Genomic DNA, 57,671 nt, shown 5'->3' with positions numbered 1-57,671 from the left:
TGCCGCCCGCGACGGACAGCATCCCGCCGCGGCCCTCCGTGACGACCGTCTCGCGCTTGGCCTTCGACGTGTCGCCGGGGCCGCCCGGCAGCACCCGCAGACCGGCGAAGGAGTACGTGATCAGGTCACGGGAGAGCTGCTGGTCGCGTATGGAGAACGCGGCCTCGTCGAGGATCTGGGCGGTGTCCTTCTCGGTGACCGAGACGTCCGCCGGGTCGCCCTCGTACTCCTCGTCGGTGGTGCCGAGCAGGAGCATGTCCTCCCACGGCAGCGCGAAGGTGATGCGGTACTTGTCGATGGGGGTGGCCAGTGCGGCCTTCCACGGCGAGGTCCGCTTCAGGACCAGATGCGCGCCCTTCGAGAGACGGATCGACGGCGCGGCATTCGGGTCCTCCATCCGGCGCAGGTGGTCCACCCACGGGCCGGTCGCGTTCAGTACGAGACGGGCCTCGACGCCGAACTCGTCGCCGGACAGCCGGTCCCGAAGGTCCGCGCCCGTCACCCGGCCCCGGGTGAAGCGCAGGCCCGTGACCTCGGCGTGGTTCAGCACGGCTGCGCCCGACTCGACGGCCGCGCGCACCGTCATGAGGGCCATGCGGGAGTCGTTCATCTGGTCGTCGCCGTACACGGCCACGGCCTTGAGGTTGTCGGTACGCAACTCGGGCACGTCCTGCGCGGCCTTGGAGGGGCTCAGCAGGTGTCCCACGCCGTCACCGAAGGCCGACAGGGCGGAGTAGGCGAAGACGCCCGCTCCGAGCTTCGCCGCGCCGTGCGGCCCGCCCTTGTACACGGGGAGGTAGAAGGTGAGCGGGTTCGCCAGGTGGGGGGCCACCTGACGGGAGACCGCACGGCGCTCGAAGTGGTTCTCCGCCACCAGCTTCACCGCGCCGGTCTGCAAGTAGCGCAGACCGCCGTGGAGAAGCTTGGAGGAGGCGGAGGAGGTGGCGCCGGCGAAGTCGCCGGCGTCGACCAGCGCCACCCGCAGTCCGGACTGCGCGGCGTGCCAGGCGGTGGAGATGCCCAGGATGCCGCCGCCGATGACGAGGAGGTCGTACGTTGCCTTGGAAAGCTGCTCCCGGGTCTCGGCGCGGCTCGGGTTGGAGCCGGAGGCCGGGTGCGTACCGAGGGCAGGCACGGACTGCAGGGTGGGCTGGCTGGTCATTGCGGGTTCTTACTCCTCGTCAGTTCTCGTCTTCGATCCAGCCCATGGTCCGCTCGACGGCCTTGAGCCAGCTCTTGTACTCACGGTCGCGGACATCCGCGTCCATGTTGGGGGTCCATTCCGCGGCCCGGCGCCAGTTGGCGCGCAGGTCCTCGGTGTTGGTCCAGAAGCCGACGGCGAGGCCGGCGGCGTAGGCGGCGCCGAGGCAGGTGGTCTCGGCGACCATCGGGCGCACCACGGGGGCGTCCAGGACGTCGGCCAGGGTCTGCATCAGCAGGTTGTTGGAGGTCATGCCGCCGTCGACCTTGAGGGCCGTGAGCTCGACACCGGAGTCCTTGGTCATGGCGTCGCTGATCTCACGGGTCTGCCAGGCGGTGGCCTCCAGGACGGCGCGCGCGATGTGCGCCTTGGTGACGTACCGGGTCAGGCCGGCGATCACACCGCGGGCGTCGGGACGCCAGTACGGGGCGAACAGGCCGGAGAAGGCCGGCACGAAGTAGGCGCCGCCGTTGTCCTCGACCGAGGACGCGAGCGTCTCGATCTCGGCGGCGGACTTGATCAGGCCCATCTGGTCGCGCATCCACTGCACCAGCGAACCGGTGACGGCGATGGAGCCTTCCAGGGCGTAGACCGGCTCCTGGTCGCCGATCCGGTAGCCGACCGTGGTCAGCAGGCCCGAGTACGAGTTGATGATCTTGTCACCGGTGTTCATCAGCATGAAGGTGCCGGTGCCGTAGGTGGACTTGGCCTCGCCCTCGGAGAAACAGGTCTGGCCGAACAGGGCCGCCTGCTGGTCGCCGAGCGCGGAGGCGACCGGGATGCCGCCGAGCAGGTCGCCGAGCGGTCCGCCGGTGACCTCGCCGTAGACCTCGGCGGAGGAGCGGATCTCGGGCAGCATGGCCAGCGGGACGCCGATGGACTCGGCGATCTTGTCGTCCCACGCCAGGGTGTGCAGGTTCATCAGCATGGTGCGGGAGGCGTTGGTCACGTCGGTGACGTGCTTGCCGCCGTCGACCCCGCCGGTCAGGTTCCAGATGACCCAGGTGTCCATGGTGCCGAAGAGGATGTCCCCGGCCTCGGCGCGCTCGCGCAGGCCCTCGACGTTGTCGAGCAGCCAGCGGGCCTTGGGGCCGGCGAAGTACGACGCGAGCGGCAGGCCGGTCTCGCGGCGGAACCGGTCCTGGCCGACGTTGCGGCCGAGTTCCCGGCACAGGGCGTCGGTGCGGGTGTCCTGCCACACGAGGGCGTTGTGGACGGGCTCACCGGTGTTCTTGTCCCACAGCAGCGTGGTCTCACGCTGGTTGGTGATGCCGATGGCCTTGATGTCGTCGCGGGTGATGCCGGCCTTGGAGATGGCTCCGGCGACGACCTCCTGGACGTTGGTCCAGATCTCGGCGGCGTCGTGCTCGACCCAGCCCGGCTTCGGGAAGATCTGCTCGTGCTCCTTCTGGTCGACGGAGACGATGCGTCCGTCGCGGTCGAAGACGATGCAGCGGGACGACGTGGTGCCCTGGTCGATCGCGGCGATGAAGGGGCCGGCGGTGTGTGCGTCGGTCACGGTGTGCTCCTGGGATCCGTGGGAAAGGGGCTGTATACGGCGCGGTGCTTCAAAGCGTGCTGTGCGGCTCGCGGCTCTTTGGGGCGCGGCTTCCTAGCGTGCTGGAGCGGGGGCTCCTAAGCGAAGGCGACGTTGTATATGCCTGCCGCGATCGCGCCGCCGATGAGCGGGCCGACGACCGGTATCCAGGCGTAGCTCCAGTCGGATCCGCCCTTGTTGGGCAGGGGGAGCAGGGCGTGCACGATGCGCGGACCGAGGTCACGGGCCGGGTTGATCGCGTAGCCGGTGGGGCCACCGAGCGAGAGGCCGATGCTCACCACCACGAAGGAGGTGATCAGGGCGCCCAGGGTGCCCAGGCCGTTGCCGTCGTTGTTCAGGCCCTGCGTGAGGATCGCGAGGATCAGGACGACGGTGCCGATGATCTCGGTGGCGAGGTTCTGTACGACGTTCCGGATCTCGGGGCCGGTCGAGAAGACCCCGAGCACGGGGCCCGCGCCGGTCTCCTGGGCCTCGACGGCCTTGGTCTTGGTGGCCTGCGCACCCGGACCGCCGACGATCTCGCGGTCGGTGAGGTGGGCGAGGAACTGGCCGTAGTAGGCGACCCAGACCAGCGCCGCACCGATCATGGCGCCGAGCATCTGCCCGCCCCAGTAGGTGGCGAGATTGCTGTAGTCGTCGTCCTTGATCGCCAGCGCGAGCGTCACGGCCGGGTTGAGGTGGGCGCCGGAGAGCGGCGCCGAGATGTAGACCGCGGTCATGACCGCGAAGCCCCACCCGAAGGCGATGGCGAGCCAGCCGGCGTTGCGCGCCTTGGAGGCCTTCAGCGTGACGGCGGCGCACACGCCACCGCCGAGCAGGATGAGTACGGCGGTACCGATGGTCTCGCCGATGAAGATGTCGGAGCTGGACACCCGCGACTCCTTTGTCCTTCGTCCAGGGGAAGCCGAACCCCGGGTCCCTCCGGTGGTTCGTGCTCTCGGGGAGTGAGAGCGATCTCGGCCCTGGCATTGCCACACTCTAACGCGTATTGCCGGTAGGTGTTCGACAATGTCGACCGATGGACGGGAGTCTTGCTCTCGCGTTACCAGCTCGTCAAGAGCTCCGTTATCGAAAGCACGATCGTTATTGATCGGCGTGTGCTATCGATGCGTCGTCGCTCGTCCGGGGACACGACAAAGGCCGGGAAGCATCCCGCTTCCCGGCCTCGAGCCGTACGAACGTCCGAGCGTTCGCGCCGGTCAGAACCGCCCCGCGCCCAGGTCCCGCGACACCGCGCGGGCACAGTCCCGTACGGCCGCGATCAGGTCGGGGCGCAGTTCCCCGTCCTTGCAGACCCGTTCCACGGCTCCGGTGATGCCCACCGCGCCCACCGGCATCCGCCGCCGGTTGTGGATCGGGGCCGCGACCGAGGCGACCCCCGTCCAGGTCTCCTCGACGTCGTCCGCGTACCCGCGCGCGCGGGTCACGTCGAGGACGCCCTCGAACTGCTCCAGCTCGCTGATCGTCCGCGGCGTGAACGCCTTGCGGTCGACCTCGAGGACCTCGCTGTGCGCCACCGGGTCGTAGGCCGACAGCACCTTGCCCAGCGCCGTGGAGTGCAGGGGCTGCATCGCCCCGACCTCCAGGACCTGACGGCTGTCGTCGGGCCGGAAGACGTGGTGCACGATCAGCACGCCCTGCTGGTGCAGCACGCCCAGATAGACGCTCTCGCCGCTGGAGCGGGCCAGGTCGTCGGTCCACACCAGGGCGCGGGCCCGTAGTTCGTGCACGTCGAGATAGGTGGTGCCGAGGCGCAGCAGCTCGGCGCCCAGCTGATAACGCCCGGAGGCCGTGTCCTGCTCGACGAACCCCTCCTGCTGGAGGGTGCGCAGAATGCCGTGGGCCGTACCCTTGGCCAGGCCCAGCGAGGAGGCGATGTCCGACAGGCCGAGCTGTCGCTCGCCGCCCGCGAGCAGCCGCAGCATCGCTGCCGCCCGTTCGAGCGACTGGATGTTCCGTGCCATCGCCGTGCTGCCTCCGTCCCCTTGGACCGTCGGCGTGCGACTGCCCGCTGCCGTTCGGCAATGTCGAACACTACCGGTCGTTACCGATCTCCCGCCAATGGGTGGTCGCCCTACGTTTCGTCGGCCTGCACGCCGACGTCACCCGCGCCACACCCGTCCGGCTCGTGGACGCCCACGACTGATCGGCGGTGCTCCGGGCTACCCTGACGGCGTGCGCCTTCCATGGGAAGCGCAAAGCCGACAGCCGTCGCACTCCAGGGAGCACCTTCATGGCCTCGTTGCCGAACCCGTCCCTTTCGTCCGGTCTTTCCGAAGGCCGGGAGCGAACCGACGCACTCCGAGAAGCGCTCGCCACCCGCGTGGTGGTGGCCGACGGCGCGATGGGCACGATGCTTCAGGCGCAGGACCCGACGCTTGAGGACTTCGAGAACCTCGAGGGCTGCAACGAGATCCTGAACGTCACCCGCCCCGACATCGTCCGATCCGTCCATGAGGCGTACTTCGAGGTCGGTGTCGACTGCGTCGAGACGAACACCTTCGGGGCGAACCACTCGGCGATGGCCGAGTATGACATCGCGGACCGCGTCCACGAACTGTCCGAGACCGGGGCCCGGCTCGCCCGCGAGGTCGCCGACGAGTTCGGCGCCCGCGACGGCCGTCAGCGCTGGGTCCTCGGCTCGATCGGCCCCGGCACGAAGCTGCCGACGCTGGGCCATGTCGCGTACGGGACGCTGCGGGACGGCTTCCAGGCCAACGCCGAGGGCCTGCTCGCCGGCGGCGCGGACGCGCTGATCGTGGAGACGACCCAGGACCTGCTGCAGACGAAGTCCTCCGTGCTCGGCGCGCACCGCGCGATGGAGGCGACCGGCGTCCGGGTACCGCTGCTGGTCTCGATGGCCTTCGAGACCACCGGCACCATGCTGCTGGGCTCCGAGATCGGCGCGGCACTGACCGCGCTGGAACCGCTCGGCATCGACATGATCGGCCTGAACTGCTCGACCGGCCCCGCCGAGATGAGCGAGCACCTGCGCTACCTCACCCGGCACTCCCGCATCCCGCTCCTGTGCATGCCGAACGCCGGTCTGCCGGTCCTGACGAAGGACGGCGCCCACTTCCCCCTCGACGCCGAGGGCCTGGCCGACGCCCAGGAGAACTTCGTACGCGACTACGGCCTCTCCCTGGTCGGCGGCTGCTGCGGTACGACGCCGGAGCACCTGCGCCAGCTGGTGGAGCGGGTGCGCGGGGTCGCGCCCACCGAGCGCAGCCCGCGGCCCGAGCCCGGCGCCGCCTCCCTCTACCAGACCGTCTCGTTCCGCCAGGACACCGCGTACATGGCGATCGGCGAGCGGACGAACGCCAACGGCTCGAAGAAGTTCCGCGAGGCCATGCTCGAGGCCCGCTGGGACGACTGTGTGGAGATGGCCCGCGACCAGATCCGCGAGGGCGCGCACATGCTCGACCTCTGCGTCGACTACGTCGGCCGGGACGGCGTCGCCGACATGGACGAGCTGGCCGGCCGCTTCGCCACCGCCTCCACCCTGCCGATCGTCCTGGACTCCACCGAGGTCCCGGTGATCCGCGCGGGCCTGGAGCGACTCGGCGGGCGCGCGGTCATCAACTCCGTCAACTACGAGGACGGCGACGGGCCCGAGTCCCGGTTCGCGAAGGTCACGCGGCTCGCCCAGGAGCACGGTGCCGCGCTGATCGCGCTGACCATCGACGAGGAGGGCCAGGCCCGCACCGTCGAGACCAAGGTCGCCATCGCCGAGCGGCTCATCGAGGACCTGACGGGCAACTGGGGCATCCACGAGTCCGACATCCTCATCGACACCCTGACCTTCACGATCTGCACGGGCCAGGAGGAGTCCCGCAAGGACGGCATCGCGACGATCGAGGCGATCCGCGAACTCAAGCGCCGCCGCCCGGACGTCCAGACCACGCTCGGCCTGTCCAACATCTCCTTCGGCCTCAACCCGGCCGCCCGCATCCTGCTCAACTCGGTCTTCCTCGACGAGTGCGTCAAGGCGGGCCTGGACTCGGCGATCGTGCACGCGTCCAAGATCCTGCCGATCGCCCGGTTCAGCGAGGAGGAGGTCACCACCGCCCTCGACCTCATCCACGACCGCCGGGCCGAGGGCTACGACCCGCTGCAGAAGCTGATGGCGCTGTTCGAGGGCGCCACCACCAAGTCGCTGAAGGCGGGCAAGGCCGAGGAACTTGCCGCGCTGCCCCTGGACGAACGCCTCAAGCGGCGGATCATCGACGGCGAGAAGAACGGACTGGAGGCCGACCTCGCCGAGGCCCTCCAGGACCGACCGGCCCTCGACATCGTCAACGAGACGCTGCTGGACGGCATGAAGGTGGTCGGCGAACTGTTCGGTTCCGGCCAGATGCAGCTGCCGTTCGTGCTCCAGTCCGCCGAGGTCATGAAGACCGCCGTCGCCTTCCTCGAGCCGCACATGGAGAAGTCGGACGCGGAGGGCAAGGGCACCATCGTGCTGGCCACCGTGCGCGGCGACGTCCACGACATCGGCAAGAACCTCGTCGACATCATCCTGTCGAACAACGGCTACAACGTCGTCAACCTCGGCATCAAGCAGCCGGTCTCCGCGATCCTGGACGCCGCCCAGGAACACCGGGCCGACGTCATCGGCATGTCCGGGCTCCTGGTCAAGTCCACGGTGATCATGAAGGAGAACCTGGAGGAGCTGAACCAGCGCGGCCTGTCCGCCGACTACCCGGTGATCCTCGGCGGCGCGGCCCTGACCCGGGCCTACGTCGAACAGGACCTGTACGAGATCTACCAGGGCGAGGTGCGCTACGCCCGCGACGCCTTCGAGGGCCTGCGCCTGATGGACGCGCTGATCGGCGTCAAGCGCGGAGTGCCCGGCGCGGTGCTGCCCGAACTCAAGCAGCGCCGAGTGCGGGCCGCCGCCGCCACGGCCGTCGAGGAGCGCCCGGAAGAGGGCCACGTCCGCTCCGACGTCTCCGTCGACAACCCCGTTCCGAAGCCGCCCTTCTCGGGCACCCGCGTGATCAAGGGCATCCAGCTCAAGGAGTACGCCTCCTGGCTGGACGAGGGCGCCCTGTTCAAGGGGCAGTGGGGTCTCAAGCAGGCCCGTACCGGCGACGGTCCGACGTACGAGGAACTGGTCGAGACCGAGGGCCGGCCCCGGCTGCGCGGGCTGCTGGACAAGGTCCAGACCGACAACCTGCTGGAAGCGGCCGTGGTCTACGGCTACTTCCCGTGCGTCTCCAAGGACGACGACCTGATCATCCTGGACGAGCAGGGCAACGAGCGGACCCGCTTCACGTTCCCCCGCCAGCGCCGGGGCCGCCGGCTGTGTCTGGCCGACTACTTCCGCCCGGAGGAGTCGGGGGAGACCGACGTCGTCGGCCTCCAGGTCGTCACCGTCGGCTCCCGGATCGGCGAGGAGACCGCCAAGCTCTTCGAGTCCAACGCCTACCGCGACTACCTCGAACTGCACGGCCTGTCCGTGCAGCTGGCCGAGGCGCTCGCCGAGTACTGGCACGCGCGCGTGCGCTCGGAGCTGGGATTCGCGGGGGAGGACCCGTCCGAGATCGAGGACATGTTCGCCCTGAAGTACCGCGGCGCCCGCTTCTCGCTCGGCTACGGCGCCTGCCCCAACCTGGAGGACCGCGCCAAGATCGCGGACCTTCTCGAGCCCGAGCGGATCGGCGTCCACCTCTCCGAGGAGTTCCAGCTCCACCCGGAGCAGTCCACCGACGCGATCGTGATCCACCACCCGGAGGCGACGTACTTCAACGCACGGTGACCACTCCGACGCGCTGGAGCGCGCCACCACGCACACTGATCGGATAAGTCGTACACTGGTCGGTCCACCGCAGGCCGGTCGCCCCTTGGCGAAAAAAGGGGCGACCGGCCTGATCGTCCCTCAAGGAGGTGCGCCAGGATGACCAGTACGGTCCCCGCGCTCGGAACTCGTACGGCCGAAGGCTCCGCCCTGCAGGCTGTGCTCCTCGACATGGACGGCACCTTGGTGGACACCGAGGGGTTCTGGTGGGACGTGGAGGTGGAGGTCTTCAGGGCTCTCGGTCACGCGCTGGACGACTCCTGGCGCCATGTGGTCGTCGGCGGTCCGATGACGCGCAGCGCGGGCTTCCTCATCGAGGCCACCGGTGCCGACATCACCCTCGCCGAGCTGACCGTGCTGCTCAACGACGGGTTCGAGGAGCGCATTGGCCGTTCTCTGCCCCTGATGCCGGGTGCGGCCCGGCTTCTCGCCGAACTCGCGGCGTACGAGATCCCCACCGCGCTGGTCTCCGCCTCGCACCGGCGGATCATCGACCGTGTCCTGGGCTCGATCGGCTCCCACTTCTTCGCGCTGACCGTCGCGGGCGACGAGGTGGAGCGGACCAAGCCGTTCCCCGACCCGTACCTGCTCGCGGCTTCGGGGCTCGGTGCCGAGCCGGCGAGGTGCGCCGTCATCGAGGACACCTCGACCGGCGTCGCCTCCGCCGAGGCCGCGGGCTGCCAGGTGGTCGTCGTGCCCTCGGTCGCGCCCATCGCCCCGGCCGCCCGCCGCACGGTGGTCACCTCCCTGGAAGAGGTCGACCTGCCCTTTCTGCACCGTCTGATGACGGAAATGCGTTAGGCGTTCACCGAGCGTGGGTCACCGAAACACTCAGCGTGCGGTACGGGAATGCGCGGAAAGCGCCGGCGCTGCCGTGTGGTAACCGCGAGCGACGTGTCCCCGGGAATTGATATCGGGGCGGATGGCTGAATTCCGGTACTTGCTAATCGAGTTGACGGTGTGATGTTCGTCACGTAACCGAGGGTCGACAGTCGGACCGACTTGTGCCCTCACCCCCCATTCGTGCGGGCCCGACGTGCCCTTGTGTCCCGATTGATGGAATGCTGCACTATTTCCTTCCCGTGTCGGGTTATCGGTGCGTCCACGCCCGGTATCGCAGCGTGAGCGGGAGGCGGCTCCGGTACCTGTGAGCCGTCGCCGTGGTGCGGACTAATGTCATCGCCAGAACATCGCCGTAACCCCGTGACCCGCCGCGCCACCCTTGCATGCCGGTTCGCGGAAACTACAGCTCTGGAGAAACTCGAGCATGAACCGCAAGACTTTGGTGCTGCCGGCCGTGGTTGGCCTGCTCGCCCCGGTGCTCGCCGCGTGTGGTGGGTCCGACAGCGGGAGCAACAGCGGCGATGCCATCGTTGTCGGCACCACGGACCGGTTCACCGTGTCGAAGGATGCCCCGGCTCCGTTCGACCCGGCGTACGCGTACGACGTCGGCACCTGGAACGTCCTCCGCCAGACCGTGCAGACGCTGATGGTCCAGCCCCGTGGTGACGGTGATCCCCAGCCTGAGGCAGCCGAGAAATGCGGCTTCACCGACAGCGGCAACGAGCGCTACTCCTGCACGCTGCGCAAGGACCTGAAGTTCGCCAGCGGTGACTCGATCACCGCGAAGGACGTCAAGTTCTCGATCGACCGCGCGCGGGCCATCAAGGCGGACTCCGAGGTGTACGCCCTGCTGTCCACCATCGACACCGTCGAGACGCGGGGCGACCGCGAGGTGATCTTCCACCTCAACAGCGCCGACGCGACCTTCCCGTTCAAGCTGTCGACCCCGGTCGCCGGCATCGTGAACCCGAAGGACTACGACAAGCGCAAGCTGCGCGACGGCTTCTCCGTCGACGGCTCCGGCCCGTACACCCTCGAGACCGAGGTCAAGGACGACGCCGTCGTCAAGGCCGTGTTCACCAAGAACTCCCACTACCAGGGCCAGTTGAAGGTGAACAACTCCAAGGTCGAGCTGCGCTCCTTCGACGACGCCGCGGCCATGGGCACGGCCCTCGAAAAGGGCGACATCGACCTGATGACCCGCTCGATGACGCCGGACCAGATCAAGAAGCTGGACAGCGCTTCGGGCGGCAACATCGACCTGAACGAGATGCCCGGCCTGGAGATCCGCTACCTGGCCTTCAACACCGACGCCTCGACGGTGAAGTCGCAGGCCGTCCGCCAGGCCATGGCGCAGATCATCGACCGCGGTGAGCTCGTCTCCAAGGTCTACGGTTCGCAGGCCCAGCCGCTCTACTCGCTGGTCCCGGCCGCCATCACGGGCCACTCCAACGCGTTCTTCAACAAGTACGGGGAGCCGAGCGTCAGCCGCGCCCGGGCGCTGCTCACCAAGGCAGCCATCACCACCCCGGTGAAGATCACCCTGCACTACGCGACCGACCACTACGGTGCGGTCACCGCGAAGGAGTTCCAGGTCCTGAAGGACCAGCTCAACAAGAGCGGTCTCTTCGAGGTCCGCACCCAGGGCACGAGCTGGGACAAGTTCGTCCCGGCCGAGCGCGCCGGCCACTACGACGTCTGGGGCATGGGCTGGTTCCCCGACTTCCCGGACGCCGACAACTACCTGGCGCCGTTCCTCGACAAGAACAACTTCCTCAAGTCGCCGTACGCGAACAGCGACATCATCAACAACCTGATCCCCGCGTCCCGTCGCGAGCCCGACCGCATCACCGCGTCGAAGAGCCTCACGGAGATCCAGAACATCGTCGCCAACGACGTCCCGCTGATCCCGCTGTGGCAGGGCAACCAGTACATCGCCGCGCGCGACGACATCACGGGCTCGGAGTGGGCGCTCAACTCCTCCTCCACCCTTCAGCTGTGGGAACTCGGCCGCGGTGTGAGCGAGTGACCGACTGACACGACCCGGGGCCTGACCGCCCCGGGTCCGGCCCGGGGCCCAACGGTCCCGGGTTCACCAGATCCAACGACAAGGCACGTGCAAGTGAATATGCGTAACCAGTGGCCAGTCCTGCCGATTGTGGCGGGGCTGGCCTCCGGCCTGCTGACCGGCTGTGGCTCGGAGACGGGCGATTCCGGGAGCAGTGGCTCCTCCGTGGTGATCGGGATGTCCGACGACGTCCTCGCCACCGACCCGGCTTCCGGCTACGACCCAGGATCGTGGCTGTTGTTCAACAACGTCTTCCAGTCGCTGTTGAGCTTTCCCAAGGGCGGTACCGAGCCCGAGCCGGAAGCGGCCAAGGAGTGCGCGTTCACGGACGCCGACACCAGCGTCTACCGGTGCACGCTGCAGGACGGACTGAAGTTCAGCAACGGTGACGCGCTCACCTCGGCGGACGTGAAGTACTCCTTCGACCGCATGCTGAAGATCAACGACGGTGCCGGCCCGGCGATCATGTTCCCCATGCTCGACACGGTCAAGACGCCGGACGCCCGGACCGTCGTCTTCCACCTCAAGTACCCCGACGCCACCTTCCCGAGCAAGATCGCCTCCGGCGCCGGCTCGATCGTGGACCACCAGGAGTACGCCACCAACGGGCTCCGCGAGGACAACGAGGCGGTCGGCTCCGGCCCGTACAAGCTCGACTCGTTCAGCGACGACAAGGCCGTCTTCTCGGTCAACCCGAACTACAAGGGCACCGCCGAGCCCAAGAGCCCCAGCATCACGCTGAAGTTCTTCCACGGCGACCAGGACCGCCTGAAGAAGGCGCTCATGGGCGACCAGCTCGACGTCGCCTACCGAGGCCTCGCCGCCGCCGACATCGCGGACATCGAGAACGGCACCACGAACGACAGCGGCATCAACGTCGTCGAGGGATCCAGCGCCGAGGTCCAGCACCTGGTCCTCAACATGAACGACCCGGTGACGGGCAAGCTCGGCGTCCGCAAGGCCATCGCCTACCTCCTGGACCGCGACGCCCTCGTCGACGACGTCTACCAGGACACGGCGACGCCGCTGTACTCGATCATCCCGGCCGGCATCACCGGCCACAGCACGTCCTTCTTCGACACCTACGGCGCCCGCCCCTCGCGGTCCAAGGCCGAGGCCGCGCTGGCCACCGAGGGCATCACCGGCAAGGTGAAGCTCACGCTCTGGTCGACCCCGTCGCGTTACGGTCCCTCCACGGACGCGGAGTTCAAGGCGATCGCCAAGCAGCTCAACGCCAGCGGACTGTTCGACGCGACCGTGAAGTCCGTCGCCTACAGCCGGTACGAGAAGGACATCGCCAAGGGCAAGTACGGCGTGTACGTGAAGGGCTGGGTGCCCGACTACCCGGACCCGGACAACTTCACGGCCCCGTTCTTCGGCAAGGGCAACGTACTGAACAACAACTTCACCAACAGCACGATCACGGGCAGCCTCATCCCGAAGACGGCCGCCGAGAGCGACCGCTCCTCGACCGAGGCCGAATTCGGCAGGCTCCAGGAGCTGGTCGCCGGGGACCTGCCGGTCATCCCGATCTGGCAGGCCAAGCAGTACGCCGTCGTGCGCGACAACGTGTACGGCATCGAGAACTGCCTCGACGCCTCGACCGTGTTCCGCTTCTGGGAGATCAGCAAGGACTGACCCCGCGCGGCCACCGGCCGTCGTACGCAAAGGGCGCCCGCTCCTTCCCGGAACGGGCGCCCTTCGCACTGCCTGCGGCGGGCCGGGACCCACCGGCGAACCGGCCCTACTGCGCCCCGGGACGCACCAGCCCGCTCTCGTACGCGTACACCGCGGCCTGCACCCGGTCACGCAGCCCCAACTTCGTCAGGACATGCCCCACATGCGTCTTGACCGTGGTCTCGCTGACGAACAGGTCGGCCGCGATCTCCGCGTTCGACAGCCCGCGCGCCACCAGCTTCAGCACCTCGACCTCGCGGTCGGTCAGCGTGTGCAACGTGTCCGGAACCGGCTCGTCGCCGGAGGGCAGATGCCCCGCGTACTTGTCGAGCAGCCGACGCGTGATGCTCGGCGCGAGCATCGCCTCGCCCGCCGCGACCACCCGGATCGCCTGCACCAGCTCATTCGCGGGCGCGTCCTTGAGGAGGAAACCGCTCGCGCCCGCGCGCAACGCCTCCACCACATACTCGTCGAGGTCGAACGTCGTCAGGACGAGCACCTTCGCCGGACCGTCCCGGCCGGGGCCGGTGATCTGCCGGGTCGCCTCCACACCGTCCATCCGCGGCATACGGATGTCCATCAGAACCACATCGGGCTGCAGGGCACGAACCTGATCGAGCGCCTGGAGACCGTCACCGGCCTCGCCGACGACCGCCAGGTCCTGCTCCGCTTCCAGAATCATCCGGAAGCCGGTGCGCAGCAGCGGCTGGTCGTCGACCAGTAGGACGCGGATGGCCACGTAAGTCTCCTTCGCTAGTCCGGCCCCATTCTGCCCTGCTCCCGGGGCCCCGACTCGGGCGCCCTGACCGGGAGCGGATACACGGGGGGAGTACCACCGAATTCCGGGCACACCGCCTGGTGGTCGCACCAGCCGCAGAGCTTGGTGGGACGCGGCCGCCACTCACCCGTCTCCGTCGCCAGCCGGATGGCATCCCACAGGGCCAGCAGCTTGCGCTCCACCCGCTCCAGGTCCTCGATCACCGGGTCGTACGTCAGCACGTCACCGCTGCCGAGATAGACGAGCTGGAGCCGGCGCGGGACCACCTGCTTCAGCCGCCACACCACCAGGGCGTAGAACTTCATCTGGAACAGGGCACCCTCGGCGTACTCCGGCCGCGGCGCCTTTCCCGTCTTGTAGTCGACGATCCGGACCTCGCCCGTCGGGGCCACGTCGACCCGGTCGATGATGCCGCGCAGGGTCAGCCCGGAATCGAGCCGCGCCTCGACGAACAGCTCCCGCTCCGCCGGCTCGAGCCGCGTCGGGTCCTCCAGCGTGAACCAGCGCTCCACCAGCTGCTCGGCCTCGGCCAGCCAGCCCGCGAGCCGCTCGCCCTCCGGGTCGTCGGCGAACAGCTCCACGACCTCCGGCCTGCTCTCCCGCAGCCGGTCCCACTGGCCGGGGATCAGCGACTTGGCGCGCGGCGCGGTCCGGTCCACGGCCGGGGCGTCGAAGAGCCGCTCCAGGACGGCGTGCACCAGCGTCCCCCGGGTCGCCGCCGCACTCGGCTTCTCGGGCAGCTTGTCGATCACCCGGAAGCGGTACAGCAGCGGACACTGCATGAAGTCACTGGCACGCGAGGGCGACAGCGAAGCCGGCGCGCGCGCGACCACCGGGGCCGGTCCGTCGCCGGCGGTCGCGACGGCTTCGGCGGCCGCGGCCGCTTCGTCGGGCGCTGCGCCCTCGGTGCTGGTTTCCATGACGACAGACTCTACGGCCCGCCACTGACAGTGACCCCGCCCCGGCGGGGCGACGGCGCGGAAAACAGAGGGGGTGCCGGGGCGGAACGTGCCGCGACCGCCGCATACCATCGACCACAGACCCTCCTGCTCCGCACGACCGGGGGCGGGAGACGCTTCGAACGAGGGGACATCGTGGACGAGAGCGGCGGGAGCGGGCAGCCGCGGTCCGGTACCGGCGAGGCGACCGAGCACCACGAGAGGCCTCGGGCCTCCGCCGAGCCGACCGCCGACGCCACGCGCACCGGAGAAGCCGGGCCCGAGACCCCCACCGGGCCGGCGCCCACGGCCCCCGATCACGACTCCCGGACCGAGGCGGACACCGACGGGGACACCGCGGCCCGGGCCGAGACCGCGACGCCCGCCAGGGCCGAGGCCGACTCCGGCTCCCCGGCCCCCACCGGGTCCGGGGCCGACGACGGCACCACGGCTCACGACAGGACCGGATCCGAGGAGCACCCGGAGCCCGGTCCGGAGTCCGCGCCCGCCACCGGAGCGTCCCTGGACCCGCTGGCGAAGGCCCCCGCCGCCACCGAGGAGACCGGAGCCCACGGCGAGTCCCGCGAGACGTCGGACGGCCCGGACCGGCCGCACGGAGAGCCGTCGGACTTCACCCCCCGTGACGACCTCACCGACACCCACCGGACCCTTGCCCACACGGGCAACGGCAAGAGGCGCCCCCCGCGCCGCCCGAAGGAGCCCGGCGGCGGACTGCTGATGGGCCGGCCGTTCGGCGTGCCCGTCTACGTCGCCCCCAGCTGGTTCCTCGTCGCGGCCCTCATCACCTGGGTCTTCGGCGGCCAGCTCGACCGCGTCCTGCCCGAACTCGGCGCAGCCCGCTACCTCGTGTCCCTCTTCTTCGCGGTCGCCTTCTACGCCTCCGTACTCGTCCACGAACTCGCCCACACCGTCGCGGCCCTCCGCTTCAAACTGCCCGTGCGCCGGATCCAGCTCCAGTTCTTCGGCGGTGTCTCGGAGATCGAGAAGGAGGCCGAGACGCCGGGCCGCGAGTTCGTGCTCGCCTTCGTCGGCCCGCTGCTCTCCCTCGTCCTGTCCGGCGTCTTCTACCTGGCCATGCTGCCCGTCGAGCCCGGCACGGTCCCCGGCGTCCTGCTGGCCGGCCTGATGATCTCCAACCTCATCGTGGCCGCCTTCAACCTCCTGCCCGGCCTGCCCCTCGACGGCGGCCGCATGCTCCGGGCCGTCGTCTGGAAGATCACCGGCAGGCCGATGAGCGGCACCGTCGCCGCCGCCTGGGTCGGCCGAGCCCTCGCCGTCTCCGTGCTGATCGGACTGCCCCTGCTCACCCAGTCCGAGGCACTCGGCGCCGCCCCCGAGGACCTCGGCGGCATGGACACCGTCACCGACGCCCTGCTCGCCGCCATCCTCGCGGCGATCATCTGGACCGGCGCCGGCAACAGCCTCCGGATGGCCCGGCTGCGCGAACACCTGCCGGAACTGCGCGCCCGCTCCCTCACCCGGCGAGCGGTCCCCGTGGAGACCGGCACCCCGCTCTCCGAGGCCCTGCGCCGCGCCAACGACGTCGGCGCCCGCGCCCTTGTCGTCGTCGACGCCGACGGCGAACCGCTCTCCCTGGTCCGCGAGGCCGCCATCGTCGGCGTCCCCGAGCACCGTCGGCCGTGGGTCGCCGTCAGCGGCCTCGCCCAGGACCTCACCGACGGCATGCGGGTCTCCGCCGAACTCGCCGGCGAGGACCTCCTCGACGCCCTGCGCGCCAGCCCCGCCACCGAGTACCTGGTGGTGGAGGACTCCGGCGAGATCTACGGCGTCCTGTCCGCCGCGGACGTGGAGCGCGCCTTCGTGAAGGCCATGGCCCGGCCCTCCTGACGGTGGTCGGCGGCCCCGTCCGGGACCGGTAGGCTGTTCACATGTCCGAACCGACCGGTGCCGCCCGCAGGCGCGGGCCCTTCAAGGTCGGGGACCAGGTTCAGCTGACCGACCCCAAGGGCCGCCACTACACGTTCACGCTCGAGGCCGGGAAGAATTTCCACACCCACAAGGGTTCCTTCCCCCACGACGAGCTGATCGGTGCTCCCGAGGGCAGCGTTGTCCGCACCACGGGGAACGTCGCCTATCTCGCGCTGCGCCCCCTGCTCCCCGACTACGTCCTGTCCATGCCCCGCGGCGCCGCCGTGGTCTACCCCAAGGACGCGGGGCAGATCCTGGCCTTCGCCGACATCTTCCCCGGCGCCCGCGTCGTGGAGGCGGGGGTCGGCTCCGGCTCGCTCAGCAGCTTCCTGCTGCGCGCCATCGGCGACCAGGGCATGCTGCACTCCTACGAGCGCCGCGAGGACTTCGCCGAGATCGCCCAGCAGAACGTGGAGCGCTACTTCGGCGGGCCGCACCCCGCCTGGCAGCTCACCGTCGGCGACCTCCAGGACAACCTGAGCGACACCGACGTCGACCGCGTCATCCTCGACATGCTCGCCCCCTGGGAATGCCTGGAGGCGGTCTCCAAGGCGCTCGTCCCCGGTGGCATCCTCTGCTGCTACGTGGCGACCACCACCCAGCTCGCGCGGACTGTCGAGTCGATCCGCGAGATCGGCTGCTTCAACGAGCCGACCGCCTGGGAATCGATGATCCGCAACTGGCACATCGAAGGCCTGGCCGTCCGCCCGGACCACCGGATGATCGGCCACACCGGCTTCCTGCTCACCGCCCGCCGCCTCGCGGACGGCGTCGAGCCGCCCATGCGCCGCCGCCGCCCCGCCAAGGGCGCGTACGGCGAGGACTACGCCGGCCCGAACGCCGACGGCGGCGCCGGCCGCTGACGTACCCAACGCCCCACTGATGTGGCCGAGTTCCCGGACGTGCCCGGGAACTCGGCCACATCGCTTTTGCGTTGACGCACCACTGGATCCCGTCCGTCCGCCCTCCGCCGAGCGCCCGGCCGACGGGTCCACGGACCGCGCCGACAGGGCACCCGCAAGGCTGCTGACGGAGCGTCGGCCACCCGGTGGACGGGTGCGCGGGCCCGCCGGCAGGCCGCCCGGAAGCCGGCCGACGGTACTGCCACGTCCGTGGGCAGGCCGCCCCGCACAGAGGCCGACGGGCCGCCGCGAGCCCGGCCGGCCCGCCCGCGGCGCGCGTGAACCGACCGCCCCGAGGCAGCCGACGAGGCACGCTCCCGAACCCGGCCGACGGGTCCGCCGAGCCGGCACCAGGTCGCGCGGAAGGCGGCCCGCAGGTCCACCGAGGAGCCGGGCCGCACGTCTCCGGGGCTCCCACCCGGCGCATCCGCCGGGGCCGTGCCAACACGCCCCCGGGACGGCGCGGAAAATCCCTGCCGGACTTCTTCACAACTCCGGACCCCGCCGTTCCACCAGGCTGTGACGTGTGGCACCATGCGGGACACCCCCACCCCCACCGGCACAGCCCTCACGGGAGACACTCCTAGTGCAGCAATCCGCCGTCCCGGAACTGGCACACACGCACACCAGCCCCATCCAGTGGGTCGCCACGGCCACCGCCATCGCCGGCGTCGTGGCGCTGTCCTCGGTCCTCCAGCCCGATCCCGCGACGGCCGCCCAGCCAGGCGCCGGCGCGAAGCCGGCGACAGCCCCGGTGGCCGCCCCCGACCCGGCCGGCGTGGACTACCCGATCACCTGCGGGCCCACCAAGGTGCTCGTCGACAAGAAGGCCTCCGGGGACCTGGACGGCGACGGCCGCCCCGAGACCGTGGCCGTCGTCCGCTGCGACGCCGGCTCGGGCACACCGCCCAGCGGCGTCTACGTCCTCACCCAGGCCGAGGGAGCGAAGGGGCCCCGCGTCGTGGCGACCCTGGTCGATCCCAAGGACCGCCTCAGCGTCACCGACTTCGCGGTGCGCGACGGAGCCGTCACCGCCACGCTCCTCGGCTACTCCTCGGCCGACGTACCGAGTTGCTGCCCGGACGTGAAGGACAGCGCCAAGTGGCAGTGGAAGAACGGCGCGTTCGTGCGCTCGACACCGCCCGAAGCACGGAGCGTGTGAGCGCCCCCTCGCGAGGCCCGGACAAAAGAAAACACCCTCCGCACGGCGGAGGGTGTGAGGAACCAGACATCAGGTGACGCGGAGTGCCCGAATAATCACTCCGCGTCGGGGCCGTAGACCTCGACCTTGTCCGAAACCCGACGGACATGGATGCAGTCGCCCGGGCACTCCTTCGCCGAGTCGGTCACATCGCGCAGAAGCGGCAGGGGTACGGGCGTTGTGGCGCCCACGGCCTGCAGCAGCTCGTCCTCGGGGCTCTTCACGTAGGCCAGACCGTCGATGTCCAGCTCAAAGACCTCGGGCGCGTACTGGACGCAGATCCCGTCGCCGGTACAGAGATCCTGGTCGATCCAGACCTCAAGCGCCTCGCCGTCGACTCCGGCCTCCTGCTGCACGGTCATTTCTCCTGCCGTTTTCTGCGTCGAGCGGACCGAAGACTGGGGAATCGGGCCAGCTCTGACGGGTGTTGAACACTTCGACCCTACCTCCGCCCGCTTCCCAATCATGTTCGGTGGGTATTCCCCTGGCGTGAGGGAGAGCGCAAGGGTGAAGATCGGACACACCCCTACAGTCTTTGTGATCTAGGGGTTTCAATCGACACCCACCCAGGTAGGGTCTGGAAGCGTCCAGCTCCCCTTGGAGGAGGTGAGGACCGTGGCAGCCCACGACGACGACATGAACCGCGGCATCCGCCCGGGACGAGGGTCCGATGACCCCGCCGGGCAGATTGCCTACCTTGAGCAGGAGATCGCCGTCCTGCGACGCAAGCTCGCCGACTCTCCGCGGCACACGAGGATTCTCGAAGAGCGGATCGTCGAGTTGCAGACGAACCTGGCAGGCGTGTCCGCACAGAACGAGCGGCTCGCGAACACGCTCCGTGAGGCCCGCGACCAGATCGTGGCCCTCAAGGAAGAAGTCGACCGGCTCGCGCAGCCGCCGGCCGGCTTCGGTGTCTTCCTCACGGCGAATGAGGACGGCACGGCGGACATCTTCACCGGGGGCCGCAAGCTCCGGGTGAACGTCAGCCCCAGCGTGGAGCTCGAAGAGCTCAGGCGCGGCCAGGAAGTGATGCTCAACGAAGCTCTCAACGTGGTCGAGGCCATGGAGTACGAGAGCGTGGGCGACATCGTCACCCTCAAGGAGATCCTCGAGGACGGCGAGCGCGCCCTCGTACAGGGGCACACCGACGAGGAACGGGTGGTGCGGCTCGCCGAGCCGCTCCTGGACGTCAATATCCGTCCCGGGGACGCCCTGCTCCTCGAACCCCGATCCGGCTATGTCTACGAGATCGTTCCGAAGAGCGAGGTCGAGGAACTCGTCCTCGAAGAGGTCCCGGACATCGGCTACGAGCAGATCGGCGGTCTGGGCGGCCAGATCGAGATGATCCGCGACGCGGTCGAGCTCCCGTACCTCTACCCCGACCTCTTCAAGGAGCACGAACTGCGGCCGCCCAAGGGCGTCCTGCTGTACGGGCCCCCCGGATGCGGAAAGACGCTCATCGCCAAGGCCGTGGCCAACTCACTGGCCAAGAAGGTCGCCGAAGTGACCGGACAGGCCACCGGCAAGAGCTTCTTCCTCAACATCAAGGGCCCCGAGCTCCTCAACAAGTACGTCGGCGAGACCGAGCGGCAGATCCGCCTCGTCTTCCAGCGCGCACGGGAGAAAGCCAGCGAGGGCACCCCCGTCATCGTCTTCTTCGACGAGATGGAATCCCTCTTCCGCACCCGCGGATCCGGCGTCAGCTCGGACGTGGAGAACACCATCGTCCCGCAGCTGCTCGCCGAGATCGACGGCGTGGAGGGCCTGCAGAACGTCGTGGTCATCGGCGCCTCGAACCGCGAGGACATGATCGACCCCGCCATCCTGCGGCCCGGACGACTCGACGTGAAGATCAAGATCGAGCGCCCGGACGCCGAAGCGGCGAAGGACATCTTCCAGAAGTACCTCACCGAGCGTCTCCCGCTGCACTCCGAGGACGTGGGAGAGCACGGCGGCGACAGGGCGGCCACCGTCCACGGCATGATCCAGACAGCCGTGGAGCAGATGTACGCCGAGTCGGAGGAGAACCGCTTCCTGGAGGTCACCTACGCCAACGGTGACAAGGAAGTCCTCTACTTCAAGGACTTCAATTCCGGCGCCATGATCGAGAACATCGTGGGCCGCGCCAAGAAGATGGCCATCAAGGACTTCTTGGAACACAGCCAGAAGGGCCTTCGGGTCTCCCATCTCCTCCAGGCCTGCGTGGACGAGTTCAAGGAGAACGAGGACCTGCCGAACACCACCAACCCGGACGACTGGGCCAGGATCTCCGGAAAGAAGGGCGAACGGATCGTTTACATCCGTACGCTCATCACCGGAAAGCAGGGCGCGGACACCGGACGCTCCATCGACACGGTGGCCAACACCGGTCAGTACCTGTAAAAGACAGGGCGGCTGCGGGTGCCCTCGGCGGGTACCCGCAGCCGACTGTTTTTCAGGACATGACCGGAGCACAGCAATGACGCAAATGATCTCCCCACCAGCGCAAAGGCGTTCTAGGCTCTTTCGTACCGCCGAGTCGCGCAGTGCGGGGACGGGCACCGCACACGCACCGGAGCGCCAGCGGTACTTGAGCAGCGCCCCCGACCGAGGGCGCCGCCGGGCAAGGAGGGCCGCATGACCGTACGGCGAGTAATGGGCATCGAGACGGAGTACGGGATCTCCGTCCCCGGTCACCCCAACGCCAATGCCATGCTCACCTCGTCCCAGATCGTCAACGCCTACGCGGCGGCGATGCACCGGGCGCGCCGCGCCCGCTGGGACTTCGAGGAGGAGAACCCGCTGCGGGACGCACGAGGCTTCGACCTCGCCCGGGAGACCGCCGACTCCAGCCAGCTCACCGACGAGGACATCGGCCTGGCCAATGTCATCCTCACCAACGGGGCACGGCTGTACGTCGACCACGCACACCCGGAATACAGCTCCCCCGAAGTCACCAACCCCCGGGACGCGGTCCTGTGGGACAAGGCCGGCGAGCGGATCATGGCGGAGGCCGCGGAGCGGGCGGCCCAGCTCCCGGGCGCCCAGCCGATCCACCTCTACAAGAACAACACCGACAACAAAGGCGCCTCGTACGGCACGCACGAGAACTACCTCATGAAGCGGGAGACCCCGTTCTCGGACATCGTGCGGCACCTCACGCCGTTCTTCGTCTCACGTCAGGTCGTCACCGGAGCGGGCCGCGTCGGTATCGGCCAGGACGGGCACGAGCACGGCTTCCAGCTCAGCCAGCGAGCCGACTACTTCGAGGTCGAGGTGGGCCTCGAGACCACGCTCAAGCGCCCCATCATCAACACCCGCGACGAGCCGCACGCGGACGCGGAGAAGTACCGCCGGCTGCACGTGATCATCGGGGACGCGAACCTCTCCGAGATCTCGACCTATCTGAAGCTCGGCACGACGGCGCTCGTCCTGTCCATGATCGAGGACGGCTTCATCGCCGTCGACCTGGCCGTCGACCAGCCCGTACGCACCCTCCACCAGGTCTCCCACGACCCGACCCTCAAGCGCCTGGTCACGCTCCGCAGCGGACGCACACTCACCGCGGTGCAACTGCAGATGGAGTACTTCGAACTCTCGCGCAAGTACGTCGAGGAGCGGTTCGGCTCGGACGCCGACGAACAGACCAAGGACGTCCTGCTGCGCTGGGAGGACACCCTGAACCGCCTGGAGAACGACCCGATGAGCCTCTCCGGAGAGCTCGACTGGGTCGCCAAGCGGGAGCTCATGGAGGGCTACCGGCGCCGTGACAGCCTCGACTGGGACGCCGCCCGGCTGCACCTGGTCGACCTCCAGTACGCGGACGTACGGGCCGAGAAGGGCCTCTACAACCGTCTCGCGGCCCGAGGCAAGATCAAGCGCCTGCTGGACGAGAACGAGGTCGAGCGGGCCCGCACCAAGCCGCCGGAGGACACCCGGGCGTACTTCCGCGGACGCTGTCTGGAGCAGTACGCGGACGACGTGGCGGCGGCCTCCTGGGACTCGGTGATCTTCGATCTGCCGGGCCGGGATTCGCTCCAGCGCGTTCCAACCCTTGAGCCGCTTCGCGGAACGCGTAATCACGTCAAGGAACTCCTGGACCGCTGCCGTACGGCCGAGGACCTGGTCAGGGTCCTGTCGGGCAACTGAACTTCCGCCCGGACGGCCACGGCCGGACAGGGTGGAATACCCGGCGTACGGGAATCATCGAGGTGGCCCCCGTACGTTGGACAAACTGCGGGGCCGATGTCGGACCCTGCTTGTAGGGTCTGATCAAGAACGTCGAACCGAGCGGGGTGAGGGTTATGGCGACCAAGGACACCGGCGGCGGACAGCAGAAGGCGACGCGTTCCACCGAGGAGGTCGAGGAGCAGGCGCAGGACGTACAGGCGACCGACGACCTCAAGGAACGCCAGGAAAAGCTGAGCGACGACGTCGACTCGGTTCTGGACGAGATCGATGATGTCTTGGAGGAGAACGCCGAGGACTTCGTTCGATCATTCGTTCAGAAGGGCGGCGAGTAGCCTTCGAATCTAAGGCCACGGGGGGCTTCGGGTTGGAGAAGGAAAAGGGTGTGAAGTGTTGCGTGCGGTGCGGCGAAGCCAAACCGCACGCGGCCTTCGCTCGTAAGCGGTCCAATCTCGACGGTCTGCAGCATCACTGTCGAGATTGCGCGTCGGACTATCACCGAAAACGTCAGCTGAGCCTCGGGCGGAAGGTTCGCCCTCAGGTGGACGTGCCCGAGGGACACAAGCTCTGCCTCAAATGCGGTGAGGTCGAGCCGTGGACCGAGTGGCATCGCAATGCATCGGCTTCGGGCGGTCTCTCGACGCGTTGCAAAGTGTGTCGAGCCGCCGAGGGACGCGCCGGGCACTTGAAGCGCTACGGCCTCACCGACGCCGGGCGTGACGCGATGGTCGCCTCTCAAAAGGGGCTCTGCGTGATCTGCTTGAAAGCTCCCGCCATTCATGTGGATCACTGCCACAAGACGGGTAGTGTCCGTGGCGTACTGTGCTTCAACTGCAATTCGGCCATCGGCAAGTTGGGAGACGATCCCGACGCTGTTCGTCGGGCTGCCGCCTACCTGGAGGGAAACGCGTGGAAGCCAACACTCGTAGCACCGGGCGTCTACCGGCTGCCTTCCTGACGCCCGGGTCGTCGTCCTTCATGGACTTCCTGTCCGAGCACCAGCCGGAGATGCTGCCGGGCAAGCGGCAACTGCCGCCCGTCCAGGGTGTGATCGAGGCCCCGCACGGCACGACCATCGTCGCCGTCACGTTCCCCGGCGGGGTCGTCCTCGCCGGCGACCGGCGGGCCACGATGGGGAACGTCATCGCTCAGCGGGACATCGAGAAGGTGTTCCCGGCCGACGAGTACTCGGCGGTGGGCATCGCCGGTACGGCTGGTCTGGCCGTGGAGATGGTGAAGCTGTTCCAGCTGGAGCTGGAGCACTTCGAGAAGGTGGAGGGCGCTCAGCTCTCCCTGGAGGGCAAGGCGAACCGCCTGTCCACGATGATCCGTTCCAACCTCGGCATGGCCATGCAGGGCCTCGCCGTGGTGCCCCTCTTCGCGGGCTTCGACGTGGACCGCGACAAGGGCCGCATCTTCTCGTACGACGTCACCGGCGGCCGCTCCGAGGAGCACGGCTACGCGGCCACGGGCTCCGGCTCGCTCTTCGCGCGCAGTGCCATGAAGAAGCTCTACGCCAAGGACCTGACCGAGGACCAGGCCACGACGCTGGTCATCCAGGCCCTGTACGACGCGGCCGACGACGACTCGGCGACCGGTGGTCCCGATGTCGCGCGCCGGATCTACCCGATCGTCACCGTGATCACCGAGAGCGGCTTCCGCCGGCTCACCGACGAGGAGTCCTCCGAGATCGCCCGCGCGATCCTGGAGCGGCGACTCGAGCAGCCCGACGGCCCGCGCGCCGCGCTGCTCTGAGACCGGTCTCTTTTCCCAGGTGATCCAGTGACTTCGACAGAAAGGGACGGATAACCGGTGTCGACGCCGTTCTATGTCTCACCCCAGCAGGCCATGGCCGACCGGGCGGAGTACGCCCGCAAGGGCATCGCCCGTGGCCGCAGCCTGGTCGTGCTGCAGTACGCCGACGGCATCGTGTTCGTCGGCGAGAACCCGTCCCGCGCGCTGCACAAGTTCAGCGAGATCTACGACCGGATCGGCTTCGCGGCCGCCGGCAAGTACAACGAGTACGAGAATCTGCGGATCGGCGGCGTGCGCTACGCCGACCTGCGGGGTTACACGTACGACCGTGACGACGTGACCGCCCGTGGTCTCGCCAACGTGTACGCCCAGACGCTGGGCACGATCTTCTCGTCGGCGGCGGAGAAGCCGTACGAGGTGGAGCTGGTGGTCGCCGAGGTCGGCGAGACGCCCGAGGGCGACCAGATCTACCGGCTGCCGCACGACGGTTCGATCGTGGACGAGCACGGTTCGGTCGCGGTCGGCGGCAATGCCGAGCAGATCAGCACCTATCTGGACACCCAGCACCGGGACGGGATGTCACTGGCGGAGGCGCTGAAGCTGGCGGTCCAGTCGCTGTCCCGGGAGCCCAACGGCGGCGAGCGGGAGATTCCGGCGGAGCGGCTCGAGGTCGCGGTGCTGGACCGGACGCGCCCGCAGCAGCGGAAGTTCAAGCGGATCGTCGGCCGTCAGCTGGGCCGGCTGCTGGAGGCCGGAGGAGCCGAGACCGCGACGGAGGCCGAGGACGCCGACGACGACGAGTGAGGTCGTGGTTCGACCTCGCGCCCGTCCGTCGGGTGCTCACACGGAAGGGGCCGCCCCGGTGCATGCCGGCGCGGCCCCTTCCGTGTGCCGCTCCGGGTTCGCTGGGCCCGGTGGTGGTGGAGGAGGTGGCGTCTATGGGCCTGGCGGGGCCGTGGAGCCCCTCACGACCAGTTCGACCGGGATGTCCCCCTGTGGGGGTGTGCGGCCGTCCAGGACGGCCAGGAGGGCCTTCATGCCCTGTTCCCCGAATCGTTCCGCGTCCAGGCGGACGGTCGTGAGTTCCGGGTCGAGGGCCCGGGCCAGGGCGAGGTCGTCCAGGCCGGTGATGGAGATGTCGTCGGGGATGCGCAGGCCGAGGCGGCGGGCGGCCTTGTAGGCGCCCGCGGCCAGTTTGTCGTCGTCGCAGATCACGGCGGTGGGGCGTGGGCCGGGGGCGGAGAGGGCGGTCTGGGCCGCCGCGAGGGCGTCCTCGAAGGAGATGGGTGCCCTGGCGGTCCGGAGGTCGGTTCCGGGGACGCCGGAGAGGTGGGCGGCGATCTCCTGGGCGCGGACCTCGAAGGTCCAGGACGGGATGTCGGCCGCGAGGTGCAGGAAGCGGCGGTGGCCCAGTTCGAGGAGGTGGCCGGTGACCTGGCGTACGCCGTCCTTGATGTCGAGGTTGACGGTCGCCGCGCCCTGGCTGCCGGCCGGGTCGCTGTCGAGCATGACCAGGGGGAGCTGGTCGCCGCGGATCGCCGTGAGGGCGTCGGCCGCCATGGAGGAGGCGATCACGCCGTCGAGGGCGGCCTGCGCGGAGCCGAAGGGGTCGCGGGCGGGGCCGATGCCTTCGGGGGAGGGGTACAGGACGACGCCGAAGCCGTGCTCGGCGGCCACGCGGGCCGCGCCGGTGTAGACGCCCGCGAAGAACTCCGTGGTGAGTGCGGGGACCACCAGGAGGACGGTGCGGGTGCGGCCGAGGCGGAGGTTGCGGGCGGCCAGGTTCGGGCGGTAGCCGAGCTCCTGGGCAGCGTCCCGGACGCGTTCCGCCGTGGCCTCGGAGACCCGGCCGCGCCATTTGTCGCCCAGTACCAGGGAGACCGCGGCCTGGGAGACCCCGGCGGCCTGGGCGACGTCCCGGCTCGTGGGGCGTGTACTGCCTCTTGCCACCGTCGGCCTGCTCCTTCGTCTGGACTCCCGGACAGCGCACATGGTACGTATGGATGGAGACGTTATACGTAACACTTCGACGTCGCGCACTACGAGAAGGGCTCGACATGGCCGCGGGATACCTGGAGATCCTCAGGGCGAGGCACGCAGCCCGGCTGCTCGTCGGCACGCTCGTGGGGCGGTTGCCGAACGCCACCGCGGCCATCGCCGTCGTGCTGTTCGTCCGGGCCGAGGGCGGCACCTACAGCCTGGCGGGCGCGCTCGCCGCCGTGTACGGGGTGGCCAACGCGGTGGGGCAGCCCTTGCTCGGACGGCTCGTGGACCTCTACGGGCAACCGCGGGTGCAGCTGCCCGCGGCAATCGTCTCGGCCTTCGGGATGGGTGTCTTCGCCTTCGTCGGGACGGGCCGGCCGGCGCTGGCCTGTGCCGCGATGGCCGTCGCCGGGCTGTTCACGCCTCCCCTGGAGGGGGGCCTGCGGGCGCTGTGGCCCTCCGTGCTGCGCAAGGAGGAGCAGGTGCATACCGCGTACGCGATGGACGCCGTGGCGCAGGAGGTGATGTTCACGGTCGGGCCGTTGCTCGTGACGCTGTGCGTCTCGCTCTGGTCCGCCCAGGCCGCGCTGCTGATCCTGAGCGTCATCGGTGTCCTGGGGGCCCTCTCCGTGGTCGTCTCGCCGCCCTCGCGCGCGTGGCGGTCGGCCCCGCGCGAGGCGCACTGGCTCGGCGCCCTGCGCTCGCCGGGGCTGGTGGCCCTACTGGGGGCGTTGCTGTTCGTCGGGATGGCTCTGGGCTCGATCACGGTCGCCGCGGTGTCGTACGCCGACGAGCACGGCGGGGACGTCGTGTACGGCTGGCTGATGGCGGGCATCGGCCTGGGCGCGCTGCTCGGCGGCGTGGTCTACGGCGCGCGGCGGTGGGGCGGGGCCCCGGAGCGGCGACTGCGGGTGCTCGTCGCCCTTCTGGCGGTGTGTTACGTCCCGCTGATGCTGGTGCCGGGGCCGGTCGCCATGACCGCTCTGACGACGCTGGCCGGAGTGTTCCTCGCACCCTGCATCGCCTGCGCGTTCGTGCTGGTCGACCGGCACGCGCCGACGGGCACCGTCACGGAGGCCTTCTCCTGGCTCGTGACGACGTTCACCGTGGGCGCGTCGGTCGGAACGGGCATCGCGGGGCCTGTCGTCGAGTGGGGCGGGGCGGCCCGGGGCTTCGCCGTTCCGGGGGTCGCCGGCGTCGCCGCGCTGGTGGTTCTGCTGGCCACGGGGCGGGTCCTCGCAGCTACCGGCCGGGGTGCGGTCGTTGCGGTCTCATCGGAAAATGATCCAAACCGTGCCGTCGAACCCCGTTTCAGCTCAGGGGATCGGGCGTAATGTTCAGTCATGGACCGCCGCATTTTCGGGCTGGAGAACGAGTACGGCGTCACGTGTACGTTCAGGGGACAGCGGCGCCTGTCTCCCGACGAGGTGGCGCGGTACCTCTTCCGCCGTGTCGTGTCATGGGGCCGCAGCAGCAATGTCTTTCTGCGGAACGGTGCCCGCCTTTATCTCGACGTGGGATCACATCCGGAATACGCGACACCCGAATGTGACAACGTGACGGAGCTCGTCACCCACGACAAGGCCGGCGAGCGCATTCTCGAAGGACTCCTGGTGGACGCCGAACGACGCCTGCACGAGGAAGGAATCGCGGGCGACGTCTACCTGTTCAAGAACAACACCGACTCGGCGGGCAACTCCTACGGGTGTCACGAGAACTATCTGGTGGCCCGGCACGGGGAGTTCTCCCGACTCGCGGACATCCTCATTCCGTTCCTCGTCACGCGGCAGCTGCTGTGCGGCGCCGGCAAGGTGCTGCAGACTCCGCGCGGTGCCGTGTACTGCGTCAGCCAGCGAGCCGAGCACATCTGGGAGGGTGTCAGCTCCGCGACGACCCGCTCCCGGCCCATCATCAATACGCGTGACGAGCCGCACGCGGACGCCGAGCGCTACCGCCGGCTGCACGTCATCGTCGGCGACTCGAACATGTCCGAGACGACCATGCTCCTCAAGGTCGGCGCCACCGATCTCGTGCTGCGCATGATCGAGGCGGGCACCGTCATGCGTGACCTCACCCTGGAGAACCCCATTCGGGCGATCCGTGAGGTCAGCCACGACATCACGGGCCGCCGCAAGGTGCGCCTCGCCAGTGGCCGTGAGGCCTCGGCGCTCGAAGTGCAGCGCGAGTACTACGAGAAGGCCGTGGACTTCGTCGAGCGCCGCGGCATCCGAACCGGAACCGTCGAACAGGTCCTCGAACTGTGGGGCCGTGTGCTCGACTCGATCGAGGCGGAGGACCTCGACCGGATCGGCACCGAGATCGACTGGGTCATGAAGTACCAGCTCATCGAGCGGTACCGGGCCAAGCACAACATGACCATGTCGCACCCGCGGGTCGCGCAGATAGACCTCGCCTACCACGACATCCACCGCCGTCGTGGCCTCTACTACCTGCTGGAGAGGAAGGGGCAAGCCGCTCGGATCTGCAACGACTTGAAGATCTTCGAGGGCAAGTCGGTGCCGCCGCAGACCACTCGGGCGCGGCTGCGGGGCGACTTCATCCGGCGCGCTCAGGAGCAGCGCCGCGATTTCACCGTCGACTGGGTCCATCTGAAGCTCAACGACCAGGCGCAACGCACGGTGTTGTGCAAGGACCCGTTCCGTTCGGTGGACGACCGGGTGGAGAAGCTCATCGCCGGAATGTGAGCCGGGAGTTCCGCGTGTGAAGCGGAACGCAACGCGGGGCGCCGTACGTTTTCCGTACGGCGCCCTTCTCACGTCGTAGAGTTGCGCGCACGCCATCAACCAAGATCGACCGATACGAGGCCCCCACCGTGCGCCGACGCTCACTCCTTCTCGCCGTACCCGCTGGACTGGTCACACTTGCCGGATGCGGTGACGACGGCAAGTCAGACACGGCCAAGTCCAGCAAGAGTCCGTCGCCTTCGGCCTCCGCCGCGGCTTCCGCGCCGCCTCCGCCGAAGATCGTCGACGGCCCGCTGCCGGCGATCACCGCCGGCACGAAGTTCGGGGAGAAGCCGACCGTCGCCAAGGGCACCGGTGAGCCGTCGAAGGACCTCGCGGTCAGGACGGTCATCGCGGGCAACGGCCAGACGGTCGCGGAGAACGACTACATCCAGGCCAACTACCTGGGCCAGATCTGGGCCACGGCGAAGGTCTTCGACAACTCCTACGACCGTAAGACGCCGCTGGTCATCCAGCTCGCGCAGGGCGGCATCATCGACGGCTGGCGCTACGGCCTGATCGGCAAGAAGGCCGGCAGCCGCGTCGAGATGTCCGTCCCCCCGACCTGGGGCTACGGAACGCAGGGCAACGCGCAGGCGGGCATCAAGGGCACCGACACGCTCGTGTTCGTCGTCGACATCGAGAACACGTTCAATTCCAAGAGCTCCGCCAAGGGCAAGAACGTCGCGCAGAGCGACGCCGCGCTGCCGAAGGTCGGGACCAACACGGACGGCGCCGCCCCCAAGATCACGGTGCCGAAGACGGACGCCCCCACGAAGCTCGTGGCGAACTATGTGATCGAGGGCGACGGCGAGGAGGTCAAGGCCGACAGCAGCGTCCTGGTGCAGTACGAGGGCGTGCTCTGGGACAGCGGCAAGGAGTTCGACTCCACGTACAAGAGGGGTCAGCTGACGTCGTTCTCGCTCCAGCAGGTCGTCAAGGGCTGGGCGCAGGGGCTGACCGGCAAGAAGGTGGGCAGCCGCGTCCTCATCGTGATCCCGCCGAAGCTGGGCTACGGCGACAACCCGCCGAGCGGCAGCGGCATCAAGAAGGACTCGACCCTCGTCTTCTCGGTCGACATCCTGGCGAAGATGTAACCCCTCGGGGATGTAAGACTGTCCGTGTTGCCTTTACGTACACAAGCAGGAGCAAAGACGTGAGCATCGAGAAGCCCGAGATCGATTTCCCCGAGGGCCAGCCGCCGGCGGACCTCGAGATCAAGGACATCTGGGAGGGCGACGGCCCCGAGGCCAAGTCGGGTCAGAACGTCACGGTGCACTACGTGGGTGTGGCGTTCAGCACGGGTGAGGAGTTCGACGCGAGCTGGAACCGGGGCAACCCGTTCCGCTTCCCGCTCGGCGGCGGCCGTGTCATCAAGGGCTGGGACCGTGGCGTGCAGGGCATGAAGGTCGGCGGCCGTCGCCAGCTGACCATCCCCGCCCACCTCGCCTACGGCGACCAGAGCCCCACCCCGGCGATCAAGCCCGGTGAGACGCTGATCTTCGTGGTCGACCTGATCGCTGTCTGATCACGACAGACCGGATCCGACCTGGATCCGATGATCTGGGGCCCATGTCCGTTCGGGCATGGGCCCTCGGCTTTTGCCGCGACACTCCGGAGCGGTACGGTCATCGGTCGGAAGCACCATAGGAAGGGCGTCGATGGCCATTGCCAAGGCCGAGCGGCTGATGAATCTCGCACTGTGTCTGCTCGGGACGCGGCGGCCGCTCAGCAAGCGCGAACTCCGCGAGTCCATCGAGGCCTATCTCGAAGCCGGGTCGGACGACTCCTTCAACCGGATGTTCGAGCGCGACAAGGACGATCTGCGCGAACTCGGCCTGGTCATCGAGACGGTGGAGAATCTCGACGGCGAGGTCGGCTATCTCGCCCGCCGCGACAGCAACCGCCTGCCGCCCATCACCCTCGACGCCGAAGAGGCGGCCGCCCTCGGTCTGGCCGCCAAGGTCTGGCAGCAGGCCCGGCTGGCCGGTGCCGCGAGCGGCGCGCTCCAGAAGCTGCGCGCGGCGGGTCTGCCCGAGGACGTGGACCCGTACGAGGCCCACGGCGCCCTTGAGCCGCACATCCCCGTCCACGAGGCCGCCTTCGAACCCTTGATGCTGGCCTGCCGCGACCGCCGCCCGGTCGTCTTCGACTACCGCAAGGCCACCGCCGCGCGCCCCGAGACCCGGCATGTCGAGCCGTGGGCCCTGGAGTGCTGGCGTGGTCACTGGTACCTCGCGGGCTGGGACCGCGACCGGGGCGCCGAGCGGGTCTTCCGGCTCTCCCGGATCACCGGCAAGGTCCGCGCGCGGGCGGGGCGGTACACGGCCGAAGTACCGGACGTCGTCACCGTGCGTGAGACGGTCGCCGGCTGGGCGGGGGAGATCGCCGACCGCTCCGCGCTGATCCGGCTGCGCTCCGGCGCGGGCTACCCGCTGCGGGCCAAGGCCGTCTCCGTACGGGAACTGGGAGACGGCTGGGACGAGTTGGAGATTCCGTACGGGCACGGACTGGACGCCTGGCTCGTCGAGTTCGGGCCGGACGTGGTGGTCGTGGAGCCCGCCGAACTGCGGGCCGATGTGGTCGACCGGCTGCGCGCCGTGGCCAAGGGCTGAGGGGAAACGTAAGAAAGTGGCAGGAAAACCGGCCAGGCCCACGAACGCGATCGACCAGACCCGGCGGATGCTCTCCCTGGTGACGTATCTGCGCGAGCGCCCCGGCGCGCGCGTCGGCGATGTCGCCCGGGCCTTCGGGATCACCGAGGACGAGCTGATCTCCGACCTCGACGTGCTGCCGCTGTGCGGGACCAGCTTCCGCGGCGGGGATCTGCTCGACATCGACACCGACGGCGACCGGATCTGGTGGCACAACCCCGACGACGTCGCCGAGCCGCTGCGGATCGCCGCCGACGAGGCGACCGCGCTGCTGGTGGCCGCCCGCGCGGTGTCCACCCTGCCCGGGCTGCGCGAGGGCGACCGGCAGGCGCTGCTGCGGGCCACCGCGAAGGTGGAGGCCGCTTCCGGGGAGGCGGCGGGTGCCAGCTCGCGGCTGTCGGTGACCTTCGAGTCCGAGGGCGGTGTCTTCGCCGACGTGGACCGGGCGATCTCCGAGCGGCGCAGGCTGTGGATCCGCTACTACTCGCCCTCCCGGGACGAGCTGAGCGAGCGCGAGATCGACCCGATCCGCCTGGTCAGCGTCGGTCACACCTATGTGGAGGCCTGGTGCCGCCGCTCCGAGGCGCGCCGCACCTTCCGGCTCGACCGGGTCGCCGAGATCCGCATCCTGGACGAGCCGTCCGCGCCGCCCGAGGTGGAGCTGCGGGATCTCTCCGAGGGGCTGGTCCAGCCCGCGGCAGAGGACCCCGAGGTGGTCGTCGAGGTCGGTCCGGGCGGGCGCTGGGTCGCGGAGTACTACCCGCACGACAGCGCGGATGAGCTGCCTGACGGCGGGCTGCGTATCACTCTGCGGACCCCCGATCCCACGTCGCTGCGGCGGCTGGCCCTGCGCCTCGGCGGTGACGGCCGGATCGTCTCGCCGCAGGATCTCGCGGACAGCGCCCGCGGCGCGGCCCGCGAGGCGCTGGCCGCCTACGACGCGCCGGAGGGGCTCGACGGGGCCGAGGACGGGCCGTACGAGAGGCGGGAGCAAGGACTTTGAGCACGTCGTCGATGCCCGGTGCGCCGGGGATGCCGGGCACCTCGGAGAGGTCGGGTGCCGCGCGGGCGGAGGCGCCGGGACGGGCGGGGGTGTCCTCGGGCGCGCCGGAGATGTCGGTCGTGACGGCCTTCGCCGGGATGCGAAGGGTGGTCGAGGTCATGTTCAAGGCCGCCTGTCCCGACTGCCGGGCCGGCTTCGAGCTCACGCCGGGCGCTCTGCGCCTGGCCATCGGTGCCAGCAGCCGCACCACGTTCTACTCGTTCACCTGCCCCGAGTGCGGTTCCGCCGTCCGCAAGCCCGCGGGGGAGCGCATCGTGGAACTGCTCACCGGGGGCGGGGTCCGCACGCTGCGCCTGCACTCCACCCTCTAGGGTCGTCGTCATGTTCTGGCCGATGTTTGCGATCGCTGTGGGTTTCCTGGGAATCGCGGTTCTCGGAGTGCTCGCCGTCCGTGTCTTCCTGGAATCGGAGCGTCTGGGCCGACAGGTGGCCGACTCCGCGCGCCGTATCAACAAAGCCGCCGATGACCTGGAACGGGCCGCTGTCGGGGCCGCTCGCTCTATGGATGCGGTATGAGTCGTTCCATGGATGAGCAATGAGTCACTGCAGCCTGTCAACTTCGTGCCGGGGCCAGGTACGCTCAAGGTCGCGGCCCGGATAACGAGGCGCGGACCGCGAACTGGGAGTACGCACAGGGATTGTCCCGCGTTCACCCCTGAGCGTTACGATCGCTGTCACCACGACGATCGGACACATGTCCGACCGATCGGACAGCACCCCGACCATGCAGCCTCGGTGAGAAGGTAAAGACTTATGTTCGGAAGGCTCGGAGCTCCCGAGATCATTCTCATCCTCGTCGTCATCATCCTGCTGTTCGGCGCGAAGAAGCTTCCGGACATGGCGCGCTCCCTGGGCAAGTCCGCCCGGATCCTCAAGAGCGAGGCGAAGGCGATGAAGGACGAGGGCAGCAACCCGGCCCCGGCCGGCCCGCCCAGCACCGACGAGCAGCCCCCGGCTCAGCGCACCATTCAGGCCGCCCCCGGCGACGTGACCAGCTCGCGCCCGGTCGCCGAGCCGACGGACTCGACCAACCAGCGCTGACGCAGGGCCGGTGACCTCCGGCCCGCCGCACGAGATGGGAACGTGGGTTGCTCAAGTCTGCCCGCAAGAAGGACGAGAGGGATCCGGAGGGGCGCATGCCCCTCGCGGAGCACCTTCGCGAGCTCCGCAACCGGCTCGTGAAGAGTGTGTTGGCGATCATCATCGGGATGATCATCTCGGCCTTCTTCTACAAGAACATCATGGAGTTCTTCACGAACCCCATCCTCGACGCAGTCGGGTGCAAGTACAGGTTTGCGGAGCTGGCGCAGAATCCTGACAACAAGCAGTGCGCGCGCATCGTGCAGAACGGATTGCTCAGCCCGTTCACGCTGGCGCTGACGGTGTCGATGTCGACAGGCGTGGTGCTGGCGTCTCCCGTGTGGCTCTATCAGCTCTGGGCTTTCGTGGCGCCCGGTCTGCACGGCAACGAGAAGAAGTACGCGCTCGGCTTCGTCGCCGCGGGCTTCCCTCTCTTCGTCACCGGCGCCTACTTCGCTTACTGGACGCTGCCCAAGATGGCGTCGGTGATGCTGGAGTTCTCGATCATCGGCAGCGACAACCAGTTGCCACTCGATGACCTGTTGCAGCTCATCATGCGGATGATCATCGTCTTCGGGCTCTCCTTCGAGCTTCCCTTGCTGCTGGTCATGCTGAACTTCGGCGGCGTCCTCTCGGGACGCCGGATGGCAGGCTGGTGGCGGGCGATGGTGATGGGGATCACGCTCTTCGCGGCGATCGCCACCCCCAGCACCGACCCCATCTCCATGCTGGCGCTGGCAGGGCCGATCTGGTTCCTGTACTTCGTCGGCACGGGTGTGGCCCTGCTCAACGACCGGCGTCGTGCCCGCCGCGCGGCCGCCGGACCGGCCGACGACGAGGCCTCCGATCTCGACCTCACCCCTGAGGACATCGGCGAGACCGAGCCCGTGACGGCCCGTGGGGCCCTCCCGGAGCAGGCCGGCTCGGACCGGGTCAACGGTTATGACGACGTGACCTGACGCAGCCCGGGACCTCGTAGGGTCAGCCTGTGACCAGCGAGATCACCCTCTTCGTCAACCCCACCGCGGGCCGCGGCCGGGGCGCCCACGCGGCGCAGCCGGCCGCTTCCGCGTTGCGTGCCGCGGGATTCTCCGTCCGGACGGTCCTCGGCGAGAACGCGGCCGATGCCCTCGCCCGGGCGCGAGAAGCCGTCGCGGACGGCACCGGCGCCCTGGTCGCGGTCGGCGGCGACGGCATGGCGAACCTCGCCCTGCAGGCCGTCGCGGGGACCCGCACCCCGCTCGGCCTGGTTGCCGTGGGCACCGGGAACGACTTCGCGCGCGCCCTCGGCCTGCCCGTACGCGACCCGGCGGCATCGGGGCGCCTGATCGCCGAAGCCCTCAAGGGTGACCGCCTGCGCGACGTCGACCTGGGCCGGGTGAACGGCACGTGGTTCGGCACCGTCCTCGCGTCCGGGTTCGACTCCCGGGTCAACGACCGAGGCAACCGGATGCGGTGGCCCGTCGGCCGCTTCAAGTACGACCTCGCCATGCTCGCCGAACTGGCCGCCTTCCGGCCCTTCGCGTACCGGATCACGCTCGACGACGGCGAGACCCGGGAGATCGAGGCGACGCTCGTGGCCGTCGGCAACGGAGCGTCGTACGGCGGCGGCATGAGGATCTGCCCCGGCGCGGTCCTCGGTGACGGGCTGTTCGACATCACCGTGGTCGGCAACTGCAGCCGTACGACCCTGCTCAAGGTGTTCCCGAAGGTCTACCGGGGCACCCACGTCGATCATCCCGTGGTGACCGTGCACCGGGCGGCCCGGGTCGAGCTCGTCGCCGAGGGAATCACCGGCTACGCGGACGGGGAACCGCTCGGGCCGCTGCCGCTCACCGCGGAGTGCATACCGGGCGCCGTGCGCGTGGCACTTCCCTGAGCTGCGGGGATCCGATGTTTCACAGCATCTGATCCGGATAATGATCGTCCTCATGTCAGTGCGTCCCGGTAGTCTCGAAAGCACGATGACAGAGGACCTCTCACCGGCCGAGCGGTATGCGGCAGCACGCAGGCGCGCTGTCGAGCAGGCCACCGCGCTCGCCTCCTTCCGCGAGATGTACGACTTCGGCCTCGACCCCTTCCAGATCGAGGCCTGCCAGGCGCTCGAGACGGGCAAGGGTGTGCTGGTGGCCGCGCCCACCGGCTCGGGCAAGACGATCGTCGGCGAGTTCGCCGTCCATCTCGCCCTCCAGCAGGGCAAGAAGTGCTTCTACACGACACCGATCAAGGCGCTCTCCAACCAGAAGTACTCCGACCTGTGCCGCCGTTACGGCGCGGACAAGGTCGGCCTGCTCACCGGCGACAACAGCGTCAACTCCGAAGCCCCGGTGGTCGTCATGACCACCGAGGTCCTGCGGAACATGCTGTACGCGGGCTCGCAGACCCTCCTCGGACTCGGCTACGTGGTGATGGACGAGGTGCACTACCTCTCCGACCGCTTCCGTGGCGCCGTCTGGGAGGAAGTGATCATCCATCTCCCCGAGTCGGTGACCCTGGTGTCGCTGTCGGCGACCGTGTCGAACGCGGAGGAGTTCGGTGACTGGCTGGACACGGTGCGCGGCGACACCCAGGTGATCGTCTCCGAACACCGTCCCGTCCCGCTCTTCCAGCACGTGCTGGCCGGACGCCGGATGTACGACCTCTTCGAGGAGGGCGAGGGCCAGAGGAAGGCCGTCAACCCCGACCTCACGCGCATGGCGCGCATGGAGGCCAGCCGTCCGTCGTACCAGGACCGCAAACGGGGCCGCGCGATGCGCGAGGCCGACCGGGAGCGTGAGCGCAGACAGCGCTCGCGGATCTGGACGCCCGGACGCCCGGAGGTCATCGAGCGGCTCGACGCCGAAGGGCTGCTGCCCGCCATCACGTTCATCTTCAGCCGGGCGGCCTGCGAGGCAGCCGTGCAGCAGTGTCTGTACGCCGGCCTGCGGCTGAACGACGACGCGGCGCGCGCCAGAGTCCGCGAACTCGTCGAGGAGCGCACCGCCTCCATCCCGGACGAGGACCTGCACGTCCTCGGCTACTTCGAATGGCTGGAGGGTCTGGAGCGCGGCATCGCGGCCCACCACGCGGGCATGCTGCCCACGTTCAAGGAGGTCGTCGAGGAGCTCTTCGTCCGCGGTCTCGTCAAGGCCGTCTTCGCCACGGAGACCCTCGCGCTGGGCATCAACATGCCCGCCCGCTCGGTGGTGTTGGAGAAGCTGGTCAAGTGGAACGGCGAGCAGCACGCCGACATCACCCCCGGTGAGTACACCCAGCTCACCGGCCGCGCCGGCCGCCGTGGCATCGACGTCGAGGGCCACGCGGTCGTGCTGTGGCAGCGCGGCTTCAGCCCCGAACACCTGGCGGGACTCGCGGGCACGCGCACCTATCCGCTGCGTTCCAGTTTCAAGCCGTCGTACAACATGGCCGTGAACCTGGTCGAGCAGTTCGGGCGGCACCGCTCGCGCGAGCTTCTGGAGACGTCCTTCGCGCAGTTCCAGGCCGACAAGTCGGTCGTCGGGATCTCCCGGCAGGTGCAGCGCAACGAGGAAGGCCTCGAGGGCTACAAGGAGTCCATGACCTGCCACCTCGGAGACTTCGACGCGTACATGGTGCTGCGCCGCGAACTCAAGGACCGCGAGACCGAGCTGGCCCGGCAGGGCATGTCGCAGCGCCGGGCCGAAGCGGCCGTCGCCCTGGAGAAGCTGAAGCCGGGCGACGTGATCCATGTGCCGACCGGCAAGTACGCGGGGCTGGCGCTGGTGCTGGACCCCGGGCTGCCCGCGGGCCGGTCGAACGGCCACCGGGGCTTCGAGCAGCACGACGGCCCGCGTCCGCTGGTGCTCACCGCCGAGCGCCAGGTGAAGCGGCTGGCCTCGATGGACTTCCCGGTGCCGGTCGAGGCGCTCGACCGGATGCGGATCCCCAAGTCCTTCAACCCGCGCTCGCCGCAGTCCCGGCGGGACCTGGCGTCCGCCCTGCGCACCAAGGCCGGGCACATCGTCCCGGACCGGCACCGCAAGAAGCGCTCCGAGGCCGCCGACGACCGTGAGATCGCCCGGCTGCGCACGGCGATCCGCGCGCACCCCTGCCATGGGTGCAACGACCGCGAGGACCACGCCCGTTGGGCCGAGCGCTACCACCGCCTGCAGCGTGACACCTCGCAGCTGGAGCGCCGTATAGAGGGCCGGACGAACACCATCGCCCGCACCTTCGACCGGATCGTCGCCCTTCTCACCGAGCTGGACTATCTGCGCGGCGACGAGGTCACCGAGCACGGCAAGCGCCTCGCCCGGCTGTACGGCGAACTCGACCTGCTGGCCAGCGAATGCCTGCGCGCCGGCGTCTGGGACGGGCTGGCCCCCGCGGAACTGGCCGCCTGCGTCTCGGCGTTGGTGTACGAGTCCCGGGCCGCCGACGACGCCATGGCGCCGAAGGTGCCGTCCGGCAAGGCCAAGGCGGCGCTCGGCGAGATGGTGCGCATCTGGGGCCGTCTCGACGCGCTGGAGGAGGACTTCGGGATCAGCCAGACCGAGGGGGTCGGCCAGCGCGAGCCGGACCTCGGCTTCGCCTGGGCCGCCCACGAGTGGGCGTCCGGCAAGGGCCTCGACGAGGTGCTGCGCGAGGCCGAGATGCCCGCCGGTGACTTCGTGCGCTGGTGCAAGCAGGTCATCGACGTCCTCGGCCAGATCGCGGCCGCCGCGCCCGTCTCGGGCGGCGAGAGGTCGACGGTCGCGAAGAACGCGCGCAAGGCGGTCGAGGCACTGCTGCGCGGAGTGGTGGCGTACTCGTCGGTGGGCTGACGAGCGGCGGCCCGTCCGCCGGTGTTCCGAGCCGAGCCGACACGGCCGGTGGGATGCCACCCCCTACTGTCCGGGGGCGGCACCTCACCGGCCGCGCTTGTTCCGGCGGGGTGCGGAGGTCGGCTCCGCGCCCGTTCGGTGCGATACGGCGGACGGCTCCGTGGCTGGTCCCGGCGGGGTGCACCTGGCGACCCGCGCCTGTCTCGGCGAGGTGCGGCCGACTTCGGCAGGGTGCGGCCGGCGGCTGCGCGCCAGTTTCCGGTGGATGCGGCCTGCGGTTTTCCGGTCCCGTGCCCACGGGGTGTACCCGGCGGCCCGGGCCGTTTTCGGCGGGATGCGGCCGGCGGTCCCCGCGTCCGTGTCGGCCGGGTGCCGCCGGGGGCTCGGGTGGGTCAGCGGTTCGGACGGCTGCTCACGTACGCGCGCCAGCCGCCGTACTCCGTGATGTCGGGCGCGCCGTCCAGCGCGCCGGGTTCGCAGAGGAATCCGGGGACGCGGCTGCCGTCGGCCAGTTCGACGCTGCCCAGCGTCATCGGACGGGGGAGCGCCGCCAGCAGACGTCCGAGGCCGTCCGCCGGGAGGGTCCACACCTCGGCCTCGACGGCGCCGCCGCCCGCTCCGACATGGACGAGGCCCGGCTTCGGCGGGCTGGTGTCCAGGGCGTGCAGACGGTAGACGGCGGCGGTCGTGGTCGTACGGTCGAGGCGCGCGCCGAGCGACAGCAGCTGCGTGTTGAGCGGCTGGCCGGACAGATGCGCCCCGACCACGGCGAGGCTCGTTGCCGGCTCCAGCGAGCGGGCGATCCGCGCGAGCCGCTCGTCGGTGAACGCCGGGCCGATCAGCATCACGCCGAAGGGGAGACCGGCCGGGGTCCGGCCGGCCGGGACGGCGACGGCCGCCAGGTCGAAGAGGTTCGTGGAATTGGTGAAGCGGCCCAGGCGGGCGTTGGCGCCCAGCGGGTCGGAGGCGACCTCGGCGAGCGTGGGATGGCCGGGCGCGGTGGGCAGCAGCAGTGCGTCCGCGTCGGCCAGTTCGGCGAGCGCCCGGGTACGCAGCGAGGCCAGCCGCTCCTGATCGGCGTAGAGCTGGTGGGCCGGGATGTCCCGGGCGCGGGTGATGATCCCCGCGACGGTCGGGTCGAGACCGGCACCCCCCTCGGAGATCAGTTTGTCGACAAAGCCCCCCACCGCCGTGTAGCGCTCCGCGACGAAGGCGCCCTCGTAGAGCATCGCGGCGGCCTCGGTGAACGGGGCGAGGTCGAGGGTGCGCACCTCGGCCCCGGCCGCCACGAGCCCGCGCACGGCAGCCTCGTAGGCCTCGGCCCAGCCTTCGTCCAGTTCGCCGAGCTGTGCCGTCGGAGGGACGGCGACGCGCCAGGGGCCGGGGGCGCGCTGGGGGAGCGCGGGGAGTTCGCGCCCGGATGGGGACGCCATGTGGGCCAGGGCCTGTTCGGCCTCCGGGAGCGTGCGGGCGAACACGGTGACGCAGTCGAGGGAGGCACAGGCCGGGACGACTCCGGTCGTGGGCACCAGACCGCGGGTCGGCTTGAGACCGACGATGCCGTTGAACGCGGCGGGGACGCGGCCGGAGCCGGCCGTGTCCGTGCCGAGGGCGAGGTCGACGATGCCGAGGGCCACCGCCACGGCCGAGCCCGAGCTGGAGCCGCCGCTGATCCTTTCGGGGTCCAGGGCGCCCCGGACGGCGCCGTGGGGAGAGCGGGTGCCGACCAGGCCGGTGGCGAACTGGTCGAGGTTCGTGGTGCCGAGGACGATGGATCCGGCCGCGCGGAGGCGGGCGACCGCGGGGGCGTCGGCCTCCGGGGTGTACGCGTACGCCGGGCAGCCGGCGGTGGTGGGCAGGCCCGCCACGTCGATGTTGCCCTTCGCGGCGAAGAGGGTGCCGGCGAGCGGGAGGCGCTCGCCGGCGGCGACACGGGCGTCCACGGCCCGGGCCTCCTGCTCGACCTCCGCCCGGGGGCGCAGGTCGATCCAGATCTCGGGGCGGTCCGCGGCCTCGATGCGGGCGTACGCCATGCGGACTCGGGTGAGGGCGGACATCGGAACTCCTTGTGCTGGGGTGGTTCCCTCGGGTGCGGGCGGGCGGGTGCGGACGACGGCGGGGCCGGGGGCCGCGGTTCCGGGGACGGGCCCGCGGTTCCGGGGACGGGGCCCGCAGTTCCGCGGACGAGGCCCACGGTGCCGCGGACAGCGCCTTCGGTTCCGGGGACGAGGCCCACGGTGCCGCGGACGGTTCCTACGGTTCCAGGGGTGCCAGGACGACCAGCGCCGTGCCCGCCTCCACCTGGTCGCCCGGTCGGGCGAGGATCTGCCGGACCACGCCGTCGATCGGGGCGGGGACACGCGACTCCATCTTCATCGCCTCCAGGGCGAGCAGCGGTTGCCCCGCCGTCACCGTCTCACCCTGCTCCACGTTCAGCTGCCACACCGACGCGGCGAACTCGGCCTCGATCAGCCGGCCGCCCTCCGGGACGCTCACCTCGGCGGCCGGAGCCGGTGGGGCCGCGGCCGCCTCCGCGCGGGTGAATTCGCCCGCCGCCTCCCAGGCATCCCGCTCGGCGGAGAACGCGCCGCCCTGCCGGGCCCGGAACTCCGCGATCGACTCGGCGTTCTCGGCGAGGAAGGTCTCGTACGCGGCGAGCGAGAAGGTGCCCTCCTCGACGCGCGGCACGAAGCGGCCGGAGATGATGTCGGCCCGCAGCTCCAGCAGTTCGTCCGCCTCCACCGGGTACCACTTGATCCGGTCGAAGAAGCGCAGCAGCCAGGGCGAGCCCGGCTCGAACGCGCCGCGCTGCTGCCAGCCCGACCACACCTGGGTCGTCCGGCCGACGAACTGGTAGCCGCCGGGGCCCTCCATGCCGTAGACACAGAGGTAGGCGCCCCCGATGCCGACCGAGTTCTCGGCGGTCCAGGTGCGGGCCGGGTTGTACTTCGTGGTGACGAGACGGTGGCGGGGGTCGAGCGGGGTGGCGACCGGGGCGCCCAGGTACACGTCGCCCAGGCCGAGAACGAGGTACTCGGCGTCGAAGACCGTGCGGTACACGTCGTCCACCGAGTCCAGGCCGTTCACGCGGCGGATGAACTCGATGTTCCACGGGCACCAGGGCGCGTCGTCGCGGACACCGGCCATGTAGCGGGCGATCGCCTCGCGGGTGGCCGGGTCGTCCCAGGACAGCGGGAGATGGACGGTGCGGGAGGGCACGACGAGCTGGTCGCTCGGGGGGAGGGCGCGGACCGTCCGCCGTACGGTGTCCAGGAGTTCGCGTTGGGACACACGGCGCGGGTCCGTCTGGATCTGGAGGGAGCGGATACCCGGTGTGAGGTCCGTGACGCCGTCGAGATCCGCCTCCGTCACCGCCTCCATCAGCGCGTGGACCCGCATGCGCAGGGCCAGGTCCAGCTGCATGGGCCCGAACTCGACCAGCAGGTTGTCGTCGCCGCTGCGGCGGTACGTCACATCGCCGTCCCGGGCGAGCACGCCACCGTCGACGATCGCGGGGCGTGCCGAACCGTCGTCGGCGAGCGGGGCGAAGCGCACGGTGTCGCCGGGGCGGAACTGGCCGAGCTTCCAGCGCTCGGTGCTGACGACGGTGGCCGGGCAGACGAAGCCGCCGAGCGAGGGGCCGTCCGGGCCGAGCAGCACCGGCATGTCGCCGGTGTAGTCGACGGCCCCGACCGAGTAGGGCGTGTCGTGGATGTTGGACGGGTGCAGGCCCGCCTCGCCGCCGTCCGTGCGGGCCCAGCGCGGCTTCGGGCCGATGAGCCGTACGCCGGTGCGGGCCGAGTTGAAGTGGACCTTCCAGTCGGCCGCGTAGAAGTCGTGGATGTCGTCCTCGGTGAAGAACTCCGGTGCGGCGTGCGGTCCTTCGAGGGCGCCGACCCGCCACTCGGCCGTGAAGACGGGACGTTCTCCGGGCGGCACGGGTGCCCCGAGCGCCGTGACCGCGCCGCCGTGCAGCACGTCCCCGGTCCGCAGGGTCCGGCCCCCGTGGCCGCCGAACCGGCCGAGCGTGAAGGTGGAGGCGCTGCCGAGGAACGCGGGCACGTCCAGGCCTCCGCCCGCGAACAGGACGTAGGTGCGCAGGCCGTGGCCGGCGGGCGCGCCGATCTCCAGCACCGCCCCGGCGGGCACGGTCACCGGCTCCCACTGGGCGACCGCGGCGCCGTCCACCGTGACCGGTGCGGGAGCCCCCGTGACACAGACCGTCGTGGCATGAGTGAACCTCAACGTCGGTCCCTGCAAGGTGCATTCGAGCCCGGGCGCGCCCTCGGTGTTGCCGAGCGACCGGTTGCCGAGCCGGAAGGAGAGGTCGTCCATCGGGCCGCACGGCGGGACGCCGACCTGCCAGTAGCCGGTGCGGCCGGGCCAGTCCTGCACGGTGGTGAGCGTGCCGCCGGACACGACCTCGACGCGCGGGGTGGGATCGGCGACGCCGGCCAGGGTCGCCGTCGAGTGCGCCGCCCGCCGGAAGGACGGTTCGGCGAGCGCGGCGCGCACCAGTCCGAGGTTGGTCTCGATGCCGTCCACCCGGGTCCTGGCCAGTGCCTCGTCGAGCCGCTCGAGGGCGTGCGCCCGGTCCGGGCCGTACGCGATGATCTTCGCGAGCATCGGGTCGTAGGACGTGGTCACCTCGGTGCCCGTCTCGACCCAGCCGTCCACGCGGACGCCGCCGGGGAACTCGACCCGGGTCAACAGGCCGGCGCTCGGCCGGTGTTCGCGCGAGGGGTCCTCGGCGTACACCCGGGCCTCGACGGCGTGACCGCGGGGCGCCCCGGGGTCACGTACGACCTCGGACTCACCCCTGGCCAGGCGGAGCATCCAGGCGACCAGGTCGACTCCGTAGATCTCCTCGGTGACCGGATGTTCCACCTGGAGACGGGTGTTGACCTCAAGGAAGTACGCCTCCTCGCGGGCGGCGTCGTACACGAACTCGACGGTCCCGGCCGATCGGTAGTCGACCGACGCGCACAACTCGCGGGCTGCGGAGGCGAGTCGGTCGCGCACGGCGGAGGGAAGGCCCGGAGCGGGAGCCTCCTCCAGGACCTTCTGGTTGCGGCGCTGGAGCGAGCAGTCGCGGTCGCCGAAGGTGACGACGCGGCCCCGGCCGTCACCGAAGACCTGCACCTCGACATGGCGGGCGTGCTCGACCAGGCGCTCGAGGAAGACCCCGGCGGAGGAGAACGAGGCGGCGGCGACGCGCTGCACCCGGTCCCAGGCCTCGGTCAGTTCGTCGGCCGATCGACATGCCGACATACCGATGCCGCCGCCACCGCCGGTGGCCTTGAGCATGACGGGATAGCCGATGCGGCCGGCCTCCTCCAGGGCCTCGGGCAGGCCGGAGAGCAGTCCCGTCCCCGGTGCCAGCGGCACGCCCGCGGCCTCGGCCGCCGCCCGCGCGGTGTGCTTGGCGCCGAACAGTTCCAGCTGCTCCGGTGTGGGTCCGACGAACACGATCCCGGCGTCCTCGCAGCGTCGCGCGAACGCCGCGTCCTCGGACAGGAAGCCGTAGCCGGGGTGGATCGCCCCGGCCCCGGTGTCCTTGGCCGCCTTCAGGACCAGGTCGCCGTCGAGGTAGGACTCCTTCGCGGGGGCGGGGCCGAGCCGTACGGCCTCGTCGGCGAGCCGGACGTGGGGTGCCGAGCGGTCGGCGTCGGAGTACACGGCGACCGTGCGCAGGCCGAGCTCGCGGGCGCTGCGGATGATCCGGACGGCGATCTCGCCGCGGTTGGCGATCAGCAGGGTGTCGAAGGTCATGCGGACGCCCCGATCGTGATCGCGACCGCCGTCGGTTCGAAGCCGTTGCACGGGTTGTTGATCTGGGGGCAGTTGGAGACCAGCACGATCACGTCGCGCTCGGCGCGCAGGGTCAGCCTGAGCCCCGGGGCGGAGATCCCGTCGACGATGCCGAGGGTGCCGTCCTTCTCGACCGGCACGTTCATGTACCAGTTGATGTTCGAGACGAGGTCACGCTTGCCGAGGCCGTGGCGGGCGCCCTCCGCGAGGAAGTTGTCGACGCAGGCGTGCTGGGACCAGGTGTGGTGCCCGTAGCGCAGGGTGTTCGACTCCTTGGAGCAGGCGCCGCCGACCGTGTCGTGCCGGCCGACCTCGTCCTCGACGACGGTCATCAGCGGGGTGTGCTCGTTCGACATCAGCACACTGCCCGTCGTCAGGAAGATGTTCCCCTGCGCCTGGATCGTGTCGGGCGCGCTGTAGCGGACGGTGGTGTCCTCGGCGGCGTACACCAGGAAGTCGACGGCCTGGTTGCCGTGCAGATCGGTGACGGTGAGCGTCTCGCCGGTGCGGACGACCGCGGACCAGGCGGCGCGGGCCGGGACGGTGACGTGGGTCATGCGAGCCCCCTCGTGGCAAGGAATTCGGCGGTGTTGAGGAAGGCGCGGCGGCCCTCGGGGGTGGCCTCCCACAGCGGGTCGCCCGCCGTGGTGGCCCGCGCGCGCCAGGCCAGCACCTCCAGGGAGGTGCTCGTGTAGTCCGGGCGCGGATCGGCCGGGTGCGGCACGTTCGCGATCAGCACGGTGACGTCCTGCTCGGCGCGGAGGGTGACGCTGCCGCCGGGGCCGGACGAGCCGGTGAAATCCAGTGAGCCGTCGTCGCGAATCTCCACGCCCTGGAAGAAGGAGAGCGAGGGCGGCAGATCGCGGGGACCGAGCCCGTTCTTGGCCGCGGCCAGCTTGAACAGCTCGCGTCCGGCCGGGGACGCGGACTGCGGAGTTCCGTCCCCGTACCGCTCGGTGTTGCGTACGAGCGTGGAGGTGCCGCACAGGGCGTCGTGCCGTCCGGAGGAGTCGGCGACCACCGAGGCGAGCACCCGGCCCTGGTCGGAGAGGAGCAACTGCCCCTGACCCAGATAGGCGTTCCACTGGACCTTGACCGTGTCGGCGACGTTCAGGCGCTCCCACGGGCGGTCCGCGACGTACAGCAGGAGGTGCGCGCAGGCGTCGCCCGTGATGTCGGTCAGGCGCAGTTCGGTGCCCCGGGCCAGCACCTTGTGCGTGTAGTTGCCGCCCGCCACGGTCTCCGCCCACACCAGATGGCCCGCCTCGCAGGGCGGCGCCGGCCAGGCGCCCGCGGGGACCACGGGCATGGCCTCGGCGCGGGTTCCCTCCTGGGCGCGGGCGTGGTCGCGTGCTCCGTGTGTGGTCGCTGTCGCCATCGCGGGTCCTCCGGCTCCTGGGTCATTTCTGTCGCCCGACAGAAATTAGGGGCGGGGTGGGTCACGGCCGTGTCCCGTGTGTTGCCGCGCGGTTACCTGTCCCTCACGGAAGGCGCGCCGCAAGGGGTGGCCGGGGGCCGTGTCCGCGCACCGCCGGCCGGGGCCGGACGCACGGGCCGCGGCGCCCGGGTGGCGCGCCGTGCGTGTGCGAGGATCGAACGCATGGGAACAGGTGGCGGACGACGGGTCGGCAGGCCGCGGGCCGCGCAGCGGCCGGACAGCGGGCTGACGCCGCGGGCCGAACTGCTCGACGCCGCCGCCGAGTTGTTCACGACGCGGGGATACGCGGCCACCACCACCCGCGCGGTGGCCGAGCGGGCGGGTATGCGCCAGGCGTCCATGTACCACTACGTGTCCGGCAAGGAGGAGCTGCTCGCCGAGCTCCTGGAGTCCACGGTCACCCCCTCGCTCGCGTTCGCCCGTGAGCTCCTCGCTGATGACGCGGCGCCGGCGGAGGGCCGGTTGTGGGAGCTGTGCCGCACCGACGTGGAAGTGCTCTGCGGGGGCCCGCACAACCTCGGCGGCCTCTATCTGCTGCCCGAAGTGCGTGCCGAGCGCTTTGCCGGCTTCCATGCCGTGCGGGCCGAACTCAAGGACACCTACCGCCAGTTGCTCGCCGCCACCGCGGCCGGCGGTGCCCTCGCCAAGAGTGAGCTGGATCTGCGGACGGATCTGCTGTTCGGGCTGATCGAGGGAGTCATCCTCGTGCACCGCTCCGATCCGCAGCGTCCGGTGTCGGCCTTCGCCGAGGCCACAGCGGACGCGGCGCTGCGCATCGCCGGAATCTGAGGGGTTCACCGCCGCTTCACCCCGGAGAAGCGTGGATTCGGCATGCCCGGAGGTCATCACGCACCGTGTGCGCATGGAGGCGCAGCGTGCAAATGGGGCTGAGGGTACTCCAGTCGCCTGGGCGATTTCAGGTGCTTGCTGAATATGACACAGCGATGATCCGGTCGGACTAAGCTCGCCCGCAGCGCACCGAGTTGGGATGTATTCGTGCGCTTGTTCCCAAAAGTTCCGAAGATCTTGTTTGATCCGTTCCGATCCATGCCGTTTCCCCCACAAACCTCCCCCACCCCAGCCGACTTGTCTCAGAGGGCATACATGGTGAGTGTTCAATCGCCTCCCGGTGGCCGTGAACTTCCCTACGCGCGCGTGCTGTTGCTGCCCGCCATACTGATGGCCGTGGCGACCGGCGCCGCCGTCGCCGCGGTGCCGGAGCCGGCCCGGGCCGCGGTCGCCCTGTGCGGTGGCTTCGCCACCCTGCTGGTCATCGCGATCGGCGGCGAAGCCGTCCGCCGCGGCCGGGTCGCCCGTGAGCTGCGGGCCGACTTCGCGAGCCGCACCGCCTCCCTGGAACAGCGCATCGCCGCGCACGATCAGGAGATCGTGCGCTTCACCCGGGAGATCCTTCCGCACGCGCTGGACCGACTGCACGACGGAGATTCGCCCTCCGAGGTGGTCCGCACCCTGGGTCGCGGCACACCGGAACACCGCGAAATCCCCAAGTCCCAGCAGGACTTGCTGAAGAAGCTGCTCAAGATCGTCGACGCCGAGGAGTCGATGCGCGACGCCGCCCAGCGCTCCTTCGTCAACATCGCCCGGCGCGTCCAGGCCATCGTCCACCAGCAGAACAACGAACTCCGTGAGATGGAGGAGGACCACGGGCGCAACCCCGAGGTCTTCGACGACCTGCTGCGCATCGACCACGGCACCGCGCTGATCGGCCGGCTCGCCGACTCCATCGCCGTGCTCGGCGGCGGCCGCCCCGGACGCCAATGGCCCGAGCCCGTACCGCTGTTCAGCGTGCTGCGCGGCGCGATGTCCCGCATCCTGGAGTACCGGCGCATCGAGCTGCACAACATCGTCGACGTCGCCGTCACCGGTGTGTCCGTCGAACCGCTCATCCACGCCCTGGCCGAGCTCCTGGACAACGCCACCCGCTACTCGCCGCCGCACACCAAGGTGCACGTCACCGCCATCGAGGTGCAGACCGGCGTCGCCATCGAGATCGAGGACGGCGGCGTCAGCCTCAGCGACGAGGCCCGCGGCAAGATCGAGGAACTGCTCCGGCTGGCCGCGGCGGGCGTCGACCCGAACGTCATGGGCCAGGCGCCCCGGCTCGGCATGGCCGTCGTCGGACGACTCGCGCAGATGTACAGCATGCAGATCTCGCTGCGGCAGTCCGCGTACGGCGGTGTCCGTGCCGTGCTCGTCGCACCGCGCGACATGCTCACCACCGACTTCGCCCCCGGTCTCGCGCACGGCATCGGAGCGACCTCCGTGACCGGCATCGACAACGGCGGGGTCGAGGGACCGGCGCGCAAGCCCAAGAAGCGCCGGCCGACCACGGGCCCGCGTATCCCCTCGTCGAGCGGCGACCCCCGCGAGGACGACGTCCCGGTGGTCACGGAGCGGACGCCGGGCGGCCTGCCGCAGCGCCGCAGCCGCGTCAAGGTCCCGCTCAGCCAGCGGTACGCCGAGGCGCGCGCCGAGCAGGAGGCCGCCGAGGCCACCGGCGTTCCGTCCGCGTGGACGCCCGAACCCGCACCCGACGAGAAGGAACCCGAACCCGGCCTGTGGGTCGAGGCGTTCATGAACGGACTCAAAGGCGACCCGGACCCGACCGCATTCAGCACGGACAACCAGCCGGCCCCTGCCGAGGCCGACGACGAGGGGGACCTCAAGTGATCCAGCAGCGAGCCAACTTCGACTGGATGCTCAAGGAACTCGCCGACGGAGTGCCGGGCATCCAGCAGATCGTGGTGCTCTCCGCCGACGGACTGCGCATCGCCCGCTACGGCGGCGATCCGGACGCCGCCGACCGCGTCGCCGCGGCCTGCGCCGGCCTGCAGAGCCTGGCCGGAGCCGTCGCGGGCGAGATCCCCAAGAGCGACGGCCGGATGCGCATGGTCATCATCGAGATCAACGGCGGCTACTTCTACCTGATGTCGGCGGGACCCAACGCCTACCTCGCGGTGCTCGCCAACCAGACCGCGGAACCGGGGCTGATGAGCAACCGCATGCGCGACCTCGTCGTACGGATCGGCGCCCATCTGACGAGTCCGCCGCGGCGCAACGGGCAGACCGTATGACTCCTCCGCAACGCCGACGGCGCCAACCCAGGGAGCGGCCCCCGGAACCCCCCGCAGCGGGTTCCTCCCTCTCGGGCCCGGAAGGTTCCGAGGGGGAGGGCAAACCGAAGAACCCCGAGCGGCTGTACGTGCTCACGGGCGGCGCTGAGGGCGGCGACCGGGCCGAGCTCGACCTGGTCACGCTGGTCGTCGCACGCGCCGCCGAACCGCCGCCCGCCGCCCAGCCGGAGCAGTCGGCCCTGCTGCGGCTGTGCAGGGCCCCCTTGTCCGTGGCCGAGATCTCGGCCTATCTCAATCTGCCGTTCAGCGTGGTGACCGTCCTGCTCACCGAGCTGCTGACGGCCGAACTGGTACAGGCGCGCGCCCCGATCGTCCGTCAGGCGCTCCCCGACCGTTCCCTCCTCGAATCGGTGATGCATGGACTTCAAAAGCTCTGACACCATCACGGGCCCTCGTGCCGAGGACCACCTGCCGCACACAGCGCAGGCGGCGGTGAAGATCGTGATCGTGGGCGGTTTCGGAGTCGGCAAGACGACCATGGTGGGCTCCGTCAGCGACATCAGGCCGCTGACGACCGAGGAGACCATGACGCAGGCCGGCATCGGCGTCGACGACAACTACGGTTCCGAGACCAAGACGGCCACCACCGTGGCCATGGACTTCGGCCGGATCTCCATCACGGACCAGCTGGTGCTCTACCTGTTCGGCACACCGGGCCAGGAACGCTTCTGGTTCCTGTGGAACGGCCTGTTCGAGGGAGCGCTCGGCGCGGTCGTCCTGATCGACACCCGCCGCCTGGAAGTCAGCTTCGACGTGATCGGCCGCCTGGAGGAGCGCGGTGTTCCGTTCGTCGTCGCGATAAACGACTTCCCCGACGCACCCCGGTACCCGGTCGAGGACCTGCGGGCCGCGCTCGACCTGGCCGAGGAGATCCCGATCGTGAAATGCGACGCGCGCCGCAGGGCCTCGAGCCGCGACACCTTGATGACGCTGATGCGGTTCCTGCATTCGCTGGCGATGACTTCGGCGCGTGTCTGAACGCCGTACCGTGAACGGCATCCGCACGTCAACTCCCCATCCACAGAACGTATTTCAGCTTCGGAGCGATCATTGTGACGACTGAATCCCACTCTTCGACCGGCACGGAAGAACCCCCGTTCGGCCCGCCCCCCGGCTGCCCCGCCCACGGCGCCGGCCCCGGCGTCGGACCGGGCGGGCTGCGCCGTCTGTACGGGCCCGAGGCGGAGGACCTGGGCGCCCTGTACGAGAAACTCCGCGCCGAACACGGCGCCGTCGCACCCGTGTTACTCCACAACGACCTGCCGATCTGGGTCGTACTCGGCCACGCCGAGAACCTGCACATGGTCAGCACGCCCTCGCACTACGCGCGCGACAGCCGGCTGTGGACCGCCGTCCAGGACGGCACGGCGGGCGCCGACCACCCGCTCGCCCCCCACATCGCCTGGCAGCCCATCTGCTCCCATGCCGAGGGCGACGAGCATCTGCGGCTGCGCGGAGCGGTCACCGGCGCCATGACGACCATCGACTTCCGCAGCCTGCGGCGCTACATCAACCGCGCGACGCAGCGCCTGGTCAACGAGTTCTGCGAACTCGGCGAGGCCGACCTGGTCGGGCAGTTCGCCGAGCATCTGCCGATGTCCGTGCTCTGCGAGATCATCGGCATGCCCGAGGACTACAACGACCGCATGGTGCAGGCCACCCGTGACCTGCTCAAGGGCACCGAGACCGCGATCGCCAGCAACGAGTACGTCATGAGCGTGCTGACGCAGCACACCCTGCGGCGCCGCGCGGAGCCCGAGGAGGACTTCACCAGCCATCTCATCAACCACCCGGCCCGGCTCACCGACGACGAGGTCGCCCAGCACCTGCGGCTCGTGCTGCTCGCCGCGTACGAGGCCACCGCCAACCTCATCGCCAACGTGCTGCGCATGGTGCTCACCGATCCGCGCTTTCGTGCCCAGCTGAACGGCGGGCAGATGACCGTGCCCGAGGCGGTGGAGCAGTCCCTGTGGAACGAGCCGCCGTTCAGCGCCGTCCTCGGCTACTTCGCCAAGCAGGAGACGGAGCTCGGCGGTCAGCGCATCCGCAAGGGCGACGGGCTGCTGTTCGGGATCGCGCCGGGCAACGTCGACCCCCGGATCCGTCCCGACCTGGAAGCCAGCATGCAGGGCAACCGCTCCCACCTCGCCTTCGGCGGCGGTCCCCACGAGTGCCCGGGCCAGGACATCGGCCGTGCCATCGCCGATGTCGGCGTCGACGCCCTGCTGCTGCGGCTGCCGGATGTCGAACTCGACTGCGACGAGAACGACTTGCGCTGGCGGGGATCCATGTCGTCGCGCCACCTCGTCGACCTGCCCGTGCGGTTCGAGCCCAGGCCGACGCAGGACGTCATGCAGCGGCCCTCCGTCCGCGCGCTGCCCGCCCAGCGGTCCCACTGGCAGGTCATGACGGACGGTCCGGTGCCTGCCGCGGCCGCGCCCGCCCCCCAGCCGGTGGCCCCGCCGACCGCTCCGGCCGCCGAGCCCGCCCACCGGCTCGGAGCCTGGCAGCGCCTCCTTCGGTGGTGGCGCGGCTACTGATCCCCGGGGGGCCCGGCCGACCACGTGTCGTACGAGGTCCACGCCTCCAGCATCCGTCCACTGACGAACCGATGGGCCAGCCCGGTGACCGGATCCGTGAACTCCAGTGCCCGCGCCAGCAGTTGCAGCGGGCGCCGGAAGTCGCCGGCCGGCACCGGGCCTGTCACCACCGGGTACAGCGGATCGCCGAGGATGGGGACCCCCGACGCGCTCATGTGCACCCGGAGTTGATGGGTCTGTCCGGTGCGGGGAGTCAGCCGGTAGCGCCCCAGCGCGCCCCGCTGCTCCACCAGTTCGATCCGGCTGACCGCGTTCGCCTCGCCCGCCACCTCTTGCGCGGCCATCACCCCGCGCTCCTTGAGGATGCGGCTGCGGACCGTGCGCGGCAGGCCGAGACCGGGGTCGTACGGGGCCACGGCCTCGTACTCCTTGCCGACCAGCCGGTCGCGGAACAGCGACTGGTAGGCGCCGCGTTCCCCGGGCCGTACGGTGAACAGCACGAGCCCGGCGGTGAGCCGGTCGAGGCGGTGCGCGGCGCCCAGCTCCGGCAGGTCCAGCTCCCGGCGCAGCCGGGCGAGGGCCGTCTCGGCGACATGGCTGCCACGCGGTGTGGTGGCGAGGAAGTGCGGCTTGTCGGCGACGACGATGTGCTCGTCGCGGTACACCACGTCCAGCGGGAACGGGACCGGCTTCTCGTCCGGCAGCTCCCGGTGGAACCAGAGGAACATCCCCGGCGCGTAGGCGGCTTCGGCGGTCAGCGGCCGGCCGCCCTCCCCGACGATCAGTCCCTCGCCGATCATCGCGTCGATGACCCCGTCGCCCGCCGCGAGCCGCTCCACCAGATGCTCCCGCACGGTGGCCCAGCTCCCCTCCCGCGGCAGTCTGAGCCGCACGGGGTCGACCCCGTGGCGCTGAGGGAGGGGAGAGGGCGGGATCCGGGGCTTGCGTCTCACCTGGTCAAGCGTACGAGGCCGGGACCACCTCGGGAGCCTCCGGCGCCGTCGCCCGCGCCCTGTACGCCCGGTACCCCGCGCCGGCGACCAGCGTCACTGCGAGGAACAGCACGGTGAACCACTGGAAGTACCAGTGCCCGCCCGCCGGGTCGTACACCGCGGCGCGCGGCCAGGCCAGGTTGACCGTCATGAAGAGGCCGTAGACGAGGGCGAGCGCGTTGACGGGGACGCCCCAGCGGCCGAGGGAGAAGAGCGGGGAGCCCGTCTCGTCGGTGCCGTCCGCGGTGAACTGCCCGCGCAGCCGGCGTACCAGCAGCGGCCCCGTGACCATCGCGTACGCGAGGTACAGCATCACGATGCAGGTGGTGCCGATCGCCAGGAACGCGTCCGGTGAGGCGAAGTTCAGGAGCAGCAGAGCGGCCGCGAGGACGCCGACGACCAGGGCGGGGGCGCTCGGCATGCCGGTGCGCGGGTCGACCTTGGCGAGGCGGCCGGAGAAGGGGAGCTGGTTGTCGCGGGCCATCGAGAAGAGCATGCGGCAGGCCGCGGTCTGGATCGCCAGGGTGGCCACCGCGACGGCCACCACCACATCGGCGAGCAGCGCCCGGCCGACCCCGTCGCCGAGGCTGCTGGTCAGGACGTAGCTCAGGCCGTCGACACCCAGGCGGCCGTTCGTGAGGCTCGGGGCGGCGAGCAGTCCGCCGAGCACGATGAGCCCGCCGAGCAGACCCGCAGCGCCGAGCGCGGTGAGGATCGTACGGGGAGCGGTGCGGCGCGGGTTGTGGGTCTCCTCGCTCATCTCGCCGGCGCTGTCGAAGCCGATCATCACGTACGCGGCCATGAAGGAGCCCACCATCAGGGCCCCGAGCAGACCCGTGCCGCCCTCGCCGGTGTGGAAGGTGATGCCGGGGGAGCGCTCGGAGTGGGTGAACAGCAGCACGATGATCAGGACCGCGCCGATGATCTCCGCGGTGACGCCGATCCGGTTGACCGCGGACATCACGCGGTTGTCGAGGATGTTCACCAGCGTGGTCAGGACGAGCAGGATCACGCCCAGGACGGCCGCGTTGGCCGCGCCGTCGGGGCTGGTCGGGGCCGGGTCGTCGCCGATCAGCTGGAAGCCCGACCAGATCGCGGGCAGGACCATCTGCAGGGCGAGTGCCGCGGCGGCGACCACCACGATCTGTCCGATCACCATGATCCAGCCGGCGAACCAGCCGAAGGAGAGGTTCGACAGGCGCGAGGACCACTGGTAGATCGCGCCGGAGATCGGATAGCGCGCGGCCAGTTCCGCGAAGCACGCGGCGACCGCGAGCTGGCCGATCAGCACGGCCGGCCAGGTCCAGAAGAAGACCGGGCCGCCGAAGGCGTACCCGAAGGCGAAGAACTGGAAGACCGTCGTGAGGACGGAGATGAAGGAGAACCCGGCGGCGAACGAGGCGTACCGGCCGAGGCTGCGGTGCAGCTCCTGGCGGTAGCCGAACTCGGTCAGGGAGCGGTCGTCGGGGGACTCCGGCGGATCAGGGCGTACGTCGGAGGGGGCGGTGGTGGTCACGGCGGCACCTGCCTTCGGCGCGGAAGGGTGAGCGGGATTCCTGTCGGGTGACAGAAATTAGGGAGACCCTGTTTCGCCCGCGTGACGCGGCCGTGTCGGCGGCGGGCCGAAGTCCTCACGCGCCCGCCGCCCGCGCTCCGACGCGATACATCGTGTGTCTTGACGCCTGTTCCGAGGACGCGATATGTTCGGCTACGGATATTCGGAGACGAGTCGAGAGGCGTGATGGCGATGAAGCGACGCAAGCTGAGCAACCCGCTGGCGCTCGCCGTCATGACGACGCTCTGGCAGCGGCCGATGCATCCGTACGAGATCGCCCAGACGTTGCGCCGTCAGGGCAAGGACACCAGCACGAAGATCAATTACGGCTCGCTGTACACGGTCGTGCAGAACCTGGAGAAGCACGGTTTCGTCGAAGTCACCGATGTGGAGCGGCAGGGCAACCGTCCGGAGCGCACGATCTACGGCATCACCGAGGCCGGGCGCGAGGAGATGACCGAGTGGCTCTCCGACCTGATGGCCGTCCCGGCCCGTGAGTATCCGATCTTCGAGACCGCGCTCTCGCTGATGGGGGTACTGCCTCCCGACGAGGTCGCGCGGCTGCTCGCTGAGCGGCTCAACTCCCTGGAGGTGCAGGCCGCGAGCGCCCGCGGCGGCCTGGAGAAGCTGTACGAGACGCTGCCCCGGATCTTCCTCGTGGAGACCGAGTACCAGTTGCACATGGTCGAGGCGCAGGCGGAGTGGGTCCGGGGCTTCCTCGCGGAGCTCAGGGAAGGCACCCTGCCCGGCGTCAAGGAGTGGCGGAGCTTCCACGAGACGGGGGAGATCCCGCCCGAGTTCCAGGACTTGGAGCAACGCCCCTTCGAGCAGTGACCCGAAGAAGAACAGACCCCGGCGGGACTGTTGCACCAGTCCCGCCAGGGTCTCGAACCCCGAACTGAATCCGCCGTGCGGCAGTTCCAGGCGATCGAGGTGCGGCACACCCAGGATAGCCCGGCACTCTTCACGCGGATCGGCTCGGCAGCCACCCGAGATCACTCGGGAATCCGAGATCACCCGGCTTCACGCCGGACATCCGCTCACTTGGGAGAGCAGCTGTCATGAGCAGTACTCGTGCGCCCGCGGTAGAGGCGCGTCAGCTCGTCAAGACCTATCCCGGTGACGTCACCGCGCTCCGCGGCATGGACCTCACCGTCGAGCAGGGCACCGTCTTCGGCCTCCTCGGCCCGAACGGCGCCGGCAAGTCCACCACCGTCAAGATTCTCACCACCCTGGCCCGCCCGGACTCGGGCACCGCCACCGTCGCGGGCCACGACGTACTGCGTCACCCGGACCGCGTCCGGCGCGCGATCGGCGTGGTCGCGCAGAGCTCGGGCGCCGACCCGGCGGCCACGGGGAGGGAGAACCTCCGGCTCCAGGGCAGGCTCTACGGCCTGAAGGGCGCGGGCCTGGACCGCCGGGTCGACGAACTCCTGGAGCGATTCACCCTCGCCGACGCCGCGCGGCGCCCGGTGAAGGGCTACTCGGGCGGCATGCGACGGCGCCTGGACGTGGCGCTCGGCCTGGTCCACCGCCCCGAGGTGCTCTTCCTCGACGAGCCCACCACCGGACTCGACCCCGAGGCGCGCACCGCGATGTGGGACGAGATCACCCGGCTCGCCGGTGACGAGGGCCTGACCATCCTGCTGACCACGCACCACCTCGAAGAGGCCGACCGGCTCGCCGAGCGCGTCGCCATCGTCGACCGCGGCCGTGTCGTCGTCGAGGGCACCCCGGACGAGCTGAAGGGCGAACTGCGCGGCGACGCCGTCCACGTGGAACTGCGCGAGGCCGTCGGCGAGGCCGGCCGTACGCTGCTGGAGGGCGACCTCGGCGGACTTCCGGGCGTGCATCAGGTGCTGCTCGACGGGCGGCGGATCAGTGTCCGCGCCGACGACGGCGGGGCCGCGGTGCCCGCCCTCCTGGCGGCCCTGGAGCGGGCCGGGGTCGGGGTCGCCGCCGCGACCGTCGCCCGTCCCTCGCTCGACGACGTCTATCTCCGCTACGCGGGCCGCCGTTACGCGGAGGCCGAGGCGGAAGGCGCCCGCTCCTTCGTCCTCGCCGGAGGTGCCCGATGAGCACGGCCGTTTCGCAGACCTGGTACATGACGCAGCGTCAACTCATGGTGTTCGCCCGCCAGCCCGCGTACGCGATCATCACCCTGATCCAGCCGGTGATCTGGCTCTTCCTGTTCGGCGCTCTCTTCAGGAAGGTCGTCGAGCTCGGCGGCTTCGGCACCACCTCGTACCTCGACTACCTGGTGCCGGGGGTGGTCGTGATGAGCGCCCTCAGCTCCAACATGTGGGCCGGCATGGGCACGTTGGAGGAGATCCAGCGGGGCACGCTCAACCGCTTCCTGACCACGCCGGTCAGCCGGGCCGCGCTGATGAACGGCAACGTCGTCAACAACGGCCTGATCACCGCCCTGCAGTCCGTCGTGATCGTGCTGCTCGGGCTCGCCGGGGGCGCCGACTACCCCGGCGGCATCGGCGGCGTTGCGATCCTGGTCCTCGCCTCGGTGCTGCTCGGCACGATCTTCGGCGCCCTGTCCAGCGCGCTAGGCATGCTGGTGCGGGAACGGGAGTCGATCATCGGCATCAACACCTTCCTGCTGCTGCCGCTGACGTTCCTCTCCAGCGCCTTCATGGCACCGTCCCAGATGCCCGGCTGGATGCGGCACATCGCCGACTTCAACCCGCTCGACTGGGCCATGGTCGCGGGCCGTTCGGCGATGTCCGAGCATCCCGACTGGGGTGGCGTCCTCGGCCGGTCGGGCGCGCTGCTCGCGCTCGCCGTGGTGGCGGTCTGGCTGTCGATCCGCACGTTCCGGTCGTACCAGCGGTCGGTCTAGCCCCGCGGCCGGCCGGTCCGACCGCGCGGCCGGTGTCCGGTCCGGCCCGCGGCGGCGCCCCGGCCGCCCGGCTGTCCGTACGTACGTCAGGAGGCGGCCCGCGTCGCGCGGGGCCGCCTCCTGGTGACGTACGGGGTGGGAGCGGGCGTCAGGCCGACGCCTCCTGCTCCGCCTCCACCTGGGCGT

At 70.0% G+C, this 57,671-nt stretch carries 49 protein-coding genes (2 of these 49 running past the window's edge); 34 read left to right on the top strand and 15 right to left on the bottom strand.

Going from position 1 to position 57,671, the window contains the following annotated elements:
- The 4 genes from OG788_RS11365 to OG788_RS11350 all read right to left on the bottom strand — a co-directional run.
- Positions 1-1,162, bottom strand: partial view of an FAD-dependent oxidoreductase gene (locus tag OG788_RS11365; RefSeq protein WP_406370492.1) — the 5' portion only. 455 nt of this gene lie to the left of the window's left edge; the window shows 1,162 of its 1,617 coding nt (coding positions 1-1,162); the start codon lies at positions 1,160-1,162; its stop codon lies beyond the left edge, outside the window.
- Between the two features lie 19 nt (positions 1,163-1,181).
- Positions 1,182-2,720 carry a glycerol kinase GlpK gene (gene glpK, locus OG788_RS11360; protein ID WP_266756857.1) on the bottom strand — a complete coding sequence of 513 codons (1,539 nt, stop codon included), beginning with the start codon at positions 2,718-2,720 and terminating at the stop codon, positions 1,182-1,184.
- 116 nt (positions 2,721-2,836) lie between these two features.
- Positions 2,837-3,631 carry an MIP/aquaporin family protein gene (locus tag OG788_RS11355; protein ID WP_351547137.1) on the bottom strand — a complete coding sequence of 265 codons (795 nt, stop codon included), beginning with the start codon at positions 3,629-3,631 and terminating at the stop codon, positions 2,837-2,839.
- 327 nt (positions 3,632-3,958) lie between these two features.
- Positions 3,959-4,723, bottom strand: a complete 765-nt coding sequence (locus OG788_RS11350; protein WP_351547134.1) for an IclR family transcriptional regulator — start codon at positions 4,721-4,723, stop codon at positions 3,959-3,961.
- Positions 4,724-4,992: 269 nt separating this feature from the next.
- Between OG788_RS11350 and metH the strand changes: the two genes are divergently transcribed.
- The 4 genes from metH to OG788_RS11330 all read left to right on the top strand — a co-directional run bounded on the left by metH (position 4,993) and on the right by OG788_RS11330 (position 13,108).
- Positions 4,993-8,520 carry a methionine synthase gene (gene metH, locus OG788_RS11345; RefSeq protein WP_406370490.1) on the top strand — a complete coding sequence of 1,176 codons (3,528 nt, stop codon included), beginning with the start codon at positions 4,993-4,995 and terminating at the stop codon, positions 8,518-8,520.
- Positions 8,521-8,658: 138 nt separating this feature from the next.
- A complete protein-coding gene (locus OG788_RS11340) occupies positions 8,659-9,360 on the top strand; it encodes an HAD family phosphatase (RefSeq protein ID WP_351547128.1) in 702 nt (233 codons plus the stop codon).
- 466 nt (positions 9,361-9,826) lie between these two features.
- A complete protein-coding gene (locus OG788_RS11335) occupies positions 9,827-11,431 on the top strand; it encodes an ABC transporter substrate-binding protein (protein ID WP_406370488.1) in 1,605 nt (534 codons plus the stop codon).
- Between the two features lie 93 nt (positions 11,432-11,524).
- On the top strand, positions 11,525-13,108 hold the full coding sequence (locus OG788_RS11330; protein WP_406370487.1) for an ABC transporter substrate-binding protein: 1,584 nt from the start codon (positions 11,525-11,527) through the stop codon (positions 13,106-13,108).
- A gap of 106 nt (positions 13,109-13,214) precedes the next feature.
- Here OG788_RS11330 and OG788_RS11325 read toward each other — a convergent pair whose 3' ends face one another.
- Positions 13,215-13,886, bottom strand: a complete 672-nt coding sequence (locus OG788_RS11325; protein ID WP_261702934.1) for a response regulator transcription factor — start codon at positions 13,884-13,886, stop codon at positions 13,215-13,217.
- 14 nt (positions 13,887-13,900) lie between these two features.
- Positions 13,901-14,845 (bottom strand): RecB family exonuclease, encoded by a 945-nt coding sequence (locus OG788_RS11320; protein WP_406370485.1) that lies wholly within the window; start codon positions 14,843-14,845, stop codon positions 13,901-13,903.
- Positions 14,846-15,019: 174 nt separating this feature from the next.
- Between OG788_RS11320 and OG788_RS11315 the strand changes: the two genes are divergently transcribed.
- The 3 genes from OG788_RS11315 to OG788_RS11305 all read left to right on the top strand — a co-directional run bounded on the left by OG788_RS11315 (position 15,020) and on the right by OG788_RS11305 (position 18,877).
- A complete protein-coding gene (locus tag OG788_RS11315) occupies positions 15,020-16,732 on the top strand; it encodes a site-2 protease family protein (RefSeq protein WP_406370483.1) in 1,713 nt (570 codons plus the stop codon).
- A 41-nt stretch (positions 16,733-16,773) separates the two neighbouring features.
- On the top strand, positions 16,774-17,676 hold the full coding sequence (locus tag OG788_RS11310) for a tRNA (adenine-N1)-methyltransferase (RefSeq protein WP_037628452.1): 903 nt from the start codon (positions 16,774-16,776) through the stop codon (positions 17,674-17,676).
- 625 nt (positions 17,677-18,301) lie between these two features.
- On the top strand, positions 18,302-18,877 hold the full coding sequence (locus OG788_RS11305; RefSeq protein WP_406370481.1) for a hypothetical protein: 576 nt from the start codon (positions 18,302-18,304) through the stop codon (positions 18,875-18,877).
- A 95-nt stretch (positions 18,878-18,972) separates the two neighbouring features.
- On the opposite strand, the gene OG788_RS11300 is transcribed toward OG788_RS11305, so the two are convergent.
- Positions 18,973-19,278 (bottom strand): ferredoxin, encoded by a 306-nt coding sequence (locus tag OG788_RS11300; protein WP_266756837.1) that lies wholly within the window; start codon positions 19,276-19,278, stop codon positions 18,973-18,975.
- A 253-nt stretch (positions 19,279-19,531) separates the two neighbouring features.
- Between OG788_RS11300 and arc the strand changes: the two genes are divergently transcribed.
- The 6 genes from arc (at position 19,532) to prcA (ending at position 25,642) form a co-directional block, all read left to right on the top strand.
- Positions 19,532-21,298: a proteasome ATPase gene (arc, locus tag OG788_RS11295; RefSeq protein ID WP_266756835.1), complete on the top strand. Its 1,767-nt coding sequence runs from the start codon at positions 19,532-19,534 to the stop codon at positions 21,296-21,298.
- Positions 21,299-21,532: 234 nt separating this feature from the next.
- Positions 21,533-23,044, top strand: a complete 1,512-nt coding sequence (dop, locus tag OG788_RS11290; protein WP_351547109.1) for a depupylase/deamidase Dop — start codon at positions 21,533-21,535, stop codon at positions 23,042-23,044.
- A gap of 155 nt (positions 23,045-23,199) precedes the next feature.
- The gene (locus tag OG788_RS11285; RefSeq protein WP_406370480.1) at positions 23,200-23,418 is read left to right on the top strand and encodes a ubiquitin-like protein Pup; all 219 of its coding nucleotides are present in this window, start codon (positions 23,200-23,202) and stop codon (positions 23,416-23,418) included.
- 32 nt (positions 23,419-23,450) lie between these two features.
- Positions 23,451-24,041, top strand: coding sequence for an endonuclease VII domain-containing protein (locus OG788_RS11280; RefSeq protein WP_406370479.1), 591 nt, complete (start codon positions 23,451-23,453; stop codon positions 24,039-24,041).
- A complete protein-coding gene (gene prcB / locus OG788_RS11275) occupies positions 23,993-24,838 on the top strand; it encodes a proteasome subunit beta (protein WP_351547105.1) in 846 nt (281 codons plus the stop codon). The genes OG788_RS11280 and prcB overlap by 49 nt, the downstream gene beginning before the upstream one ends.
- Positions 24,839-24,895: 57 nt before the next feature.
- Complete coding sequence (prcA, locus tag OG788_RS11270) at positions 24,896-25,642, top strand: proteasome subunit alpha (protein WP_351547102.1); 747 nt, start codon at positions 24,896-24,898, stop codon at positions 25,640-25,642.
- A 132-nt stretch (positions 25,643-25,774) separates the two neighbouring features.
- On the opposite strand, the gene OG788_RS11265 is transcribed toward prcA, so the two are convergent.
- Positions 25,775-26,788, bottom strand: coding sequence for a LacI family DNA-binding transcriptional regulator (locus tag OG788_RS11265; protein ID WP_351547096.1), 1,014 nt, complete (start codon positions 26,786-26,788; stop codon positions 25,775-25,777).
- 107 nt (positions 26,789-26,895) lie between these two features.
- Here OG788_RS11265 and OG788_RS11260 point away from each other — a divergent pair, with 107 nt between their 5' ends.
- From OG788_RS11260 to OG788_RS11205, 12 genes are all read left to right on the top strand, one after another.
- Complete coding sequence (locus tag OG788_RS11260; protein ID WP_406370476.1) at positions 26,896-28,155, top strand: MFS transporter; 1,260 nt, start codon at positions 26,896-26,898, stop codon at positions 28,153-28,155.
- Positions 28,156-28,164: 9 nt separating this feature from the next.
- Positions 28,165-29,526, top strand: coding sequence for a Pup--protein ligase (pafA, locus tag OG788_RS11255; RefSeq protein WP_171143128.1), 1,362 nt, complete (start codon positions 28,165-28,167; stop codon positions 29,524-29,526).
- Between the two features lie 128 nt (positions 29,527-29,654).
- Positions 29,655-30,662 carry an FKBP-type peptidyl-prolyl cis-trans isomerase gene (locus OG788_RS11250; RefSeq protein ID WP_351547084.1) on the top strand — a complete coding sequence of 336 codons (1,008 nt, stop codon included), beginning with the start codon at positions 29,655-29,657 and terminating at the stop codon, positions 30,660-30,662.
- A 59-nt stretch (positions 30,663-30,721) separates the two neighbouring features.
- A complete protein-coding gene (locus OG788_RS11245; protein ID WP_351547081.1) occupies positions 30,722-31,093 on the top strand; it encodes an FKBP-type peptidyl-prolyl cis-trans isomerase in 372 nt (123 codons plus the stop codon).
- 133 nt (positions 31,094-31,226) lie between these two features.
- Positions 31,227-32,180 (top strand): helix-turn-helix transcriptional regulator, encoded by a 954-nt coding sequence (locus tag OG788_RS11240; RefSeq protein ID WP_406370474.1) that lies wholly within the window; start codon positions 31,227-31,229, stop codon positions 32,178-32,180.
- 16 nt (positions 32,181-32,196) lie between these two features.
- Positions 32,197-33,222 carry a helix-turn-helix transcriptional regulator gene (locus OG788_RS11235; RefSeq protein WP_406370472.1) on the top strand — a complete coding sequence of 342 codons (1,026 nt, stop codon included), beginning with the start codon at positions 32,197-32,199 and terminating at the stop codon, positions 33,220-33,222.
- Positions 33,223-33,332: 110 nt separating this feature from the next.
- A complete protein-coding gene (locus OG788_RS11230; RefSeq protein WP_351547075.1) occupies positions 33,333-33,593 on the top strand; it encodes a hypothetical protein in 261 nt (86 codons plus the stop codon).
- A gap of 10 nt (positions 33,594-33,603) precedes the next feature.
- A complete protein-coding gene (locus OG788_RS11225; RefSeq protein ID WP_351547072.1) occupies positions 33,604-33,798 on the top strand; it encodes a hypothetical protein in 195 nt (64 codons plus the stop codon).
- A 237-nt stretch (positions 33,799-34,035) separates the two neighbouring features.
- Positions 34,036-34,323 (top strand): Sec-independent protein translocase subunit TatA, encoded by a 288-nt coding sequence (tatA, locus tag OG788_RS11220; RefSeq protein ID WP_266756808.1) that lies wholly within the window; start codon positions 34,036-34,038, stop codon positions 34,321-34,323.
- A gap of 47 nt (positions 34,324-34,370) precedes the next feature.
- Complete coding sequence (gene tatC, locus OG788_RS11215) at positions 34,371-35,321, top strand: twin-arginine translocase subunit TatC (protein ID WP_351547068.1); 951 nt, start codon at positions 34,371-34,373, stop codon at positions 35,319-35,321.
- Positions 35,322-35,350: 29 nt separating this feature from the next.
- On the top strand, positions 35,351-36,241 hold the full coding sequence (locus tag OG788_RS11210; protein ID WP_406370470.1) for a diacylglycerol kinase: 891 nt from the start codon (positions 35,351-35,353) through the stop codon (positions 36,239-36,241).
- 40 nt (positions 36,242-36,281) lie between these two features.
- Entirely contained in the window at positions 36,282-39,143 is a 2,862-nt protein-coding gene (locus tag OG788_RS11205; protein WP_351547062.1) for a DEAD/DEAH box helicase, read from the top strand.
- A 392-nt stretch (positions 39,144-39,535) separates the two neighbouring features.
- Here OG788_RS11205 and atzF read toward each other — a convergent pair whose 3' ends face one another.
- The 4 genes from atzF to OG788_RS11185 all read right to left on the bottom strand — a co-directional run bounded on the left by atzF (position 39,536) and on the right by OG788_RS11185 (position 46,332).
- Entirely contained in the window at positions 39,536-41,200 is a 1,665-nt protein-coding gene (gene atzF, locus OG788_RS11200) for an allophanate hydrolase (protein WP_406370468.1), read from the bottom strand.
- A gap of 196 nt (positions 41,201-41,396) precedes the next feature.
- Positions 41,397-44,915 carry a 5-oxoprolinase/urea amidolyase family protein gene (locus OG788_RS11195; protein ID WP_406370467.1) on the bottom strand — a complete coding sequence of 1,173 codons (3,519 nt, stop codon included), beginning with the start codon at positions 44,913-44,915 and terminating at the stop codon, positions 41,397-41,399.
- The gene (locus OG788_RS11190) at positions 44,912-45,511 is read right to left on the bottom strand and encodes an urea amidolyase associated protein UAAP2 (protein WP_351547053.1); all 600 of its coding nucleotides are present in this window, start codon (positions 45,509-45,511) and stop codon (positions 44,912-44,914) included. Before OG788_RS11190 ends, OG788_RS11195 begins: the two co-directional genes overlap by 4 nt.
- Positions 45,508-46,332: an urea amidolyase associated protein UAAP1 gene (locus tag OG788_RS11185; RefSeq protein ID WP_406370466.1), complete on the bottom strand. Its 825-nt coding sequence runs from the start codon at positions 46,330-46,332 to the stop codon at positions 45,508-45,510. The genes OG788_RS11190 and OG788_RS11185 overlap by 4 nt, the downstream gene beginning before the upstream one ends.
- A gap of 222 nt (positions 46,333-46,554) precedes the next feature.
- On the opposite strand from OG788_RS11185, the gene OG788_RS11180 reads away from it, so the two are divergent.
- The 6 genes from OG788_RS11180 to OG788_RS11155 all read left to right on the top strand — a co-directional run bounded on the left by OG788_RS11180 (position 46,555) and on the right by OG788_RS11155 (position 52,087).
- On the top strand, positions 46,555-47,181 hold the full coding sequence (locus OG788_RS11180; RefSeq protein ID WP_351547047.1) for a helix-turn-helix domain-containing protein: 627 nt from the start codon (positions 46,555-46,557) through the stop codon (positions 47,179-47,181).
- 315 nt (positions 47,182-47,496) lie between these two features.
- Positions 47,497-49,083 carry a sensor histidine kinase gene (locus OG788_RS11175; RefSeq protein WP_406370464.1) on the top strand — a complete coding sequence of 529 codons (1,587 nt, stop codon included), beginning with the start codon at positions 47,497-47,499 and terminating at the stop codon, positions 49,081-49,083.
- Positions 49,080-49,487, top strand: a complete 408-nt coding sequence (locus OG788_RS11170) for a roadblock/LC7 domain-containing protein (protein ID WP_326788791.1) — start codon at positions 49,080-49,082, stop codon at positions 49,485-49,487. The genes OG788_RS11175 and OG788_RS11170 overlap by 4 nt, the downstream gene beginning before the upstream one ends.
- Entirely contained in the window at positions 49,484-49,924 is a 441-nt protein-coding gene (locus OG788_RS11165; RefSeq protein WP_351547041.1) for a DUF742 domain-containing protein, read from the top strand. Before OG788_RS11170 ends, OG788_RS11165 begins: the two co-directional genes overlap by 4 nt.
- On the top strand, positions 49,905-50,525 hold the full coding sequence (locus OG788_RS11160) for a GTP-binding protein (RefSeq protein WP_406370461.1): 621 nt from the start codon (positions 49,905-49,907) through the stop codon (positions 50,523-50,525). Before OG788_RS11165 ends, OG788_RS11160 begins: the two co-directional genes overlap by 20 nt.
- A 74-nt stretch (positions 50,526-50,599) precedes the next feature.
- Entirely contained in the window at positions 50,600-52,087 is a 1,488-nt protein-coding gene (locus OG788_RS11155) for a cytochrome P450 (protein ID WP_406370459.1), read from the top strand.
- Here the strand turns inward: OG788_RS11155 and OG788_RS11150 are convergent.
- Both OG788_RS11150 and OG788_RS11145 read right to left on the bottom strand, forming a co-directional pair.
- A complete protein-coding gene (locus tag OG788_RS11150) occupies positions 52,081-53,040 on the bottom strand; it encodes an RluA family pseudouridine synthase (protein ID WP_406370457.1) in 960 nt (319 codons plus the stop codon). The two genes, OG788_RS11155 and OG788_RS11150, sit on opposite strands and share 7 nt — an antisense overlap.
- 4 nt (positions 53,041-53,044) lie before the next feature.
- Positions 53,045-54,595: an amino acid permease gene (locus OG788_RS11145; protein ID WP_406370455.1), complete on the bottom strand. Its 1,551-nt coding sequence runs from the start codon at positions 54,593-54,595 to the stop codon at positions 53,045-53,047.
- A gap of 225 nt (positions 54,596-54,820) precedes the next feature.
- On the opposite strand from OG788_RS11145, the gene OG788_RS11140 reads away from it, so the two are divergent.
- The 3 genes from OG788_RS11140 (at position 54,821) to OG788_RS11130 (ending at position 57,485) form a co-directional block, all read left to right on the top strand.
- Positions 54,821-55,468: a PadR family transcriptional regulator gene (locus tag OG788_RS11140; protein WP_406370453.1), complete on the top strand. Its 648-nt coding sequence runs from the start codon at positions 54,821-54,823 to the stop codon at positions 55,466-55,468.
- Between the two features lie 227 nt (positions 55,469-55,695).
- A complete protein-coding gene (locus OG788_RS11135) occupies positions 55,696-56,712 on the top strand; it encodes an ATP-binding cassette domain-containing protein (RefSeq protein ID WP_406370452.1) in 1,017 nt (338 codons plus the stop codon).
- Positions 56,709-57,485: an ABC transporter permease gene (locus tag OG788_RS11130; protein ID WP_406370450.1), complete on the top strand. Its 777-nt coding sequence runs from the start codon at positions 56,709-56,711 to the stop codon at positions 57,483-57,485. The genes OG788_RS11135 and OG788_RS11130 overlap by 4 nt, the downstream gene beginning before the upstream one ends.
- A gap of 148 nt (positions 57,486-57,633) precedes the next feature.
- On the opposite strand, the gene OG788_RS11125 is transcribed toward OG788_RS11130, so the two are convergent.
- On the bottom strand, positions 57,634-57,671 hold the end of the coding sequence (locus OG788_RS11125) for a siderophore-interacting protein (RefSeq protein ID WP_406370448.1). Its footprint extends 799 nt past the window's final position; 38 of the gene's 837 nt are visible here — the last part of the coding sequence; the start codon falls outside the window, past its right edge — the gene reads right to left on this strand; the stop codon is at positions 57,634-57,636.

It is taken from the genome of Streptomyces sp. NBC_00647 (genome assembly GCF_045207245.1).
GTDB lineage: Bacteria > Actinomycetota > Actinomycetes > Streptomycetales > Streptomycetaceae > Streptomyces.
The sequence above is the reverse complement of the archived record's forward strand: the minus strand, read 5'-3'. Positions and strand labels throughout refer to the sequence as shown.

Coding starts and splice junctions, on each gene's coding strand:
- OG788_RS11180 (WP_351547047.1), top strand. CDS start 46,555: ATGGGAACAGGTGGCGGACGACGGGTCGGCAGGCCGCGGGCCGCGCAG.
- OG788_RS11225 (WP_351547072.1), top strand. CDS start 33,604: ATGTTCTGGCCGATGTTTGCGATCGCTGTGGGTTTCCTGGGAATCGCG.
- OG788_RS11160 (WP_406370461.1), top strand. CDS start 49,905: ATGGACTTCAAAAGCTCTGACACCATCACGGGCCCTCGTGCCGAGGAC.
- tatA (WP_266756808.1), top strand. CDS start 34,036: ATGTTCGGAAGGCTCGGAGCTCCCGAGATCATTCTCATCCTCGTCGTC.
- OG788_RS11135 (WP_406370452.1), top strand. CDS start 55,696: ATGAGCAGTACTCGTGCGCCCGCGGTAGAGGCGCGTCAGCTCGTCAAG.
- OG788_RS11350 (WP_351547134.1), bottom strand. CDS start 4,723: ATGGCACGGAACATCCAGTCGCTCGAACGGGCGGCAGCGATGCTGCGG.
- OG788_RS11140 (WP_406370453.1), top strand. CDS start 54,821: ATGGCGATGAAGCGACGCAAGCTGAGCAACCCGCTGGCGCTCGCCGTC.
- OG788_RS11260 (WP_406370476.1), top strand. CDS start 26,896: ATGGCCGCGGGATACCTGGAGATCCTCAGGGCGAGGCACGCAGCCCGG.
- OG788_RS11320 (WP_406370485.1), bottom strand. CDS start 14,845: ATGGAAACCAGCACCGAGGGCGCAGCGCCCGACGAAGCGGCCGCGGCC.
- OG788_RS11230 (WP_351547075.1), top strand. CDS start 33,333: ATGTCGGTCGTGACGGCCTTCGCCGGGATGCGAAGGGTGGTCGAGGTC.
- OG788_RS11175 (WP_406370464.1), top strand. CDS start 47,497: ATGGTGAGTGTTCAATCGCCTCCCGGTGGCCGTGAACTTCCCTACGCG.
- OG788_RS11190 (WP_351547053.1), bottom strand. CDS start 45,511: ATGACCCACGTCACCGTCCCGGCCCGCGCCGCCTGGTCCGCGGTCGTC.
- OG788_RS11240 (WP_406370474.1), top strand. CDS start 31,227: ATGGCCATTGCCAAGGCCGAGCGGCTGATGAATCTCGCACTGTGTCTG.
- OG788_RS11340 (WP_351547128.1), top strand. CDS start 8,659: ATGACCAGTACGGTCCCCGCGCTCGGAACTCGTACGGCCGAAGGCTCC.
- dop (WP_351547109.1), top strand. CDS start 21,533: ATGACCGTACGGCGAGTAATGGGCATCGAGACGGAGTACGGGATCTCC.
- OG788_RS11130 (WP_406370450.1), top strand. CDS start 56,709: ATGAGCACGGCCGTTTCGCAGACCTGGTACATGACGCAGCGTCAACTC.
- metH (WP_406370490.1), top strand. CDS start 4,993: ATGGCCTCGTTGCCGAACCCGTCCCTTTCGTCCGGTCTTTCCGAAGGC.
- OG788_RS11185 (WP_406370466.1), bottom strand. CDS start 46,332: ATGGCGACAGCGACCACACACGGAGCACGCGACCACGCCCGCGCCCAG.
- OG788_RS11335 (WP_406370488.1), top strand. CDS start 9,827: ATGAACCGCAAGACTTTGGTGCTGCCGGCCGTGGTTGGCCTGCTCGCC.
- OG788_RS11310 (WP_037628452.1), top strand. CDS start 16,774: ATGTCCGAACCGACCGGTGCCGCCCGCAGGCGCGGGCCCTTCAAGGTC.
- OG788_RS11195 (WP_406370467.1), bottom strand. CDS start 44,915: ATGACCTTCGACACCCTGCTGATCGCCAACCGCGGCGAGATCGCCGTC.
- pafA (WP_171143128.1), top strand. CDS start 28,165: ATGGACCGCCGCATTTTCGGGCTGGAGAACGAGTACGGCGTCACGTGT.
- OG788_RS11285 (WP_406370480.1), top strand. CDS start 23,200: ATGGCGACCAAGGACACCGGCGGCGGACAGCAGAAGGCGACGCGTTCC.
- OG788_RS11205 (WP_351547062.1), top strand. CDS start 36,282: ATGATCGTCCTCATGTCAGTGCGTCCCGGTAGTCTCGAAAGCACGATG.
- OG788_RS11165 (WP_351547041.1), top strand. CDS start 49,484: ATGACTCCTCCGCAACGCCGACGGCGCCAACCCAGGGAGCGGCCCCCG.
- atzF (WP_406370468.1), bottom strand. CDS start 41,200: ATGTCCGCCCTCACCCGAGTCCGCATGGCGTACGCCCGCATCGAGGCC.
- OG788_RS11300 (WP_266756837.1), bottom strand. CDS start 19,278: ATGACCGTGCAGCAGGAGGCCGGAGTCGACGGCGAGGCGCTTGAGGTC.